Origin of the sequence: Kitasatospora sp. NPDC092039, assembly GCF_044756065.1 — a bacterium.
In the GTDB taxonomy this organism is placed as follows: Bacteria; Actinomycetota; Actinomycetes; order Streptomycetales; family Streptomycetaceae; genus Kitasatospora.
The window spans coordinates 110,027-166,525 of the sequence record NZ_JBIVSD010000018.1 but is presented as its reverse complement, the minus strand read 5'-3'; the positions used below and the strand labels follow the sequence as shown (position 1 = coordinate 166,525).

The window sequence follows — 56,499 nt, the reverse complement described above, 5'->3', positions numbered from 1 at the left end:
CTGGTGTGGCAGCTGTACTACGTCGGGCGCGGGCTGATGCCGGTGGTGCTGGTCGGCTACCTGCTGGTGCGTGAGGGCGTCGCGCTGCGGGTGCTGGGCTTCGACCTCGGGCAGAAGCTGCGGGACCTGGGGCGGGGCGCCGCCGTCGCGGCCGCGATCGGCGGGTCGGGGCTGGCGCTCTACCTGGCCTCGCAGGCGGCCGGGTACAACCTGACGGTGGCGCCGTCCGGGCTGCCGGACGTGTGGTGGCGGGTGCCGGTGCTGGTGCTGTCGGCCTGGCAGAACGCGATCCTGGAGGAGGTCGTCGTCCTGGGCTACCTGCTGCGCCGGGCCGGGCAGTTGGGGTGGTCCTGGCCGGCCGCGGTGGTGGCGAGTTCGGTGCTGCGCGGCTCGTACCACCTGTACCAGGGCGTCGGCGGGATGGTCGGCAACATGGTGATGGGCGCGGTGTTCTGCCTGCTGTACCGGCGCTGGGGGCGGGTGATGCCGCTGGTGGCGGCGCACGCGCTGATCGACACGGTGGCCTTCGTCGGGTACGCGCTGCTGGCCGGGCACGTCAGCTGGCTGCCGACCCCCTGAGCACCTGGGCCCGGCCGCGCGGCGGCCGGGCGAGCAGCCGGTCGACGTGCCGGCGCTCCAGGCCCTGGCCGGGGTCGACGGGCAGCAGCAGGCGGTCCTGGCGCCAGTGGGAGCGGCGGACCAGCCGCGGCGGGATGACGTCGTCCACCCAGGCGAACGGCCGTCTCCCGGCGTAGCGCAGCAGCGGCGCCCACTTGGCGGCGGAGAACAGCTCCATCAGGGGGACGCGCGGGTCGCCGGGCTGCGGGACGTAGCCGGTGAAGGTGACCACCGGGAGCGGGTCCAGCCCGATCGCCGGGGCGATGTGGGTGTTGGCGTGCTCCTCCCAGGTCGTGGCCCAGACCAGGTCGTACGTTCCGGTGAGTTCGCGCAGCCAGGCGCCGTGCCGGGCGGACAGCAGGACGGTGTAGCCGAACAGGGTGTGGGCGTCGAACCCGGCGTCCGGGTGCGGGCAGACCGGGTTCAGGACGCCGTCGACGTCCAGGAACAGCAGTGGCTTCGGCACCGGTGGGCCCCCAGAGACGGTGGTGTTTCCTGACTGGTCGGACGCCCCGCGCGTACCTCCGGTTGCCCACGGGCGGGCGCACGCGGGGCGCGCGGGCGCTCAGGGGGCGGGCGCGGGCTCGTCGACGCGCACCGGCGCGTCCGCCGTGCTCCGACGGCTCAGCCGACGCACCTGCGGGTCCAGCAGGACGACCGCGCTGAGCACCAGGCAGGCGACGGCACAGGCCCAGAGCGCGCCGGACAGGCCGAGCGCCACGGCGGCGGGGCCGGCCAGCGCGGTGCCGACCGGGGCGAGCGAGTAGGAGCCGAGCTCGTCGTACGCGGTGACCCGGGAGAACATCTCCTCGGGTACCTCCTGCTGGAGCGCGACCATCCAGTTGACGCTGAAGACGGTGACGCCGCCGCCGGACAGGAACATCGCGGCGACCAGCAGCGGCAGCGGCACCTCGGCGGCGAGGGCGAGGGCGGGCACGCCGAACAGGAAGACCCCCCAGTTGCCGACCAGCAGGATCCGGCGGGGCCGCCAGCGCGTCATGAGCAGGCCGGCGGCCACCAGACCGACACCGTAGGCGGACATGGCCAGGCCCCAGGCGCCCGCCCCGCCGAGCCGCTCCTTGGCGGTCGTCGGCCCGTACACCGACTCGACCGCGTTGACGCAGGCGACCAGGACGGAGAACTGGAGCACGATCACCCAGAGCCAGCGGCGGGAGGCGAACTCCCGCCAGCCCTCGCGCAGGTCGCGCAGCATGCTGGAGCCGGAGGGGGAGGGGGCCTTCTCCGGCTCCAGGAAGAAGCGGAGGGCGGCGGCGGCCAGGAAGCACAGGGCGTCCAGGGCGAGCACCCAGCCGGGGCCGACGGCGGCGGTGAGCGCGCCGCCGAGGGCTGCGCCGCCGATCTGGGAGGCGTTGAGGCCCATCCGGAAGACCGCGAAGGCGCGGGCGGCGTGCTCCTGGGGGACGGCCTGCATGATCATGCCGCCGGAGGCGGGGGAGTAGAGGGCGTAGCCGGCCCCGCCGGCCGCGGAGAGGGCCAGCATCTGCCAGAGCCGGACGTCGCCGGTCAGCACCAGGGCGGCCAGGACGGCCTGGGAGGCCCCGCTGAACACGTTGGCGGCGACCATGATCAGGTGGCGCGGCAGCCGGTCGGCGAGGGTGCCGCCCACGATCATGAGGAGCACGGTGGGGACCAGCCGGGCGGCGGTGACGTAGCCGACCTCGGTGGTGCTGCCGCCGGTGCCGAGCACGGCGAAGGCGGTGGCGATGGGGGCTCCGGCGTTGCCGAGGCCGCTGATCACCGTGGCGGCGGTCTGGATGCGGAAGTTGCGGCTCGCCCAGGCGAAGCGGCGTGGGGGCGGGGGTGGGGTCGGCACCCGGTGACTATGCCGTGGGGCCGTACGGGTGTCCATCCGCTTTTCCTACCGGGACGCCCGGAGGGTGGGGTTTCAGCCGGGGTGGCGCGTCGGCGTGGGCGGAGGGTGGCCCGGGAGCCGGGCGGGGTGGCGCCGCAGTCAGCCGAGGTGGCCCCAGAGGAAGGTGAGGGTCCGGCGCCAGGCGATCCGGGCCTGGAGCGGGTCGTAGGTGCCGAGCAGGTTCTCGTCGTTCATGAAGGCGTGTCCGGCCGGGTAGAAGTGGACCTCCGGGCGGACGTCGGTGGCCTCGCCGATCCGGATCGCCGCCTCGTCCACCGCGTCCATCGGGATCGAGCCGTCCAACTCGCCGAAGTGGCCCAGCACATGGGCGGTCAGGCCGCGGTAGTCGAAGTCCGGGTCGGGTGGCAGGCCGTAGAACGGGACCACGGCGGCCACCTTGTCGCCGGCCCGGGCGGCCAGCAGCAGGGCGAAGCCGCCGCCCATGCAGAAGCCGACCGCGCCGACCGCGTCGCCGACCACGCCGTCCAGTGCGAGCAGGTGGTCGACCGCCCCGGCCAGGTCCTCCACCGCCCGGTCGACCGGGAGGTCGCGCTTGAAGCGGGCCGCCTCGGCGCCGTCGTGGGTGGTGGCGCCGCCGAACAGGTCGGGGGCCAGGACGGTGAAGCCCTCGGCGGCGAAGCGGTCGGCCACGTCGGCGATGTGCGAGGTGAGGCCCCACCACTCCTGGACCACCACCAGGCCCGGCCCGACGCCCTGCGGCGGGCGGGCCAGGTAGCCGTGCGCGGTGCGGCCGTTGCTCGGGAAGGTGACGTTCTGCCGGGAGCCGCCCTGTTCAGGCATGGCTTCCTCTCGGTGGTTCGGGCCGGGTACGGCGGGGGGATCGGTGGGGCGGGCCCCGGGGGTGCTGCGCCGGGGGTGCTAGCCCATCTCCTCCAGGGCACGGCCCTTGGTCTCCTTGATGCAGAAGGCCACGAACGGGATGGAGAGCAGCGCGAAGGCCGCGTAGATGACGTACGTCGCGGACAGGTTCCAGTCGGCGAGGTCCGGGAAGCTGACGGTGATCGCCCAGTTGGCGATCCACTGCGCCGAGGCGGCGACGGACAGCGCCAGGGCGCGGATCCGGTTGGGGAACATCTCGCCGAGCAGCACCCAGACCACCACGCCCCAGGAGAACGCGAAGCAGAGCACGAAGACGTGCGCGGCGACCAGGGCGACGGTGGCGTGGGTGTCGTCCAGGGTGGCGGTGTCGCCGGTGCCGTGCCGGTAGGAGAACGCCCAGGCGGCGGTGCCCAGCGCCGCCGCCATGCCGATCGAGCCGGCCAGGGCGAGCGGCTTGCGCCCGATCCGGTCCACCAGGGCCATCGCGATCACCGTGCCGATCACGTTGATGATCGAGGTGGAGAGGCTGATCAGCAGCGAGTTGGACTCGTTGATGCCGACCGACTGCCACAGGAAGGACGAGTAGTAGAAGATCACGTTGATGCCGACGAACTGCTGGAACACCGAGGCGCCGATGCCGACCCAGACGATCGGCAGCAGGCCGAAGCGGCCGCCGAGCAGGTCGCCGAGCCGGGGCTTGCGGGCGGACTCCAGCACCGCGCGGATCTCCGCCACCCGGGCGTCCAGGTCCACCCCCTCGCCCTCGACCTCGACCAGCACCTTGCGGGCCTGCGCCTCGCGGTGGTCGGCGATCAGGAAGCGCGGCGACTCCGGGATGGCGAGCGCCATCAACCCGTAGATCAGGGCCGGGATGGCCTCGACGCCGAGCATCCACTGCCAGGCCTGGACGCCGCCGAGGTGGTTGGTGGACTCGCCGCCGGCGGCCTGGTTGAGCGCCCAGTTGGCGAGCTGGGAGACGGTGATCCCGAGCACGATCGCCATCTGCTGGAAGGAGGCGAGCCGGCCGCGGTACGCCGTCGGGGCGACCTCGGCGATGTAGGTCGGCGCGATCACCGAGGCGATGCCGATCGCGACGCCGCCGACCACGCGCCAGGTCGCGAGGACCTCGATGTTCGGCGGGAACATCGAGCCGATGCCGCTGGCCGCGAACAGTGCGGCGGCCAGCAGCATCGTGCGCACCCGGCCGAGGTGGTCGGCGAGCCGGCCGGCCATCACCGCGCCGGCCGCCGAACCCAGCAGCGCGATCGCCACCACGAAGGCGGTCGTGCCGTGGCCCACCGCGAAGTGCTTCTGGATGCCCGTCACGGCGCCGTTGATCACCGCGCTGTCGTAGCCGAACAGGAAACCGCCCATGGCGGCGGCCGCCGAGATGAACACCACGTGACCGAGGTGGGCCTCGCCGGCCGCCGGTTGGCTGTTGACTGAGGACACACGCGCTCCCGGGGTGGACGGGCCCGCTCTGACGCCGAGTGGGCAGGGCTCGTCTCACATTCGAGCAGCGCCGCCGCCGACCTGCCCGAGATGGCGGCCGATCGGGTGATCCGGGGTCAGCCGGTGGCGCGCGGCCGCTTCAGACCCTACGCGGTGCGCCGTCGGTGACGGCGGAGCAACTGGGTGCGGGCCGCGGCGTACTGGTCGCGGCCGCGCCCGCTGCCGTCGGCCCGCTCGGCGAGCCGGTCGGCGATCGCGTACTGCGCCTCGGCGGGCTTCTTGTCGTCGTACTTGAACTTGGCCCGCACCTCGTTCACCGTCAACCGGAGCGCGCGCAGCCCGGGCAGCTGCCGGGCCAGCTCGCCCTCGCCGGGCACCACCCGGACCTCCGGCGTCTCGGGCTGGAAGTGCGCCAGCTGACGGTTGAGGATCTCCGCCTTGCCGGCCGCCGACTCCACCACCTCGGCGGTGCAGTGGAAGTGGACCGAGGCGTAGTAGCTGGTGGGCGTGCCCGGGGCGCCGCGCCAGTGGCCCGGGGCGAAGGCGTAGCCGTCGGTGACCGCGAGGGTGACCTGCGGATCGGCCCGGACGGCGGCGAGCAGCGGGTTGGGCGCGGCGAGGTGGAGCAGGACTTCGCCGCGGTCGACGTCCAGCAGGAAGTGGGTCGGGACGAGCACCGGCCCCTCGCCGGGGCGGCCGTTGGCGGCGAGCAGGCCGAAGTCCCGCCCCTCGGCCAGCCAGGCGCGCCACTCGGCCTCGTCGCCGCGGTCCCAGGATCGGATCAGCACGGGTGGGCCTCCCGTCAGCGGGGGTAGCCGCGCAGGTGCGCGGGGAGCGGGACGGTGGTGCCGGGGTGCGGCTCGGGGGTGCCGTGCACGGTGGTGACCGGGATCAGGCCGGACCAGTGCGGCAGGCCGACGTCCTCCGGATCGTCGTCGGCGCCGTCCTCGCGGGTCTTGGCCGAGACCTCGTCCAGCTCCAGCCGGATGACGGCGGTGGCGGCGAGCTCCTTGGCGTTGGCCGGGCGGACCTCGGCGGAGCGCCCCGGCACCGCGTGGTCGACCAGCGCGGCGAGCGCGACGTCCAGCTCCTCGGGGTCGGTGACCTGGTACGCCGTGCCGTGGGCGACCACCGAGCGGAAGTTCACCGAGTGGTTGAACGCGGACTTGGTCAGCACCAGCGCGTCGACCTGGGTGACGGTGACGCAGACCGGCATGCCCTGCTCGCCGGCGGCGTTGCGCAGCGGGCGGCTGCCGGTGGAACCGTGGACGTAGAGTCGGCTGCCGACCCGGGCGTAGATCGTCGGCAGGACCACGGGGGCGCCGTCGACGACGAAGCCGAGGTGGCAGATGTAGGCGCTGTCGAGGATGGCGTGGATCGCCTCCTGCTCCCAGGTGGCCCGGTCCCGGTAGCGGGTGGGGGTGGTCCTGGGTGTGCGGGAGTAGCTGGGCGAGCCTTCCGGGTTGGCTGACATGACATCCTCTATGTACTAGTGCATAATTTGCTTTGTGCTAGGAGACTATCCGCTGAAAGGGCGACGCGCCAGCGAAATCGCCGCCCACATCGAACAGGGCGTGAGCAGCGGACGGCTCGCCCCCGGAACCGCGCTGCCCCCGCTGCGCGACCTCGCCGCCGAACTGGGCGTCAACCCCAACACCGTCGCCGCCGCCTACCGGCTGCTGCGCGACCGCGGCGTGATCGAGACCGCCGGACGCAAGGGCAGCCGCATCCTGCCCAGGCCCGCGCTCACCCCCCGCGACCAGATCCGCATCCCCGTCCCGCCGCACGCCCGCGACCTCTCCACCGGCAACCCCGACCCGGCCCTGCTGCCCGACCTCACCCCGGCGCTGGCGGCCGCCGCCGAGGCCGCGCGCACCGACCCGGTGCTGTACGGGCACGCCGCCGTCGACCCGCTGCTGCTCGCGCTCGCCCGGGCCTCCTTCGAGGCCGACGGGCTGCCCGGCGGCCCGATCGCCGTCGCCTCCGGCTCGCTGGACACCATCGAACGGATCCTCGGCGCCCGGCTGCGCCCCGGCGACGCGGTGGCCGTCGAGGATCCGGGCTGGGGCAGCCTGCTCGACCTGCTGCCCGCGCTGGGGCTGCGGCAGGTGCCCGTCCGGCTGGACGACAAAGGACTGCTGCCGGACGCGCTGGCCGAGGCGCTGACCGAGGGCGTCCGCGCCGTGGTGGTCACCAGCCGGGCGCAGAACCCCACCGGGGCGGCGCTCACCGCGCGGCGGGCCGAGGCGCTGAAGGCCGTCCTGGCCGAGCACCCCGGGGTGCTGCTGGTCGAGGACGACCACGGGCACGGCATGGTCGACCAGCCCTACCACTCGCTCGTCGGCGCCGAGACCCGGCACTGGGCGGTGGTGCGCTCGGCGGCCAAGGCGTACGGGCCCGACCTGCGGGTCTCGGTGGCGGTCGGCGACGAGGAGACGATCGGGCGGGTGGCCGGCCGGCTGCGGCTGGGCGCCGGCTGGGTCAGCCACCTGCTGCAGCGCACCGTCGCGGAGCTGTGGCGCGGCGACGCCGCGCCGGCGGACCGGGTGGCCGCCGCGTACCGGGCCCGGCGGGACGCGCTGCTGGGCGAGCTGGCGGCCCGGGGGATCGCCGCGCACGGGCGGAGCGGGCTGAACGTCTGGGTGCCGGTGCCGGACGAGACCTCGGTGCTGGCGGCTCTGGTGCAGCGCGGCTGGGTCGCGGCGCCCGGCGCGCGGTACCGGATCCAGTCGCCGCCCGGGCTGCGGTTCACCACGGCGCGACTGGAGGCGGCGCAGGCGCGGGAGCTGGCGGAGGACCTGGCGGCGGTGCTGGGGACGGGCGGCGGCGGGTCGCGGCTGGTGTGAGCCCCCCGAGTCCCTGGACCTGGGGGCTCGGGCCGCGGGCGCTCGGGGCCGGTGGGGTGGGTGGGGCAGGTGTTGCGGGTGTGAATCGCGGGCGGCATCCGGTCGTCGGCCGCGGGCTTGGTCTGAACCCGGCGGTAACAAAAGCGGAAACCTCCTGCAGCTACCTAGCGGTAACCAGCGCGGGCATGTCATCTTCATCGCGCCACCGGCCGGCGGCCCACCCTCACCCAGGTGTCCTCCCGTTCCCACGCCGCGGGAAGACCGAGCCGCAGGAGTTCCGCAGTGCCCGAGAACTGTTCGAGCAACACCCGCAGCGCCCCTCGACCCGCCCGACGGCTGCTCACCGCAGCGCTCGCCCTCCCGCTCGCCGTCGCGGGCCTGGCCGTCGCCTCGCCGGCCTCCGCCGCCCCGTCCGCGACGGCCGCCGTGCCGTCCGGGCCCACCGCCAGCGTCACGCTCGGCGACAGCTACATCTCCGGCGAGGCCGGCCGCTGGAAGGGCAACTCGGCGGGCACCAGCGGCAGCCGCAACGGCACCGACCGCGCCTGGACCGGCAGTTCGTACGACCCCTCGCAGATCTACGGCGCCACCGCCACGAGCGGGTGCGACCGCTCGGACGTCGCCGAGGTGCTCAGCGCCTCCACCGGCGCCCAGAACGAGATCAACCTGGCCTGCTCCGGTGCCGTCACCGCGAACGTCTTCCGCGCCTCCAACGGCGGCCAGTCGTACAAGGGCGAGGCCCCGCAGGCCGACCAACTCGCCGCCGTGGCACGGCAGAACAACGTCAAGCTGATCACCCTGTCGATCGGCGGCAACGACCTGGGCTTCGCCGACGTCATCTCCACCTGCGTGCAGGACTACCTGATCTGGTACTCGTACTGCCACGGCTCCGCGCAGTCCCAGATCGACGCGAAGATGCCCGCGGCGATGGCCGGGGTCGGCAAGGCGATCGACGAGGTCCGTGCGGTGATGGCCGACGCCGGCTACGCGCAGTCGGACTACCGCCTGGTGCTGCAGTCCTACCCGTCGCCGATCCCGCGCAGTGCCGAGATGCGCTACCCGGAGAGCGGCTGGACCCGCTCCAACACCGGCGGCTGCCCGTTCTGGGACGGGGACGCCGACTGGGCCCGCGACTCGATGGTGCCGCAGATCTCCCGGTCGCTGGCGGGCGTCGCCGCCGCCAAGGGCACGCAGTTCCTGGACCTGTCGGACATGCTGCAGGGCCGCGAGGTCTGCTCGACGGCCGCCAGGCAGCCGACCGCGACCTCGGGCCCGTCCGCGACCACCAGCGAGTGGGCGCGCTTCCTGGACGGCGGGCTCAACTCCACCCAGGGCGTGCTGCAGGAGTCGATGCACCCCAACTACTACGGCCAGCAGGCGGTCGGGCGCTGCCTGACGCTGCTGTGGGCGCGTCCGAGCGGTGACTACGCGTGCCGCAACACGGCCGGGCAGGACGCGAGCGGGATGTACCTGACCGCACGGTGACCGCACAGTCCGGCGCCCCCGCGGCTCCGGCCGCGGGGGCGCCGTTCGGCTCGCCGTCCCGCTTTCGCTCCGTGCTCCGGCCGGCGCTCGGGGCTCGGTGCTCAGCCCTTGGCGAGCAGCGACTGGGCGTGCGCGCGGACCTGATCCTTCGTCAAGTACGCGTCGGTGTACTCGAAGTCCTGCAGCCGGGCGGGCTGGCGGGCGAGGAAGCCGGTGCGGACGAAGTCGTCGCCGGCGGTCGCGTTGAGCAGCCAGTTGGCGCCCACCCGGAACTTGGCCGCGTTGGTGCGCATCGCCATCAGGTGGTAGCCGCGCGCCACCACCTGGGCGGGCACCCCGCGCAGCTCCACGCCGAGCGGCTTGGACACCGCGTCCTTGCCGCCGAGGTCGACCACCAGGCCCAAGTCCTTGTGGTAGTACGGCTCCAGGGGCTGGTTGTGGAGCGAGGCGATCACGTTGTTCGCGACCGCGCGGCCCTGGCGGGCGGAGTGCTGGGCGGTCGGCGGGCAGACCGCGCCGTCACCCTTGGCGAGGTCGGGGACGGCGGCGGCGTCGCCGATCGCGAACACGCCCTCGAACTGCGGCACCCGCATCTCCGCCGTCACGGCCAGCCGGCCGCGGACCGTCTCGGCGTCCAGGGTGCCGATCAGCGGGCTCGCGGCCACCCCGGCGGTCCAGATCAGGGTGCGGCAGGGGAGCACCCGGCCGTCGGTGAACTTGACGGTCTCGGCGCCGACTTCGGCCACCGAGACGCCCAGCGACACCTCGATGCCGCGGTCGCGCAGCACCTCCAGGGCGGCCTCGCCGAGCGGGTCGCCGAGCTCCGGCATCAGCTTCGGGGCGATGTCGATCAGGTGCCACTTGATCTGCCGGGCGTCCAGGCGCGGGTAGCGGTGGGCGGCGGCGGTGGTCAGCCGCTGGAGGCAGGCGGCGGTCTCGGTGCCCGCGTAGCCGCCGCCGACCACCACGAACTGGAGCCGGGACTCGCGCTCCTTCTGGTCCACGGTGGCGGAGGCGAGGTCGAGTTGGGCGATCACGTGGTCGCGGACGTAGGCGGCCTCGGCGAGCGTCTTCATGCCGCGGGCGTAGTCGGTGAGGCCGGGGATGTCGAAGGTGCGGGTGACGCTGCCGGGGGCGAGCACCAGGACGTCGTACCGCTGCGCGACCACCTCGTCGGTGATCTTGCGGACGACGCACACCTTGGACGCCGGGTCCACGCCGATGGCGCCGCCGGGGACGATGTGGGTGCGGCGCAGCGAGCGGCGCAGGGAGACGGCCACGGACTGCGGGGTGAGGACGCCGGCCGCGACGTGGGGGAGGAGGGGGAGGTAGAGCTGGTAGCTGAACGGCGTGACCAGCGAGATCTCGGCCTCCGAGGGTGACAGCTTTCGTTCGAGGCGGCGGGCGCACTCCAGGCCGGCGAAGCCACCGCCCACGATCAGGATCCGAGGTCGTTCCATCGCTCATCCCTTTGCCGTGAAGGTCCCCATTACTGTCCGCCACACTCGCACGGAGCAGCGGGGGCTGCCACCGGGGCGGGGCCGTGGGGGTGGGGGAGGACGGGAGTGCGGTGGTGAGGTCGGAGTGACTGGCGTTGTCACCGGGACGGGGGGGCGGAGGTGTGGCGGATGTGAGTGCGGAGGTGGGGAGGAGGTGGAGGAGCCGGGGGTCGTGCCGGGTGGTGGTGGAGGAAGGAGAGGAAGCGGCGGGGACACCGATAAGCTGTCGGCCGTGCTACCCGAGGTGACGGCGATCCGGTACGTGACGCCACTGCGAGAAGGCGGCTCGATGCCGGGCCTGGTCGAGGCCGACGATCGGCGGCTGTACGCGCTGAAATGGGTCGGTGCGGCGCAGGGCCGCAAGGCACTGGTCGCGGAGGTGCTGGCCGGGGAGCTCGGCCGGCGGCTCGGGCTGCCGGTGCCAGAGCTGGTGACGATCGACCTGGACCCGGTGCTCGCGCGCAGCGAGCCGGACCACCAGGTCCAGGACCAGATGCGGGCCAGCGGCGGGACCAACCTGGGGATGGCCTTCGTCAGCGGCGCGCTCAACTTCGACCCGCTCTGCTTCGAGGTGGACCCGGAGCTCGCCGGGCAGGTGCTCTGGTTCGACGCGCTGATCGGCAACGTCGACCGTTCCTGGCGCAATCCGAACCTGCTGGTGGCGACCGGCGGGCTGCGGCTGATCGACCACGGCGCGAGCCTGATCTTCCACCACAACTGGTCGGGTGCCGCCTCCTGGATCCGCCGTCCGTACGACGCCTCCGACCACGCGCTGCTGGGGGCCCGGCCGGACCTGGCGGCGGCCGACAAGGCGCTCGCGCCGCTCGCCGAGGCGGCGATCGAGGGCGCGGTGGCGCAGATCCCCGAGGTCTGGCTGGCGGACGAGTTCGGCTTCGACTCGCCCGACGAGGTGCGCGCCGCGTACCGCGCCCAGCTGACCGAGCGACTGGCCGGTCCGCGGGACTGGCTGCCGGAGGTGTCCGCATGACCGGGTCCGTGTCGTCCGCGCTGCCGGCCACCGTCGAGCTGCACGACTACGAGTACGCCGTGATCCGCGCGGTGCCGAGGGTCGAGCGCGGCGAGTGCGTCAACGTCGGGGTGCTGCTGTACTGCCGGCAGAGTTCGCACCTCGCCGCCCGTACCCACCTGGACCAGGCCCGGCTGTTGGCGCTGGACCCGGTGGCGGACGTGCAGGGCGTGCGGCGGGCGCTGCACGGGATCGAGGCGGTCTGCCACGGCGGGCCGCAGGCCGGTCCGGCGGCGGGGGACAGCCCCGGGCAGCGGTTCCGCTGGCTGACCGCGCCGCGCAGCGCGATCGTCCAGCCGGGGCCGGTGCACACCGGGCTGACCGCGGACCCGGACACGGAGCTGCGGCGGCTGTTCGACCAACTGGTGCTCTGACTCCGGGCGGCCGCGGAACGGCTCGCCGACGGTTGCCGTGGTCAAATCTTGAGTTGCTGAAGCACCTGGTCGTACCCTGGCCCCATGGGTTCGACAGCGACGACGACCGTACCGACCAACGCCGAGTTGATGGAGGCGTTGGCCGCCGTCGGTGCCGCGTACTTCCAGGACTTCGCGGCGGCCGCGGCCCGGCACGGGCTCTCCTCCTCGCAGGCCAAGGCGCTGGGCGCGGTGCAGGAGCCGGTGCCGATGCGGGCGCTGGCCGGGCGGCTGGGCTGCGACGCGTCGAACGTCACCGGGATCGTGGACCGGCTGGAGACGCTGGGCCTGGCCAACCGGGAGGCCGCGGCCGGTGACCGCCGGGTGAAGATCGTGGTGATCACGGCCGAGGGCCGGGAGATCCTGAACCTGATCCGCGGCGAGATGGCCAGGACCCACCAGGCCTTCGAGGCGATGACCGACGAGCAGCGGATCGCCCTGCACTCGATCTGCGCCCAGGTGCTGCCGGTGCTGGCCGGCCGTATGGGCGGCGCGCAGTAGCGCCAGGGCTCTACGGGCGTAGCGTCCTGGCGGCTGCGAGGGGCGTGACCTCGGCTGTTAGGCTTGCGAAGCGTGAGCGCGAAGCCCCAGATCCCCAATGTCCTGGCCTCCCGGTACGCCTCGGCGACCCTGGCCCAGCTGTGGTCCCCCGAGCACAAGGTGGTCCTTGAGCGCCACCTGTGGCTCGCCGTCCTGAAGGCCCAGCAGGACCTCGGCGTCGAGGTGCCGGCGAACGCCGTCGCCGACTACGAGCGGGTGATCGACCAGGTCGACCTCGGCTCGATCGCCGCCCGTGAGCGGGTCACCCGCCACGACGTGAAGGCCCGCATCGAGGAGTTCAGCGACCTCGCCGGGCACGAGCAGATCCACAAGGGCATGACCTCCCGGGACCTGACCGAGAACGTCGAGCAGCTCCAGATCCGCCAGTCGCTGGAGCACGTGCGCGACCGTACGGTGGCCGTGCTGGTGCGCCTGGCCAAGCTGGCCGCCCAGCACTCCGAGCTGGTCATGGCCGGTCGCTCGCACAACGTGGCCGCGCAGGCCACCACCCTGGGCAAGCGGTTCGCGTCGATCGCCGACGAGCTGCTGGTCGCCTTCCGCCGGCTGGAGGAGCTGATCGCCCGCTACCCGCTGCGCGGGATCAAGGGCCCGGTCGGCACCGCCCAGGACATGCTGGACCTGCTCGGCGGCGACACCGGGAAGCTGGCCGAGCTGGAGCGCCGGGTCGCCGGGCACCTCGGCTTCGACCACGTGCTGACCAGCGTCGGCCAGGTCTACCCGCGCTCGCTGGACTTCGAGGTGCTCACCGCCCTCGTCCAGCTGGCCGCCGCGCCGTCCAGCCTGGCCAAGACCATCCGGCTGATGGCCGGCCACGAGCTGGTCACGGAGGGCTTCAAGGAGGGCCAGGTCGGCTCCTCCGCGATGCCCCACAAGATGAACACCCGCTCCTGCGAGCGCGTCAACGGCCTGGCCGTCATCCTGCGCGGCTACGCCTCGATGACCGGCGAGCTGGCCGGCGACCAGTGGAACGAGGGCGACGTCTCCTGCTCGGTGGTGCGCCGGGTCGCGCTGCCGGACGCCTTCTTCGCCTTCGACGGCCTGCTGGAGACCTTCCTGACCGTCCTCGACGAGTTCGGCGCCTTCCCCGCCGTGGTCGAGGCCGAGCTGGACCGCTACCTGCCGTTCCTCGCCACCACCAAGGTGCTGATGGGCGCGGTGCGCGCGGGCGTCGGCCGGGAGACCGGGCACGAGGTCATCAAGGAGCACGCCGTCGCCTCCGCGCTGGCGATGCGCGCGGGCGCCCGGGAGAACGAGCTGCTGGACCGGCTGGCCGCCGACGAGCGGATCCCGCTGGACCGCGCCGCGCTGGACGCGCTGCTGGCCGACCGGCTGTCCTTCACCGGCGCGGCCGGCGCCCAGGTCGCCGAGGTGGTGCGCCAGGTGGAGGCCGTCGCGGCCGCCTACCCGGAGGCCGCCAAGTACGCGCCGGGCGACATCCTCTGAGCGGGCGGCACCTCCTGACGTAGCGTCAGCTCTCCCGTGAGGGCCCCGCCGCCGGACCGGTGGCGGGGTTCTCGCGCGTCGTGGGGACGTGGCCCGGGTCGAACGGCGGAGTGGTGGTCCCGCACGGCCAGTCGCAGTTCGGCTCGGCCACCGGCTGCTCCTCGGGGGCCAGCACGTTGCCCCGTACGGTCGCGAAGGCGATCAGCCCGCCGGCGGCCAGCAGGCCCGCGCAGATCAGCATCGCGGTGTGGAAGGCGGAGTCGACCGAGGCGGGCACCCGGTAGGCGTCGCCGCTCAGCCCGGCCAGCGCCGGCAGGGCGGCCACCGCGAGCAGGCCGGCCGCGCGGGCGGCGGCGTTGTTGACCCCGCTGGCGATGCCCGCGTGCCGGACCTCGACGGCCGCCAGCACGGTCGCCGTGAGCGGCGCGACCAGCAGCGTCATCCCGCAGCCCATCACCGTGACGGCGGGCAGCACGTCCACCCAGTACGAGGAGTCCGGCCCGGTGCGCAGCATCAGCAGCACCCCGGCGGCGCACAGCATCGGGCCGACGGTCAGCGGGATGCGCGGGCCGATCCGCTTGCCCAGGCGGCCGGCCCGGGCGGACAGCGCCAGCATCAGGACGGTGATCGGCACCAGGGCGAAGCCCGAGACCAGCGGCGAGAACCCGGACACGATCTGGAGCTGCACCACCAGCAGGAAGAAGACGCCGCTGAACGCCGCGTACACGCACAGGGTGACCAGGTTCACCGCGGTGAACAGCCGGGAGGAGAACAGCCCGAGCGGCAGCATCGGGTCGGGCGCGCGGCGCTCGACGGCCACGAAGACGACGCCGAGCACCAGCCCGACCGCCCCGCTGATCCAGACCGCGGGGGACAGGCCCTCGCCGGCCGCGGTCAGCGCGTAGGTGATCGCGCCGAGGGCGAGTGCGGCGAGCACGGCGCCGAGCACGTCGAAGCGCCCGGCGGCGCCCTCGTCCCGGCTCTCCGGCACCGAGCGGGTGGTGACCGCGATCACGGCGGCGGCGAGCGGCAGGTTGAGCAGGAAGATCCAGCGCCAGCCGGGGCCGTCCACCAGCCAGCCGCCGAGGAAGGGGCCGACCGCGGCCGACACCCCGCCGAGCCCTGACCAGAGGCCGACCGCCGCGGAGCGGTCGTCAGGGTGGAAGACCGCCTGGAGCATGGCGAGCGAGCCGGGGGTGAGCAGCGCGCCGCCGATGCCCTGGACGGCGCGGGCGGCGATCAGCACGTGGATGTTCGGCGCGGCGGCGCAGGCCGCGGAGGCGATGGCGAACCAGACCACGCCGATCAGGAAGACCTTGCGCCGCCCGTACCGGTCGCCGAGCGCGCCGCCGAGCAGGATCAGGCCCGCCAGGGTGAGCAGATAGGCGTTCAGCGTCCACTGCAGGGACGCCAGGGAGGCGCCGAGGTCGGCGCCGATGCGGGGCAGGGCGACGTTCACCACGGTGCCGTCGAGCATCGCCATGCTGGAGCCGAGCACCGTCGCCAGTAGTACCCAGCGTCCCTGCGCGGTGCCCAGGCGCAGGGTGCCGGCCTCGGAGGTGGCCACGGGCGAATCCTGCGCTGCTGAGGCGCACGTGACAAGGGTCACCGGTGGGTGTGTTGGGTTTGGGCGGTGGGTGAGCGGGCGGGTGCGCAGTGTCGCCGATCTCGGCGCAGGGTCGTGGATCAGTGGCAGGGGGTGAATGGATTGTGTACGCACCGTACGGCCGGGCCTGCGGAGGGTCACCGGGGCAGGGGGGATCGTTGCGGTTTCAAGAGATCGACATTGCTTCACCCGAACGGATGGGTTTTAGTTCAGCGACCGCCCGGCCAGTCCGGACGGATCCACCGGGTGGAACGCCGAGTCCTGCCGCCGCCCGGTGGTTCGAAACGAACTCTGTACGGCAGGAGCGGGGGACCCACAGGTAAGTCGCCGGACCGGAGTTCGCGCCTCAGGGCGCGGGCGTCCAGGACCGGCTAGGGGTGAAGCCGCGCATGCGGCCGGGCAACTCCAGCCCGAACCCGACAGCTCACCTCGCAGGCGTCGGAGAGGAAACTTCCATGCCTGCTCAGGCTCGTCGTATCGCCCTGCCCCGCGCCGCCCGCATCGGCATCGCCACCGCCGTCACCGGCGTGTCGTTCGTCCTCCCGCTCGTCACCGCGGTGAGCGCCCAGGCGCACACCGCTCCGGCCGCCCCGGCCGCCGCCTCCACCGAGGCCAAGCCGGCCGCGCAGGCCGCCGCCCCCGCCGCCGCTCCGGCCGCCCGGGCCGCCGCCCCGGCCGCACAGGAGAGCTACCGCGTCGTCAGCGGCGACACCCTGTCCAAGATCGCCGACGCCAAGAACGTCGACGGCGGCTGGCACGCCCTGTACGAGCAGAACCGCTCGGTCGTCGGTGCCAACCCGAACCTGATCTTCCCGGGCCAGCAGCTCGCGCTGCCGGGTCACGCCGCCGCGCCGTCCGCCGACGCCGCTCCGGCGAAGCCCGCCGCCCCGGCCAAGCCGGCCGCTCCGGCGACCCAGGCCGCCAAGCCGCAGGCCCAGGTCCAGGTGAAGACCGAGGCCGCCAAGCCGTCCGCGCAGCTCCAGACCCAGGTACAGGTCGCCGCTCCGGCCGCGACCGTGACCGCCACTCCGGTCGCCGCCGCCACCTCCGGCTACGTCGCCCCGCTGGCCAACCCGAAGCTGGGCACCGCCTACGGCGTGGCCGGCTCGATGTGGGCCTCCGGCCACCACACCGGCCAGGACTTCGTCGCCGCCACCGGCACCCCGCTGCGCGCCGTCGCCAACGGTGTCGTGGTCAAGGCCGGCAACGGCGGTGCCTACGGCAACGAGGTCGAGATCAAGCTCGCCGACGGCCACTACGCCGAGTACGCGCACCTCTCCTCGATCGGTGTGAAGATCGGTCAGACCGTCACCGTCGGCCAGCAGATCGGCCTCTCCGGCGCCACCGGCAACGTGACCGGCCCGCACCTGCACTTCGAGATCCGCAACGGCTCGGAGTACGGCTCGGACATCAACCCGGTCACCTACCTGCGCGCGCACGGCGTCGCGCTCTGACCAGGGGGCGCTGAGCCTCCAGGGTTTCAGGAACCACCGCTGCTGCGGGGCGAATCGATCCTCCGGGATGGTCATGTCGGGTGACCGCTCGACCGGGTGATCGCCGCACAGTGGACATGGGCGCGGGACACGCCCAGGCCGGCCCGGCCGCACGAGGGGACCTCCTCGTGCGGCCGGGCCGGCCGCTGTCGTTTCCGCGGCCGGGACCGTCGTCCGGGGCTGGGCCCGCCTTCCGCGGCCGGGCCCGCTTTCCGCGGCCGCTGTCGTTTCCGGGCTCGGGTCCGTTTTCCGGGCTCGGGTCCGCTTTCCGGGCCGTCCGGCTCCGCCGTGCCGTTCGATCGGTCGAACGCGGCGTCAACTCCGCTGTGCCGCAGGCTGGTCGCCGTCACCGCGGGCGTCCCCGGCGCGCCATGCTGGCGACGGTCAGCGCCCCGGCCGGTCCGGTCGGTCGGGCGGGTCCGGGAGGCGAGGAGGCCGGATGGCGGTCCGGAGCGGGGACGTGACGGGGGAGACGGTCGGGCGGGAGCGGCCCGGGGCGGGCCGGGTCGACCGTCTGAAGGCGGACTCGGTCGGCCTGGTCGGCGTGGTGTTCATGGCACTCGCGACCGCCGCCCCGATCACCGCGATGACCGGCAACCTGCCGATCATCGTCGGACAGGGCAACGGAGTCGGCGCGCCCGCCGCGTACGTCGTGGCGACGGTGGTGCTGACGGTGTTCTCGGTCGGGTACGTGGCGATGGCCCGGCACATCACCGCGGCCGGCGCGTTCTACGGCTACGTCTCGCACGGGCTGGGCCGGGTGGTCGGGATGGCCTCGGGGCTGCTCGCGGTGCTCGCGTACGTCGTCACCGAGGCCTCGGCGCTCGGCTTCTTCGCGTACTCGCTGCGTGGGCTGGTCCGTTCGCAGCTGGGGGTGGAGCTGGGCTGGGGCTGGTACGCGCTGTTCGGGGCGGCGGCGATCGGGGTGACGGCCTGGTTCGACCTGCATCTGACGGCCAGGGTGCTCGGGGTCGCGCTGGTGCTGGAGATCGGGGTGCTGGGGGCGGTCTCGTTCGCGGTGCTGTTCTCCGGCGGCGGCCCGGACGGGATCGTGCTCGGGGCCGTGAACCCGCTGAACGCGCTGAAGGGAGTGGGGAGTTCGGGCCCGGCGGCGGCCGGGCTCGGCCTGTTCTTCGCGTTCTGGTCCTGGGTGGGGTTCGAGTCCACCGCGATGTACGGCGAGGAGTCCCGCGATCCGAAGCGGGTGGTGCCGCGGGCGACGCTGGTGTCGGTGATCGGGGTCGGACTGCTCTACGTCTTCGTGTCCTGGATGATCGTGTCCGGCAACGGGGTCGAGCAGGCGATCGCGGTGGCGAGCGGCGGGGTGCCGGGCAAGGACGGCAACAGCCTGTTCTTCGACCCGCTCGGCGCGCACCTGGGGGCCTGGGCGGTGAAGGTGTTCCAATGGCTGGTCGTCACCGGCTCGTTCGCCTGCGCGATGGCCTTCCACCAGTGCGCGGCCCGGTACCTGTACGCGATCGGGCGGGAGGGCCTGCTGCCCCCGGCGCTCGGCCGCACCCATCCGCGGCACGGCTCGCCGCACGTCGCCTCGGTGGCGCAGTCGGTGATCGCGGTGGGGCTGGTGGCGGGGTTCCTGGTGGCCGGGATGGACCCGTACGCGCACCTGTACACCCTGCTGGCGCTGCTCGGGACGATGGCGATCCTGGTCGTGCAGACGCTCTGCTCCTTCGCCGTGGTCGGGTACTTCCACGTACGGGGGCGGCACCCGGAGACGGCGCACTGGTTCCGGACGCTGGTCGCGCCGCTGGTGGGCGGGGTGGCGATGGCCGGGGTGGTGGTGCTGCTGGTGCTCAACAAGGACACTGCGGCCGGGTCGGCGGCGCACACGCTGGTGTTCCGGCTGATCCCGTACCTGGTGATCGGGGTGTTCGCGGGCGGGGTGGGGTTGGCGCTCGCGGTGCGCCGGTGGCGGCCGCGGCTGTACGCGCGGATCGGACGGGTGGTGCTGGAGGACGCGGTCGAGCGGTGACGGCCCCGTCGACCGGCGCTCAGCCGCGGTGCACCGGCAGACCGTACTGGGCGGCGGCCAGCAGCTCGTGCATCCGGTGGCCGAAGTCGTCGGCGTCACGGGCGGGTTCGGGGAAGACCAGTCGGACGTCGCGGTGGCCGTGCGGGTGGTCCAGGCGCAGCACCAGGCCGTAGCGGTCCAGGGCGAGCGGGCGGACCTCCGGGTGCCGGGCGAGCACGGCCGGGTCGAGCAGCCGGGTGAGGACGTCGAGCGCCTCGGCGTGGTCGTCGGCGAAGTGGGTGAGCAGCGCGGCCTCGTGGCGGGCCAGTGGGTCCGGGGCGGCGAGGGCGAGGTCGGCGGCGGTGATCGCGCCGGTGCCGTACGGGGTGGCGAGGACGGCGTGGGCGACGTCCACTCGCAGGTGCACGCTGAGGCCGTCGTCGGCGAGGTGGGCCAGGTGCAGCCGGCCGGCCAGGGTGAGGCGGGCGCGGACCCGGTCGCGGACGGCGACGGGGGCGACGTCGGTGACGTCGAGGACGACGGCGAGGCCGTCGGTGGCGCCGGCGGCGGCCGCGGTGAGCGGGTCGTCCAGGGCGGTGCGCAGCCGCAGCCGGGAGCCGTGCACGGAGACCGGGGTGTCCAGGTGGTGGTGCTCGCCCAGGGCGCGGACGGTGAGCGAGGAGGTCGTGCCGAGCAGGCTGTGGATCCGTTCGGCGGTGGTGGGCTCGGGGACCTCGGGGTCGCCGGTGGGCAGGCTCATGGACGGACCTCCAGTTGGTTAGGTGAGCCTAACCTAATATCCGGAGGGGGGAGTGGCAAGCAGGCGTCCGGGGCGGGGGGCGGACGCGCCGAAGGGCCCGGACGCGCGGGCGGCGTCCGGGCCCTTCGGCGGAGTACGTTCGGGCTTTTCGGCGGAGTAGCGGGTCAGCCGATGACGGCCTGGGCGTCGATCTCGACCAGCATCGGCTCCTGCGGCAGCTCGACGAAGACGGTGGTGCGGCACGGCTTCACACCGCCGGGCCCGACGTTCTCGTCGATGAACTCGGCGTAGACCTCGTTCATCAGCGGGAAGTCCGCGCGCTTGGTGAGGTAGACGCGGAACATCACCACGTCCTCGATGGTGGCGCCGCCGGCCTCGACGATGGCCTTGACGTTCTCCAGGGTCCGGCGGGTCTGCGCCTTCACGTCGCCGTGGTGCAGGTATTCGCCGGTGGCCGGGTCCTGCGGGCCCTGGCCGGAGACCTGGAGGATCGGGCCCTTGCGGACGCCCTGGGAGAACATCCAGGCGGGGGCGGGGGCGCCGTCGGTGCGGATCTCGGTCTTCTCGCCGGTCCGGGAGTGCTCGGAGGTCATGGGCTTCCTTAGATTGACGGTATGTCAGTTGTGGTCGGGGCGGCCGCAGTCGGCCGAGATCGCGCGCGTGGTGGCGAGCAGTGGGGGGAGCAGCTCCAGCACCTGCTCGTACGGCAGGACCACGTCCGGGACGGAGATCGAGGCGGCGGCGACCACCCGGCCGCTGGCGTCCCGGACGGGCGCGGCCACGCAGTTGATGAAGGCCTCGTGCTCGGCGTGGTCCTGCGCCCAGCCCTGGGCGGCGACCCTCTCCAGCTCGGCGAGCAGGGCCTCGGGGGTGGTCAGGGTGCGCTCGGTGTGGGGGGTGAAGTCGATCCCGGCCACCACCCGGCGCCGCTCGGGCAGCGGCAGGTCCGCCAGCAGCACCTTGGAGACGGCGGCACTGTGCAGGGCGGCGCGCAGGCCGATCCGGGAGTACATCCGCACCGGGTGGCGGGAGTCGAACTTGTCGATGTAGACCACCTCGCCGCCCTCGTACGCGGCCAGGTGCACGGTCTGGCCGGTGGCGGCGTTCAGTTCGGCCAGGTGCGGCGCGGCGATCCGGCGTACGCCGCGCTGCTCCAGGGCCAGGCCGGAGAGTGCGAAGAGGCCGGCGCCCAGGTGGTAGCGGTAGGTCGCGTCGCGATAGACGAATCGTTCCTCTTCGAGGCTCTGGAGCAGTCGGAGCACGGTCGTCTTGTGGACGCCGACCACCTCGGCGAGCTGGTCGAGGGAGCGCTCGCCCTCACCGAGTTCGGCGAGGATGCGCAGGGCGCGCGTGACGGTCTGGCTCATCGTGCTCCGCTTCGAGGGCTGGGGTTACCGCTCATTGTGCCCGGGCCCGGTCGGCGGGCGTCGCGCGGCCGGTGGGCCGGGCCGGGCCGGTGATGCCCTCCGCGGTGACCCGGGTGGCGGCCCAGGCGGCGGGGGAGGCGTCGAGCAGCGCGGCGACCACGGCGGCGTCCGGCAGCTCGGCCTGGTCGCCGTGGGCGGTCAGCGCGCAGGCGGCGCTCAGGTGGCCGAGCCGCAGCCGGCGGCGCTGGTCCAGGCCCCGGACGGTGCCGGCCAGGTAGCCGGCCGCGAAGGCGTCGCCCGCGCCGGTGGCCTCGACCACCTCGACCGCGAGGGCCGGCTCGGTGACCGCCGTACCGTCCCGCTCCAGGGCGGTCGCCTGCCGTGCGGCGTCCTTGACCACGACGGTGGCCGGGGCGGGGAAGCGGCGGCGCAGGGCGGCCGGATCGCCGGTGCCGAAGGCGGCCTCGGCCTCGTCGGCGCCGAGCAGCAGCAGGTCGGCGGCGTCCAGCAGGGGCGGCAGCACGGCCGGGTCGCGGTCGCGCCAGAGCGAGGGGCGCCAGTTGAGGTCGAAGCTGACCAGGCGGCCCGGGCGGCGGTCGGCCAGCAGGGCGCGCAGCAGGGCCAGGCAGCCGTCGGAGAGCGCGGCGGTGATGCCGGACAGGTGCAGCAGCCGGGCGCTGGCCAGCAGCGCGGCGGCGGCCGGGTCGGCGAGCAGGGCGGGGGAGAGCGCGGCGGCCGCGGAGCCGCGCCGGTGGTAGTGCAGCCGGCTGCGGCCCGGTCCGAGGTCGTGGCGGTGGCCGGTGGTGCCGCCGACCTCCTTCAGGTAGACGCCGGTCGGGCGGTGCGGGTCGACCGCGACCGCCGAGACGTCCACGCCGCGGGCGGCGACCTCGGTGAGCAGCCTCCGACCGAAGCCGTCGTCGCCGACCCGGCTGATCCAGGCGGTCGGCACGCCGTGCGCGGCCAGTGCGCCCGCCACGTTGGACTCGGCGCCGCCGACCGAGAGCCGGAAGTTCTCCACCGACTCCAGCGGCCCCGGGCGGTCCGGCAGCAGGACGGCCATCGACTCGCCCACGCACACGGCCGTCGGGGGAGGACCGGGGCGGGTCGGGCCCTGGGTGTCCTGTCGCGGCATGTGCGGGGCTCCTCGTCTGCGGCCGTTCCGTCGAGAGCGGGCCCACCGGGTCGACTCCGTGGTGCGGAGCGCCGCGTTGTCCGTGGGCGCCGCACGCGAGCCGACCCCGTTGACCGGGAGTCAGGTCCGTTGACCGTGATCCGGCGCCGATGCTAGAACCGTGCTGCCAGCATGTGCAACCCTCGTTGCACATGTTGCAACCTGTGCGGATGGAGGAAGACGGTGCAGCAGACCTTCGCAAGCAGTGCCACCGGGCCGGGCATCGCCCGAGGTGCGGTGGCCGCCCTGGCCGACGAGCCGCTCGACTGGCGGTTCAAGGCCGCCCCGCCGCAGTCGTGGGGCCGCGCCACCCGGGAGTGGCTCGCCACCGGCCCCACCCTCTCCTCGCTCGGCACCCCGTTGCTCACCCTCGACGCCGCCGCCCTCGACCACAACGTCCGCACCATGGCCGACTGGTGCGCCAAGGCGGGCGTCGCGCTCGCCCCGCACGGCAAGACCACCATGGCGCCCGCCCTCTGGCAGGCGCAGCTCGACGCCGGCAGCCACGGCATCACCCTCGCCAACCTGCCCCAGGTGCGGATCGCCCGGGCCTTCGGGGTCCAGCGCGTCCTGCTCGCCAACACCCTGCTCGAACCGGCCGGACTGGCCTGGCTCGCCGACGAACTCTCCGCCGACCCGGACTTCGCGTTCGTCTCCTGGGTCGACGACGTCGAGAGCGTGCGGCTGATGGACGAGGCGCTGCGCGCCGCCGGGGCCGAGCGGCCGGTCGAGGTGCTGGTCGAACTCGGCGGCCCCGGCGGGCGGACCGGCACCCGCGGGGTGGACACGGCCGTCGAGGTCGCCGCCGCCGTGCTGCGCGCACCCACCCTGCGCCTGGCGGGCGTCGGCGGGTACGAGGGCGCGCTCGCCCACGACGCCTCGGCCGAGGCGCTGGCCGCCGTCCGCGGCTACCTGCGGGAGCTCGGCGACCTGCACGGCCGGCTGGCGAGCGCCTACCCGGACGGCGCCCCGCCGGTGGTCTCGGCCGGCGGCAGCGCCTACTTCGACCTGGTGGTCGAGGAGTTGGCGAACCTGCCGGAGGCGTTCGTGGTGCTGCGCTCGGGTGCGTACATCGCCCACGACGACGGCTTCTACCGGGGCATCTCGCCGCTCGCCCGGGACGGCGGGCAGGCGCCGTTCCGTAGCGCGCTGCACGGCTGGGCCCGGGTGGTCTCCCGGCCCGAGCCGCAGCTCGCGCTGCTGGACGCCGGCAAGCGCGACCTGCCCTTCGACGAGGGCCTGCCAGAGCCGCAACGGGTACGGGGCGGCGCGGAGTTGACGGGTACGGCGGCCCGGATCACCGCGCTCAACGACCAGCACGCCTTCCTGCGCGACGCGGGCGACCTCGCGCCGATCGGCGCGGTGCTGCGGCTGGGCGTCTCGCACCCGTGCACGGCCTTCGACAAGTGGACGGCGATCCCGGTGCTGGACTCCGCGGACGCGGCCGAACCGCAGGTCACCGGTCTGGTCAGGACGTTCTTCTGATGCCCGGGGAGAGAGCGGCAGCCGGGCACGGCGGGGACGCGACGGTCTTCCGGGGCGCCACCGTCGTGGACGGCACCGGCGCGGAGCGCTACCGGGCGGACGTCCGGATCGCCGACGGCCTGATCGCCGAGATCGGCGAGGGCCTCGACGCGCCCGCGACGGTGGACGCCGACGGACTGGTCCTGGCCCCCGGCTTCATCGACATGCACGCCCACTCCGACCTCGCCCTGCTGCTCGAACCCGAGCACCCGGCCAAGGTCACCCAGGGCGTCACCTGCGAGGTCCTCGGCCAGGACGGCCTCTCCTACGCCCCGGTGGACGACGCCACGCTGCCCGCGCTGCGCCGCCAACTCGCGGGCTGGAACGGCGATCCGGACGGGTTCGACTGGGACTGGCGGGACGTCGCCGGCTACCTGGACCGGATCGACCGCACCGGTGTCGCCGTCAACGCCTGCTACCTCGTCCCGCACGGCACGCTGCGGATGCTCGCCATGGGCTGGGCCAACCGTCCGCCCACCCCCGGCGAGCTGGACCGGATGCGGCAGGCGCTGGCGAAGAGCCTGCTGGACGGCGCGGTCGGCATGTCCAGCGGCCTCAGCTACACCCCCGGGACGTACGCGGACACCGCCGAGCTGGTCGAGCTGTGCACCGTCGTCGCGGCCTACGGCGGCTTCCACGCTCCGCACCAACGCTCGTACGGACAAGGGGCGTTGGAGGGCTACGCGGAGATGGTGGAGATCGCCCGGCGGAGCGGCTGCGCGCTGCACCTGACCCACGCCACGATGAACTTCGGGGTCAACCGGGGCCGGGCCGGCGAGCTGCTGGAACTCCTCGACCGGGCGCTCGCCGACGGCGTCGACCTCACCCTGGACAGCTACCCCTACCTGCCCGGCTCCACCACCCTGGCCGCCCTGCTGCCGAGTTGGGCCACCGAGGGCGGACCCGCCGCGACGCTGGCACGGCTCGTCGACCCCGCGCAGTGCGCGAGGATCCGGTACGAGGTGGAGGAGAAGGGCAGCGACGGCTGCCACGGCGTGGTCACCGACTGGGCGACGATCCAGATCTCCGGGGTCCGCTCGGCCTCGCTCGCCGGCACCGTCGGCCGTACCGTCGCCGAACTGGCCGCCGAGGAACGGCGGACCGGCACCGAGGTGTTCCTGGACCTGCTGCGCCGGGACGAGCTGGGCACCACGATCCTCCAGCACGTCGGGCACGAGGAGAACGTCCGGGCGATCATGCGCCACCGGGCGCACACCGTCGGCAGCGACGGGCTGCTGGTCGGCGCCCGGCCGCACCCGCGTGCCTGGGGCACCTTCCCGCGCTACCTCGGCCACTACAGCCGGGAGTTGGGCGTGCTGACGCTGGAGGAGACGATCGCCCGGATGACCGGCCGCCCCGCCGCCCGGCTGGGACTGGACCGGCGCGGCCTGATCGCCCCCGGCCACCACGCCGACCTGGTGCTCCTCGACCCCGGGAGGGTCCGGGACGCCGCCACCTTCGAACACCCCCGGCTGCCCGCCGAGGGCATCGAGTACGTGTACGTCAACGGCACCGCCGTCGTCCGGCAGGGTCGCACCACCGGCGCCCGGCCCGGGCGCGCCCTGCGTCGCACCGACCGAGGAACCCTGGCCATATGACCGAGCTCTCCGCCCCGAACGACCTGCCCTCCCCTGCCGATCTCCCTGCCCCTGCCGACCTGCCCGCCCCTGCGGACCTTCCCGCGCCTGCCGACCTTCCCGCGCCGGCGGATCTCGCCGTCCTGCGTGACGAACAGGTGATCGCGGTGGTCCGCGCACCCCGGATCCCGGACGCCGCCGCGCTCTGTGCGGCCCTCGCCGAGGGCGGCATCACCCTGACCGAATTCACCTACACCACGCCGGATGTGACGAGCCATCTGCTGAGGGCCTCGCAGGCGGGCTGGCGGGTCGGCGTGGGGACGGTGCTGACCGCCGAGCAGGCCCGGCGGGGGGTCGCGGCGGGGGCGTCCTTCCTGGTCACCCCCGGCTGCCGGGCGGAGGTCGCCGAGGCGGCGGCCGTCGCCGGGGTGCCGGTGGTGCTCGGGGCGCTCACCCCGACCGAGGTGGCGCACGCGGTGGACCTCGGCGCCGCCGCCGTCAAGATCTTCCCGGCCCGGGCGTTCGGCCCCGGCTACTTCAAGGACCTGCGGGGCCCGTACCCCGGTGTGCCACTGGTGGCCTCCGGCGGGGTGAACGCGGGCAACGCCGCCGAATTCCTGGCGCACGGCGCGCTCGCGGTCTGCGCGGGGACGGACGTGGTGCCGCCGGACGTGGTCGCGGCGGGGGACTGGGCGGAGATCACCCGGCGGGCCCGGGCGTTCACGGCGGCCTGCGCGGGGGCGGGCGCATAGGCGGTGGCCCGCCGGCGGGTGCGTTGCGGCGCTGGGGCCTCGTACGGGTTGCGTCGCGGCGGTGCGGGCCGCGTGAAGGAGGCGTCGGCGGGGCGAGGCGGGCTGTCGGGACGGCCGGGATTGGACGAGAATCGGGGGCACCCGGACCCCGGCAGGAGGAACCGCCCATGACCTCGACCCGCCCCGGCCCCGACTGGCTCGCCGACGCCGTGCTGTACCAGATCTACCCGCAGAGCTTCGCCGACTCCAACGGCGACGGCATCGGCGACTTCGCCGGCATCACCGAACACCTGGACCACCTCGCCTGGCTCGGCATCGACACCGTCTGGCTCAACCCCTGCTTCGCCTCCCCGTTCCGCGACGCCGGGTACGACGTCTCCGACTACCTCACGCCCGCCCCGCGCTACGGCAGCACCGAGGACCTGGTGGCCCTGGTCGAGGCCGCCCGCCGCAGGGGCGTCCGGGTCCTGCTGGACCTGGTGGCCGGGCACACCTCCGACCGCCACCCCTGGTTCCTGGCCTCCGCCGAGGACCCGTCCGACCACCGGTACATCTGGGCCGACCGCCCGGTGGACGGCTTCGTCGCCTCGCCCGGAAGCCGCCCCGGCTGGTACCGGCCGAACTTCTTCGACTGCCAGCCGGCGCTCAACTTCGGCTACGCCCGGACCAGTTCGGAGGAGCCCTGGCGGCAGGCGGTGGACGCGGACGGCCCCCGAGCCAATCGGGCGGAGCTGCGCGCGATCATGGCGCACTGGCTCGGCCTCGGGGTGTCCGGCTTCCGGGTGGACATGGCGTACTCGCTGGTCAAGGACGACCCGGGCAAGGTGGAGACCGCCAAGCTCTGGACCGAGGTGCGCGACTGGCTGGACCGCGACCACCCCGACGCCGCCCTGCTCGCCGAGTGGGGCGACCCGGCCGCCGCCGTCGCGGCCGGCTTCCACGCCGACTTCTTCCTGCACTTCGGCGGCGAGGACCACGGCCTGCCGCTGCGCTCCCTCTGGAACAACAACGGCGGGACGGTCGAGGAGTTCTGGTGCCAGGACTCCTGCTACTTCGACGCCGGCGGCCGGGGCACCGCGCAGCCCTTCCTGGACGCCTGGCGCTCCGCCGCCGAACTCGCCGAGGGCAGCGGGCACATCGTGCTGCCCACCTCCAACCACGACTTCTCCCGCCTGGCCGCCGGCCCGCGCACCGCCGAGCAACTCGCCCCCGCCTTCGCCCTCCTGCTCACCTGGCCCACCCTCCCGGCGGTCTACTACGGCGACGAGATCGGCATGCGCTACCTGCCCGGCCTGCCCGACACCGAGGGCAGCGTGCTCGGCCCGCGCTTCAACCGGGCCGGCTCGCGCACCCCGATGCAGTGGACGCCGGGGCCCACCGCCGGCTTCTCCAGCGCGCCGCCCGAGCGGCTGTACCTGCCGGTCGACCCGGACCCGCACCGCCCGGACGTGCTCTCCCAGCGGGCCGACCCGACCTCACTGCTGCACACCGTCCGGCGGCTGATCGCGCTGCGCCGGGCGCATCCGGGACTGGGCGCGGGCGGCGGGGTGGAGGTCCGGCACGCCGGATACCCGCTGGTGTACACCCGGGCCGGGCGGTACCTGGTGGCGGTCAACCCGCGCCGCGAGCCGGCGTCCGTACCGCTGGCGTCCGAATCGCTGGCGTCCGTACCGCTCGCGTCCGTGCCGTCGGCGGGCCTGCCGGAGGGCGCCCGGCGGGTGCCGGGCGTGCGGCCGCTGGAGGTGCAGGGCGTCCGGGTGGTGGACGGGGAGCTGCGGGCGGACGGGTTCTCGTACGGGGTGTTCGAGCTGGACTGACGGGCGATCCGGTCGAAGCCGGGCCCCGGTCGGTGGGGCCCGGCTTCCGCTCGATGCCGGATGGTTGTAAGCTACATCGAGTTGGTTGCATTTACCATCCTGATTGGTTGTATTTGCCACCTTCATCACCAGACTGAGAGACGCCACCGGAGGACGGTACGAACCCCATGAGCACACCCCGGAACCCCGCCGCAGCGCCCACCCTGGGGCACTCGCTCAAACACCTCGCCGTCCACCTGATCACCCCGCTGCTGATGTGCCTCGGCATGGCGCTCGCCTACCAGGGCGCCTTCCACCAGCCCGAGCCGCACCACCTCAAGGTGGCCGTGGTCGGCACCACGCCGCAGGCGCAGGGCCTGGCCCAGGCGATCCAGGGCAAGGCCGGGGACGCGCTCGACGTCCGCACGGTGGACGACCGGGCGGCCGCCGAGCAGCAGCTGCGCGACCGGGACCTGGTGGGCGCCTTCGTCCCGGACGCCAGGAGCCCCGAGCTGATCGTCGCCAAGGGGAACTCGGACACCTCGGTGGTGGCCGCCACGGCCGTGTTCACCAACGTCACCGACCAGCAGGGCGTGCCGCTGCACGTCACCGACCTGACCACCCCGGCGAAGGGCGACCCGACTGGACAGGGCCTGTTCTTCCTGCTGGTCGCGCTGAGCATCGGCTCCTACGCCAGCGTCGCGGTGATCGGCGCGGCCGGCGCGGGGCTGGCCATGAGGGTCCGGGCGCTGGTCGGAGTGGCGGTCTCGCTGGTGGTCAGCGTGATCGGGATCGTCACCGCCGGGCCGGTCTTCCACGTCGTCGACCACGACTACGCCGCGATCTGGGCGCTCGGCTGGCTCTACTCGGCGGGCATCGTGCTGATCGGCATCGGCCTGCACAGCTTCCTGAAGAAGTGGACCACGCTGGCCCTGATGGTGCTGTTCGTGATGCTGAACTTCACCTCCTCCGGCGGCATCTACCGGCCCGAGCTGCAGAACGGGTTCTTCGGCGGCCTGCACGGCTTCTGGACGGGCGCCGGGTTCATGGAGGGCGCGCGCAGCGTCATGTACTTCGACGGTGGTGCGGGCCTCGGCGGGCACGTCGTGACCCTGCTGGTCTGGCTGCTGCTCGGCGGGGCCGCCCTGGTGGCCGCCGCGGTGTACGAGGGCCGCGGGCGCCGTCCGGTGGAGACGCCGGAGGAGGCCGAGGAGGAGATGGAGGAGGCGGTCGCGGTCTGACCGCGTCCCTCGGAAGGGCTCCACCCGGCGCCACGGGCATCGGCACCGGGTGTGGAACGGCGGCCCGCGGCCGGCTCTGGACAAGCCGGACGCGGGCCGCGGCGCGTGCCGGGGCGGACCTGGCGGCGCTCAGGGTTCTTGTCGCGGCCCCTTGTCGTGCAGGTTCTGATCGCGCGCGGTCCTGTCGAACGCGGGCCTGTCGCACGTGGGTCGGTCGCACGTGGGCCGGTCGGTCGGGGTGTCCAGCCAGGCGGTCAGTTCGGCGGTGTGCTCGCCGAGCCGGGGCGGCGGCAGCTGGTAGCGGGGCGGGGTGCGGGAGAGGCCGATCGGGTTGGCGACCAGGTCCAGTGGGCGGCCCTCGGGGCCCGGCAGCGGCGCCCGGGGGTGCAGGCCGAGCGAGTCGGCGAGGCTGAAGGCCTCCGCCAGGTCGTTGACCGGGCCGCAGGGCACCCCGAGCGGCGTGAGCACCGCGAACCACTCGGCGGCGGTGCGGAGTTCGAGCCGGGCGGTGAGCTCGCGGGCCAGTACGGCCACGTGGGCGACCCGGTCGGAGTTGGTGGCGAAGCGCGGGTCGGTGGCCAGTTCGGGAGCGCCGACGCCCCGGCAGAGCGCCCCGAACTGCCGGTCGTTGCCGACCGCGACGACCAGCGGACGGTCGGCGGCGGTGAACACCTCGTACGGGGCGACGGACGGGTGGCGGTTGCCGAGGATGCCCGGCACGGCGCCGGCCAGGGTGTAGCCGGCGGACTGGTTGACCAGGCCGGAGAGCAGGGTGGAGAGCAGGTTCAGCTCCACCAGCTGGCCCCGGCCGGTGCTCTCGCGCTCGCGCAGTGCGGCCAGTACGCCGACCGCCGCGTGCAGCCCGGTCAGCACGTCCACCAGCGCGACGCCGGTCTTCACCGGCTCGCCCGGGCTCGGGCCGGTCACCGACATCAGTCCGCCGACGGCCTGCACTAGCAGGTCGTAGCCGGGCAGTCCGGCCCCCTCGCCGGAGCCGAAGCCGGTGATCGAGCAGTAGACCAGCCTCGGGTTGAGGGCCTGGGCGCGGTCCGGGCCGAGGCCGTGGCGGGCCATCGTGCCGGGTCGGAAGTTCTCCACCAGCACGTCGGCGCGGCGGATGAGTTCGACGGCGCGGGCCTGGTCGGCCGGGTCGCGCAGGTCGAGGGCGAGGGAGCGCTTGTTGCGGTTGACGGAGAGGAAGTAGGTGGCCTCGCCCTGGGCGTGCGGCGGGCCCCAGGCGCGGGTGTCGTCGCCGGTGCCGGGCTGCTCGACCTTGATGACGTCGGCGCCGAGGTCGGCCAGCAGCATGGTGAGGTAGGGCGCGGCCAGGACCCGGCCGAAGTCGGCGACCAGGACGCCGTCCAGCGGGAGGCCGGTCATGCCCGCTCCCCGGTCAAGTCCGCTCGCTGGCCGGGCCCGCTCCCTGGTCATGCCCGCTCCCTGGTCGGGCCGGTCGGGTCGGTCGGGTCGGTCGGGGCCGTCAGGGCCGCCGTCGTTCCGGCCGCGGTCGTGGCGTCGCCCGAGGGGGCGTCGCCACGCAGGTGCGGGCGGGCCAGCAGGAGGTAGAGGCCGCCGGCCGCGAGCACCACCACCGCCGAGAGCAGCACCAGGTAGTTGTCGTACCAGGCGGCGTCCGGGGTCCGGCCCCAGCAGATGTTGACGATCGCGGCGACGCCGTAGACCAGCGCCCCGGTGTTCACCGCCAGGCCCCAGCGGCCGAGCCGGAAGTCCCCGCTCGGGCGCCAGCCGCGCAGCCGGGCCCGCAGGGCGGCCAGCACCACCATCTGGAAGGCCAGGTAGATACCGATGCTGGAGAAGGAGATGATCTTCGTGAGGGCGCCCTCGGAGAGCGCCGAGGCGCCGACGATGATCACACCGGGCAGTGCCGCGGCGAGCAGCAGCGCGTACGGCGGCACCCGCAGCCGGTCCGAGACGGTGGCCAGCAGGCGGCTGCCCGCGATCATCCGGTCCCGGGCGAAGGAGTACGTGAGCCGGCTGGCCGCCGCCTGGAGGCTCAGCACGCAGGAGAGGAACGAGATCAGCACCACGGCGATCACCACCCGGGCGCCGGTCGCGCCGAAGGCGTCGTGCAGCACCGTGGCCACCGGGTCCGGGTCGTCGCCGGAGACCACCGCGCCGATGTCCCGGATGGACATCACCAGGGCCAGGCTGACGCCGATCGCCGCCGCACCGCCGACGTAGATGGTGCGCCGCATCGACTTGGGGATCTGTCGACCCGGGTCGGGCACCTCCTCGGCGACGTCGCCGCAGGCCTCGAAGCCGAAGAACAGGAACACCGCGATCAGCCCGGCGGCCAGGAAGGCGTCGGTGTAGTCGCCGTCGCCGCCCGCGCCGAAGCGGTCGAGGACCACGCCGAGCCCGTGGTAGCGGTGCGTCAGCAGCAGCCAGGCGCCGACCGCCAGGGCGCCGACCAGCTCGGCGGCGAAGCCGAACACGGCCGCCGCCGACAGCACCCGGGTGCCGCCGAGGTTGATCACGGTGGCGAGAGCCAGCAGGCCGAGCGCGCACCAGACGGTCGTCGCGGTGCTCGGCTCGACTCCCAGCAGGGCGGCCACGTACGGGCCGGCGCCGTAGGAGACCGCCGCGATGGTGGACATCAGCGCCAGCAGGTAGACCCAGCCGGTCAGCCAGCCCCAGGTGCGGCCCCAGAGCCGGCGCGCCCAGGGGTACACCCCGCCGGCCACCGGGAACTGGGCGACCACCTCGCTGAACACCAGGGCCACCAGCAGTTGGCCGAGGCCCGCGATCACGAAGCTCCAGAGCATCGGCGGCCCGGCGGTCCGGAGCGAGGAGGCGAAGAGTGTGTACACGCCGACGACGGGGGACAGATAGGTGAAGCCGAGCGAGAAGTTCGCCCAGAGGCTCATGTCGCGTTTGAACTCGGAGGTGTAGCCGAGGGCGGCGAGCCGTTCGGCGTCCGGGTCGGGGGAGTGGACGGTGGCACGTGCACGGGCATCGGTCATGACCAGCTCCTGGGAACGTGTCGTGATGCGTGGGAGCGCTACGGGGTGGTGCTCGGGCGAAGGCTGCGGAAAACATAGGAGATCGAGTTTCTAGCGGCAAGAGTGCGCGCTCGACCGGGGGTACCCTGCGGGAAACATCCGGGTGGCCGGTGATCGGGCGACGGTGACGGTGATCCGGCGCGCCGGCGACGGCGAACTGGCGTGCCGGCGCAGGCGACCCGGCGAGTTCGACCCGGCGAGTTCGATCCGGCGAGTTCGATCCGGCGATGGCGATCGAGGAGAGGTGCGCGTGACGACCATCGGCAGTGCGACACCGCTGCTCAGCGCCGTCCTCGCGCCGCTCGCCGACCTCGGGCGCGCCGACGCGGTGGCCCGCCGGATCACCCAGGCGATCGCCCTCGGGCTGGTCGCCGACGGGGACCAACTGCCCAGCGAGAACGACCTGGCCGATCAGCTCGGCGTCGCCAACGGCACCGTCCGCGAGGCCCTCGCGCTGCTCCGCGAGGCCGGTCTGATCGAGACCCGGCGCGGCCGCAACGGCGGCAGCTTCGTCCGCACCCCCGCCGGGGGTTCCGAACACCTCCAGCTCGCCCGGCTGCGCGACCTCGCCACCGTGGACCTGCGCGACCTCGGTGACGAGGAGCTGGCCGTCTTCGGCACCGCCGCCCGGCTCGCCGCCGAACGCGCCCCGGCCGACCTCGGCCCCAGGCTCACCCGGCTGGTACACGACCTGCGCGACGCCGCCGGCCCTGCCGAGCAGCGCCGCGCCGACGCGCGCTTCCACATCGAACTCGCCGTCGCCGCTCAGTCGGTGCGGCTCACCCGGCTCGCCGTCCGGCTCCAGGCAGAACTCGGCCCGCTGCTCTGGCTGCCCGCGCCGTACGGGCCGGACCAGTCGTGCCTCGCCGAGCAGCACCGGGAGATCCTGGTCGCCGTGCTGGCCGGAGACGCGGCCGGTGCCCGGACCGCCGCCGAGGCGCACACGGTGGCCTGCGTGCACCATCTCGTCCGGCGGCACCTGGAGTTGGCGGACGACGGCTGACCCGGGGCCGTACCGAAGTCCCGTCCCCGTCCTGTGTCGCGCCGTCCCGCCCCGGCCCCTCCCGGCCCCTCCCGGCCTGGAACACTCCCGCGCCGCCGGATCCGTCGGTGCGCCCGCCGCGGTCGACGCGCCGCTCGCCGAACTGGACGGCCTCCGGGCGGCCGCTGGCGGTTGCTGGACCGGGCGGCCGCTGACGGGCGACGGCCTGCCGCCGGCGGAACTCGCCGTGGTGCACGGAGCGGTGGAGCGAACTGCCGGTGCGGCCCGGCTCGCGCTGGTTCGGCTGAGGGGCGGCGGTCGCGGTGCCCGGCGCGCTCGCCGTCGCCGACCCGCACGTGGCGTGGTGGTACCGCGGCGGATGGCGTACCGATATGACCTTCGTTTGTGAAGGTATTAGTCCGTCCGCTTCCCGCGGCCGGGCGGCGTGCTGAAGCAGCAGTCCCCGCAGAGTCCGGCCCCCGGGCCCACCCGGTAGTAGAGGCAGCAGCTGGTCCGCCGGAACGCCGTGCCGCGCGGCCCGGTGCGCAGGGTGCCCGATCCGGCCAGCGGTGGACGGGCCAGCAGCTCCGCGACCAAGGTCCGGGCGGCACCCGGCGCATGGGCGTCCAGCACCCGCAGCGTTCCGGCCAGTGCGGAAGCGGCGTTGCCGAGCAACAGGCGCGGCGAGAGCGGGGCGGCGGCCCGGACGGCAGCCGCCAGCGGCTCCAACTGGCCCACCAGGACGGACTGGTGGAGCTGGTCGGCGAGCGGCCCGGCGGCCGGGCGGACGGGTTCCGCCGGGGTCCACAGATCGAGCGGGCCCTGGTCCGGGATCCGGACCCAGGCGTGTTCCAGGGTCGGGACCGTACCCAGCAGGACGGCCGCGCCCAGCCCCACCGACCAGAAGCGGGCCGCCAGCCCCAGATGCAGGATCGAGGCGGCGACCCGGAGTTCGGCGGTGCCGAGCCGCTGCGCCACCACCCGCAGCCGCGCCGCCAGCGGCGCGTCCGGCCCGGTGCCGTACAACTCGGTCAGCGGCCGGAAGCCCTCGGGCGGCCCTCCGGCCGGGGAGGTGTCCAGCGCGAAGTACGGTCCGACGGCGGCGAGTCGGGAGAAGTCGGGCGGTCGCCGGTCCGGTACGGGGTTCAACGGCCGTCCCCTGTTCGGTCGTTGAACCCCGCTGCCGGTGGCGGGACGGTCTGGCGGTCGAGGGACAACGGGGCCTCCGGATCTGCGGGCGCTCGGACGGTGGTGAGCGGCTCCCCGCTCGTCGCCTCGCCCGGTGCCGGAGAGGAGCCGGGCAGGCCCGGTCGGCCGGGCGTCAGCCGCGCACGGAGAAGTCACCACTGGTCGTGCGGATGAACGGTACCGTGCCCTGGCAGTCCGACACCGGCTGGCCGAGCGCGCCCCAGACCCAGCCCATCCGGTCCCCGTGCCGCCCGTTGTCCTCGATCGAGAGCGCGACCTTCTGGCCGACCAGCTCCAAGCCCGGGAACCAGGGCGCCTCGCCCTTGGTGACCACCCCGGTGGCGATCGCCTCCCGGCCGCCGACGGCCAGGCAGCTGATGTCGCCCTCGAAGTCGGCGACCAACCGGCCGTCGGTGTGCACGTGGCGGACGTGGAAGTGGCCCGCGGTGCCGGCCGGATCGGTGTTGGTGGTGGCGCGGGCGTCGACCGAGATCGTCACCGGGTCGCCGTCGAAGCCCTGGAAGGCCGCGGTGAGGACGGTGTTGCCGGTGCCGCGCACGCTCACCGGTCCGAAGCCGCCGGCTGCGGCCGCCTGTTCGGCGGCGGGCGTCGGTGCGGTGCCCGCCGGTTCGGCGACGGCGGCCGGTGCGGTGGTGGCAGCCGTCGCGGCCAGCAGGAGGAGCGAGACTGCGGCGGTGGCAAGGCGGCGGTTCATGGTGGTTCGTGTCTCCTTCGGCGCGGTTGTTCCGACGTCACCGAGCATGCTCCGGCCCGGCCGCGCGGACCTCCCGCTGTGGAGGGGAGTTGAGGGGCGGGCCGTTCCTTCCCGAGGAGGAGAGCGTCTCCCCCGGGAGAGTTGCCCGTCGGACCGGCCGGGGGAGCCGCCCCGTAGGCTCGACCGGGTGCGTACCGACTTCCCCCTCGTCAGCCCCGACACCGCCCGATCGCGGCAGCGGCCGCGGTCGGCCCGGCTCCGCCGGCGCCTCGCCGCCGGGGCCGCGCTCGCGCTGCTGGTGCCCGTCGTACTGGCGCAGCCGGACGCCCGGGGGGCGGCCGTGCTGCTCGCGCTGACGACGGTGTTCGCCGCGGTGGTGGCGCTGCTGCCGTGGCCCGCCGGGCGGATCACGCTCGGTGCGGTGGCCGGGGCGGTGGCCGGGGTCTCGCTGCTGGTCGACCTGGTCTACCCGGGGCCGTACCGGCTGCCCGCGTTCTGGTTGCCCTTCGAGTGGCTCGCCCTGACCGGGCTGCTCTTCCGGGCCGTCCGCCGGCTGCCCGACCGCTCGGTGGCGGTGGTCGGCGGGCTGGTCGCTCTCGCGGCCCTGCTGCTGCCGCTGCGGTTCGCCCTGAGGGTGCCGCACGGCGGCGGCGCCGGACCGGTGGGCGGGGTGCTGATCTCGCTGCTGCCGCTGCTCGGCGTCGCGGGCACGGCCCTCTACCTGCGCGTCCTGGACGCCCGGCGGGAGCGGGCGGTCGCCCGGGCCCGGCGCGAGCAGCGGCTGGAGGTGGCCCGGGGGCTGCACGACTTCGTCGCGCATGAGATCACCGGCATCGTGCTGGAGGCCCAGGCCGGCCAACTCCCGGGCCAGGAACCGGAGGAGACCACCGCACTGCTGCGCCGGCTGGAGGAGGCCGGGCTGCGGGCCCTGGACTCGATGGACGAGATGGTCGGCGCCCTCCGCGAGCCGAGCGGCCAGGGAGGCGAGGGCGGACAGGGCGGCGACGAAGGCGAGAGCGGTGAGGGCGGACGGGACGGCGGGCCGACCGAGCGCGCCGACGGCGCGACGACGCGCCGCCTGGGCCTGGCCGACCTCCCCGAGCTGGTCGCCCGGTTCGGCGCCACCGGCGGCTCCGGCGCCCTGCGTGCCACCGCCGAGCTGGCGCCCGGCACCGCCGGCCGGCTCTCCGCCGAGGCCGAGGCGACCGCCTACGCCGTCGTCCTGGAAGCCCTCACCAACATCCGCCGGCACGCCCCGCAGGCCGCCGAGGTCACCGTCCGGGTGGCCCCCGGCGAGGACGGCGCCGTGGAGCTGACCGTCACCGACGGCGGCGGCCCCGCCCACAGGCCGCTGCTGCGCCGCCCGGGCGCAGGCGGCACCGGCCTGGCCGGACTCGCCGCCCGCGTCGCCGCCCACGGGGGCTCGCTGACCGCCGGCCCGGGCGCGCCCGCGGGCTGGCGGGTCGACTGCTCCCTGCCGGGGCCGCCGGGGCCGCCGGGCCTGCCGGGCCGCTGAGGCGTCGCTCCGAGCCCGGCCGCCGCCGCTTCCGGGTACGTCGGGACGTCAGTGCCCCCGGCCGCCGCCGCGGGTGCCGCGCGGGCGGGTCAGGGTGAAGCGGTCGACCGGGACGAGGTCCCCGTACGGCCCGCTGACGGAGTAGTAGGTGACGCCGATGGTGGTCTGCCCGTCGCGGCCGCCCGGGTCGACGTCGAAGGACGCGAAGCCATAGGGGTTGTCGGCGTCCCGGAAGGCCGACCAGGGGGCGTCCTCGATCACGTACACCGGCGGGCGCTTGCCGGTGGCCGGGTCGGCGGCGCCGACGCCGGTGATCACCCGGGCCTTGGCGGGGCTGAAGAAGAGCTGGTTGGACGGGGCCGAGGTGCCGCCGCCGCCGATGACCATGTGGACGGTGCCCTTGGTGGTGTCGATGGTCTCGGTGCCGGTGGAGACCGGGACCGGTGTGCGGGTGTCGGTCGGCTGCTGGCCGCGGATCGGGTGCGAGCGCTCGTAGTGGTGCTCGTGGCCGCAGACCACCAGGTCCACGCCGTACTTGTCGAACAGCGGCACCCAGGTCTCGCGGATACCGAGGTCGGCGCCGTTGAACCTGTCGGCGGTGGAGATCACCACCTGGTGCATGCAGACCACGATCCAGTCGATCCCCGGGTCCGCGTCGGCCGCGATCAACTCCCGTTCCAGCCACCGCTGCTGGGCACCGCCGGAGTAGCCGTGGACGTAGCTGTTGCCGCCGTCCTGGTAGGCCACGTCGTCGTTGTTGAGGCTGATCACCCGCACCGAGCCGGCCGTGAACGAGTACCACAGGCCGCGCGTCTCGGCGTCCGAGCGGGCGTCCGGCAGCTCGAAGTACGCCTGGTAGGCGCCGAAGCCGATCGGGCCGTTGCCCTTCTCGTTCTCGTGGTTTCCGGCCGCGGGCATCCAGGGGCGGTGGCGGGCCGAGCGGCTGTTGTTCTCGAACCAGTCGGACCAGGTGCGGACCCGGTCGGTGGCGATGTTCGCGTAGCAGAGGTCGCCGTTGAGCAGGTGGAACAGCGGGGCGATCCGCTCGACCCCGGCGGTGGTGTCGCCGGCGGCGGGGCTGCCGAGGTTGTCGTTGGCGTAGCCGTTGGCGGTCTTCCGGCCGAGGGTCGGGGTGCCCTGGTCGCCGAAACTGGTGAAGGTGAAGGCGGACCGGCCGCGCGGGGCGGTGCGGACGGTGCCGAGTTCGGGGGTGGTGCCGTCGTGGACGGCGGCGTAGACGTAGTCCGTGTCGGCGTGCAGTCCGGTCAGCCGGGCGTGGTGCACCTGGACCTCGGTGCCGGAGGCGGCGTCCCGGTAGGTGCGGGTCGCGGCCCGGACCGTCCGGCCGAAGCCGCTGTTCGAAGTCCCGTACATCACGCGCGGGTTGCCGACGGACGTGGTGGTGTGCCAGGAGACCACCACCTCGCGCGAGGCGTCCGAGCCGAACTGGAGGTGCAGGCCGGCCACCCGAGGCGCGCCGGAGCGGCCCGGCCGCTGCCAGAGGACCGGGGAGGCGGCGGCGGGGGTGGCCGGGATGCCGGAGAGGGACACGGCGCCGCCGAGGCCGACGCCGGTCGCACCGGCCAGGAGGCCTCGCCGGCTGACGGAGGGACGTCCACTGGAATCGTTCATGGCGGCCAGCCCACCGGACGGAGGTGAACCGCGCCGGTCCCGCCGCGTGAACTTTCCCGTCCGGCGGCCGTGCGCCACACTGCTGGACGTGACGAGTACGAACGGCGAGGTCCCGCGGGTGATCCGCACCCTGATCGCGGACGACCAGGAGGCCGTCCGGCGCGGTGTGCGGCGGATCCTGACGGCCCAGCCGGACATCGAGGTGGTGGGGGAGGCCGCGGACGGGCTGGCCGCGCTGGAGCTGGCGGCCCGACTGCGGCCGGACGTCGCCCTGGTGGACATCCGGATGCCGCGGATGGACGGGTTGGAGCTGACCCGGCGGCTGGCCGGGCCGGGGGCGGCGGAGCCGGTGCGGGTGGTGGTGCTGACCACCTTCGACCTGGACGAGTACGTGTACCCGGCCCTGCGGCACGGGGCGTCCGGCTTCCTGCTGAAACGTTCCGGCCCGTCCCTGCTGGCCGAGGCGGTGCGGGCGGCGGCGGACGGTGAGAGCCTGATCAGCCCGTCGGTCACCGTCCGGCTGCTGCGGCACGTGACGGCGCCGCGCCGCCCGGAACGCCGGCAGCCGGCGCCGGTGGTGCCGCTGACCGGGCGGGAGGTGGAGATCGCCGGGCACGTCGCGGCGGGCCGCACCAACGCGGACATCGCCGCCGAGCTGTTCATCTCGCCGGGGACGGTGAAGACCCACGTCGCCAGCATCCAGCGCAAGCTCGGGGTGGCGAACCGGGTCGGGATCGCGGTGCACGCCTGGGAGATGGGCTGGGCGGGCGCGCGCTAGCCGAGCGGCGCGCACACCGGCGCGGGTGGGCCAGGAGGGGGCGTCCAAACCGGGAAGGGGCGCGCACCGCAGGGTGCGCGGACGGGCGCGCGTCCACGGGGCCGAGGGGATGCTCCGTGGACGCGCGGAACCTGCGAGGCGGGGGTGGCCTCCGGACGTGACGTCCTCCGGCCGGTAGTTCGATCGTCGACCGAGGTAGTTCCAGCGGCAGACCCTGATCCGTCTCGATCCGTCGCCACTGCCTCCTGCGGTCGAACTGCCTTCAGCTACCTCGCAGGTCCATCTCCCATCATGCGCCTCCCACGGGTCGTGCACCAGGGGTGAACGGCACGAATCGGAACAATTTTCGCAACTCGGGCCATGGCGCTCGCCGTCAGGGGCTCGGCCAGCCGTCGACGAAGCTCAGCGTCCGCTGGTACGGCCCCTCGGGACCGGTGCTGCGGTACTCCTCGGTGCTGCTGCCGGTCCGGACGGTGCGGTCCCCGTCGTGCCGCCGCGCGGTGGGGCGCAGGGTGTGGTCGACGGTGGAGCTCCCGGTGACGTGGCCGCCGGTCGCCGCGGTGGCCTCGCGGTGGTAGCCGAGGACCATGGCCGTGGTCTGGTCGGTGTTGCCGGCCGCGTCGCGGCTCACCCGGTAGCCGACGTCCAGCGGTTCGCCCTCGTGCACGGTGGTGGTGCGGTGCGGGCCGCCGCCCCAGGTGGCGGTGGTGCGGGTGAGGTCGGTGCCGTTGTGCAGGGTGATGTCGTTGCCGCCGTCGCGCAGCCGCTGGGCGGAGCGGAAGGCGAGTTCGTCGCGGACCTCGGTGGTGATCCGGCCGTGCGAGGTCTGCACCCAGCCCCGGGCGAGGTCGTTCCGGGCGGCGGTGACCGTCCAGTCGCCGCTGCCGCCGCCGTGGTCGGCGAGGTCGGTGGCGACGGTGGCCTCCGGGGCGACCCGGTGCTCGGTGAGCTGTCCGGTGGTGCGGGTGGCGCCGTGGTCGGTCTCGGCGAACAGGTTGACCTGGCCGGTCCAGACGTCGTTGCTCTGCGCCTCGGCGGTGTTCACCACGACGCCCACGGTGTGCGGCCGGCCGTCCAGCAGCAGCCCGACGTACGGGGTGAGGTCGAGCCGGTAGGCGGGCAGGTCGAAGGCGAAGACGCCGGGCACGGGCCGCCAGAGCAGCGGGTCCCAGCCGCCGGTGTAGATCACCGGGTACGGCCAGACCGCGCCGGCCACCCGGCCGTCCACGGTCAGCCGCAGCTCGCGGAACGGGCCCTTGCCGCAGATGCCGGTGCCCGGGTTGGCGGCGGCGAAGGCGTCCGGCGCGGAGGCGTACGCGAACTCCTCGCAGGCGCCGCCGCCCCGGGTGTAGACCTCGGCGGTGAGGCGTTCGAGGTTCTGCGGGAAGGTGAGGTCGCGCGCGGCGGCGGGGGCGGCCTGGGTGAGCCCGAACGGTCCGGTGGTGAGCAGCCGGTCGGCGGTGCGGGCGGCCGGCCAGCGGTCGTCCGCGGTGTAGAAGGTCAGGCTCGCGCTGATCGTGAAGACACCGGTGTAGGTGGCGTCGGTGACGTTGGCGAGGTCGAAGGAGAACTCCTGCGGGCCGTCCGCGAACAGTGGGGCGTAGCGGGTCACGTCGCGCTCGACGTTCCAGGCGATGCCGTCCTTGGACGGCTCCGGGGTGGAGGAGAGCAGCACCTGGACGCCGCCGACGCGGACGCTGAAGATCCGGTCGAACTGCCGCCCGGCGACCTGTCCGTGGAGGTCCAGGACCACCGCCGACCACGGCCCGGCGCAGTCGGCGGGCGGGGTGAGGGTGGCGTTGTACGGGGTGTCCGGCGGGTTGCCGTACCCGTTGCGGAACGCGCGCTCGTGCATCACCTCGACGGTGCAGGAGCGGGTGTCGGGGCGGGTGAGCGGCTTGGTGGCGGTGACCGGGTCGTGGTAGTCGGTGCCGTAGTCGGCACGGGCCGGGCCGGCGGCGGTGAGGGTGCCGGCCAGGGTGAGGACGGCGGCGCCGATCAGACCGGCGGCGCGGCGGAGCAACGGGCGCAGGGCCAAGGCGGGTTCCCGGGGTCGGGCGGCCCGCGGGGTGCCGCGGGCCGGTCGGATGATCCGGGAATCCTTCCGGGGGTGGCATGTCGGCGTCAAGGATTTCGGGTCCAGCTCGTCGGCCTCTGGATTCCGATGTGAACCGTCCATACGCTGAGCCCGTTGCCCCTCCGCAGCGGCACCCTCACAGAGAGTTCGCATCATGACCGGACTTCAGCCCAGCACCGCTCCCGCCGTCCAGGTCTCCGAGGAGGTCGCCCGGGCCGTCGCCGACGGCCGGCCGGTGGTCGCCCTGGAGTCGACCATCTTCACCCACGGGCTGCCGCGGCCCCGCAACCTGGCCGTCGCGCTGGAGGCGGAACAGCGGCTGCGGGCGGCGGGCGTCGTCCCGGCCACGATCGGGGTGCACGCCGGGGTGCCCACGGTCGGGCTCAGCACCGGGCAGATCACCGAACTGTCCGCCGCCGAAGGCCTGGACAAGGTGAGCCTGCGCGACCTCCCGGTGGTCGCCGCGTTCGGCCGGCACGGCGGCACCACCGTCGCCGCCACCGCCTTCCTCGCCCACCGTGCGGGCGTCCGGGTCTTCTCCACCGGCGGCCTCGGCGGGGTGCACTTCGGCGCCTCGGAGAGCTTCGACGAGTCGGCCGACATGACCACCCTGGCCGCCACCCCGGTCACCGTGATCAGCGCGGGCGTGAAGTCCATCCTCGACATCCGGGCCACCCTGGAGCGCTTCGAGACGTACAACGTCCCGGTCATCGGCTACCGCACCCGCAAGTACCCCGGCTTCTACGTCACCGACTCCGGCCACGAGATCAACTTCAGCGTGGACTCGCCCGAGCAGGCCGCCAGGGTCATCGAGTGCCGTGACCGGCTCGCCCTGCCGCAGGCCGTACTGATCGCCAACCCGGTCGACCCGGCCAAGCAGCTGCCGCCGGAGGAGCTGGACGGCATCCTGGCCCGCGCCCGGGCCGAGGCCGAGCGCCAGGGCGTCACCGGCAACGCCTCCACGCCGTTCCTGCTCGACTTCATCCAGCGGGACACCGGCGGGCGCAGCCTGGAGGTCAACGTCGAGGTGTACCGGGGGAACGTCCGGCTGGGCGGGGAGATCGCGACCGCGCTGGCCGTGGGGGCAGCGGGGGCAGCGGGGGCCTCGCCGGGTGTCCCGTCGGGCGCCCCGTCGGATGCCTCCGGCGCGGCCCCGGCCGTCGCCGCCGAGACCGGGGCCTGACTCGTGCTGGGGGTGCTCGGCGACCTGGTCGAGGACATCGTGGTCTGGGCCGACGGCCCGCTGCGGCACGGCACCGACTCCGGCGCCCGGGTCTTCCGGCGGCGCGGCGGCAGCGCGGCCAACGTCGCCTGCTTCGCCGCCGGGCAGCACCCGGCCCGCTTCCTCGGCTGCGTCGGCGAGGACGCGGCGGGGGACGGCGTGGTCGCCGAACTGACCGGCCACGGCGTCGACGTACGGGTCTCCCGGCGCGGCCGCACCGGCAGCGTGGTGGTGCTGATCGACCAGGACGGCGAGCGGACCATGCTGCCGGACCGGGGCGCGGCCACGCTGCTGGAGCGGGTCCCGGACGCGTGGCTGACCGGACTGACCCATCTGCACGTCCCCGCCTACTCCTTCGACGGCGAGCCGGTCGGCAGTACGGCGGTGGACGCGCTCGCCCGGGTGCGGCGGGCGGGCTGCACCACCTCGGTGGACGCCTCCTCGACCGGCATGCTGGAGCGGTTCGGCCGGGAGCGCTTCCTCGCCCTGCTGGCCGGGCTGGCGCCGACCTTCGTGTTCGCCAACCGCTCCGAGTCGGAGTTCCTCGGGCTGCTGGTGGCCGGCCTGCCCGGGCCGGAGCGGGCCCGGCTGGCGGCCACCACGGTGGTCACCAAGGCGGGGGCCGAGGCGACCGCCGTCGACGTGCCCGGCGAGCCGCTGGTCATGGTGCCGGTGCCTCCGGTGGCCGAGGTGCGCGACCTCACCGGGGCCGGGGACGCCTTCGCGGCGGGGTTCCTGGCCGGGTTCCTGGACACCGGGGACCTCCGGCACGCGGCCGGGCTCGGGCACCGCAGCGCGGCCCGGGTACTGGCCTCGCCCGGCGCGTCCTGCGACGGGGAGTGACGTTTCGGCTGGCGCGGCGGCTCCCGTGGGCCGGGCGGGCCGGGCTACTTCGGAACCGCGTCCTTGCGGAGGAAGCGCTTCAGCTTCTGCCAGGTCCAGGTGTTGACCACGTCCTCGGCGGTGAGCCAGCCGCGCTGCGCCGTGCCGATGCCGTAGCGCGGGTAGGCGAGGTGGCCGGTGGCGTGCGCGTCGCTGTCGATCGCGAAGCGCACGCCGTGCCGCCTGGCCCGCAGGACGTCCTCGTCGCGCAGGTCGAGCCGCTGCGGGGAGCTGTTGATCTCGATCGCGGTGCCGGTGCGCGCGGCGGCCTCGAACACCGCGTCCAGGTCGACGTCGATCGGCCCGCGCCGGCCGATCCGGCGGGTGGTGAGGTGGCCGATGACGTGCACGTACGGGTTCTCGCAGGCGCGGATCAGCCGACGGGTCTGGGCGGCCCGGTCCAGGGCGAAGTGCGAGTGCACGGAGGCCACGCAGACGTCGAAGCCGGCCAGGAACTCGGGCGGCCAGTCCACCCCGCCGTCCGGGCCGATGTTCAGCTCGGTGCCGTGCAGCAGGCGCAACCGCTTGTGCCGGTCGGCGAGTTGTCGTAGCCGCTCGCGCTGCGCGAGCATCTTCTCGTCCGTCATCCGCTGCATCACCAGGTCCGGGGCGTGGTCGGTGACGGCGAAGTAGGAGTAGCCGCGGGCGGCGGCGGTGTCGATCATCTCCTCCAGGGTGGCCAGCCCGTCGGTCAGGTCGGTGTGGGTGTGCAGGTCGCCGCGCAGGTCGGACTCCTGCACCAGGTCCGGGAGTCCGCCGTCCAGCGCGGCCTCGATCTCGCCCCGGTCCTCGCGCAGCGGCGGTGGGATCCACGGCAGGCCGAGCGCCGCGTACACCTCCTCCTCGGTCTCCGAGACCACCTTGGCGCCGCCGTCGACCTCGAACAGCCCGTACTCGGAGAGCTTCAGCCCGGCCCGGACGGCCATCGTGCGCAGCTTGATGTTGTGCGCCTTCGAACCGGTGAAGTAGACCAGCGCCGCTCCCCAGTCCTCCTCCGGCACGACCCGCAGATCCACCTGTACGCCCTGGGTGGTACGGACCGAGGTCTTGGTGCTCCCGCTGCCGATCACCTCGGCCACGTAGGGGAGTTCGGTGAGCGCGGCCATCAGCGGGGCGGAGTCCTCGGCGGTCGCGAGCACGTCGATGTCGCCCACCGTCTCGCGCATCCGGCGCAGCGAGCCCGCGTACGCGCAGCGGGTGCAGCCGGGGACGGCGGAGAGCGCGGCGACCAGCTGCTCGGCCAGCTCGGCGGCGGTGTCCAGCAGGGTGCGGCCGCCGGACTGCCGCATCAGCTCGATGCCGTGCAGGATCTTCTCGCCGCTGCGCTCGCCGAAGCCGGGCAGGCCGGTGAGCTTCTCGGCGCGGGCGGCCGCGGCGAGTTCGTCCACCGAGGAGATCCCGAGGTCGCGGTAGAGGGCCAGGGCGCGCTTGGGCCCGACGCTGGGGACGGCCATCATCTCCCGTACGCCGGACGGGATCCGGGCGCGCAGCGCCTCCAGGGCCGGGACGGTCCCGGTGGCGAGGTACTCGGCGATCTTCTCGGCGGTGGACCTGCCGACGCCGGGGATCTGCTGCAGACCCTTGACGTCCAGGCCGGCCAGGTCCTCGGGGTGGCCGCCGACCGCGCGGGCGGCCTTCTCGTAGGCGCGGGCCCGGAAGGCGTCCCCGCCGGTGATGTTGATCAGGTCGGCGTACTCCTGGAGCAGCTCCCTGACATGGTCGTTGAGCCGGGGCATGGGGCAAGTCTAGGGTCGGCGGGGCGGGGGCGCCGGGTTTGCGCCCGGTGCCGGGGTACTCCCGCGGTCGTACGCGTACAGCCGTGCGCGTTGAAGTGCGCGTTCAGGCGTACGCGTTCGGGTGTACGCGTTCAGCCCGTGCGTGCTCAGGCGTACGTGTTCAGACCGTGCGCGTTCAGGCGTACGCGTTTCGTCGTGCGCGTTCAGTCGTACGCGACGGTCAGCAGCAGGACCACGGTCAGCCCGCCGCCGGGGGTGGTCTCCACCGCGAGCCGGCCGCCCGCCGCCACCACCAGGCTCTGCAGGGCGGGCCCCGCCGGGCCGTCCGCCCGTGCGCCCGCGACCAGCCACTCGCGTGCCTCGGGCAGCTCGTGGGCGCCCCGGTCGGAGACCCGGATCTCCACCCGGCCGCGGGTCGCGGACGCCCGCCCGGGTGCCCGGCCGGACGCCCGGGGTGCGGACGCGCCGCCCGCCACGTCGGCCCGGACCAGCACCCGGCCGCCCAGCGGGCTGCGCCGGATCGCGTGGTCCACCAGCCCGGCGAGGGCGGCCTCCAGCCGTCGGGCGTCCCCGGCCACCACCGGGAGCCCGGGCGCCACCCGGACCGTGACGGCCGCCGCCCGGCCGCCGCCGCGCACCACCCGGCGGACCACGTCGGCCACCCGGACCGTGACGGCCGCCGCCCGGCCGCCGCCGCGCACCACCCGGCGGACCACGTCGGCCACCTGGACGTGCCGGGCCGTCGGCTCGCAGCCGGTCTGCCGACCGGTCCACCGCAGGCGCTCCAACTCGGTGCGGGTGAGCGCCCTCGGCGCGGCCATCGTGCCGGACGAGAGGGGGCCGAGACCGTCCTCGGCCTCGGCGGTCGCCGACGCGCCCGCCCGTCCGGACCCGCCCCGGCGCCCGGCGGCGCCCGCGCCGAGGCCCGAGCCGACGGTGCCGCCGAACGCGCCGAGCGCCCGGGCCCCCGACGCGACGTAGCCCCAGAGCCTCCGGTGTGCCATCGCCTGCCCCTCGTGCTTCCCGCGGCCGTCATCGAATCCGCGGCCGACCGGGACGGGCCGACTTCCGGGCCCTCTCTGACAGCCTGCGCCTCGGCCGCCCGGGTGACAATCCCGCTCCGGGCCGCGGTCCGTTCCGGGGCCCCCGCCGCTCGGCCGGTCGGGCACCCGCCGAGCGGCGGGGCCGGGGGGCCGCGGCGTAGTACCGATCGATGAACCGCAAAGAGTCCTTCGCAAAAAACCCTTTGCAAAGAACTCTTTGCGGTCTAGCCTCGTGCCATGACCGAAGAGCACGGGTGGAAGCACAGTGACGACCGGCGCGCCATCGCCCTCACCGCCGAGAGCATGCGGGCGATGGCCCACCCGGTGCGCCTGCGGGTGGTGGGGCTGCTGCGCAAGTACGGCCCCTCCACGGCGACGCGGCTCGCCGCGGAGCTGGGGATCAACTCCGGCGCGACCAGCTACCACCTGCGCCAGCTCGCCGCCGCGGGCTTCGTCGAGGAGGACGAGGCACGCGGCAACGCCCGCGAGCGCTGGTGGCGTTCGGCCCACCGGGTCACGGTCTGGACGGTGGACGACATGGCGGACGACCAGCTGGGCGAGGCGGCCGGCTACCTGCGGTCCGTCCTCGCCTCGCACACGCTGGCGGCCCAGCGCTCGCTGGACGCCTTCGAGGCGATGCCGCGGGAGTGGCGCAAGGCCGTGAACCTGAGCGACCTGGTGCTCCAGCTGACGCCCGGCGAGGCCGAGCGGCTGTCCGAGGAGCTGAGCGAGGTGATCCGGCGCTACCGCTGGGTGGGCGCCGAGGGGCCGGTCCCGGAGGGATCGGAGCAGGTGTCCGTCGTCGTGCACGTCCTGCCGGACCTGCGCGACGACACCGACGAGGGGGGAGCCACATGACCGGCAGCACGACCACCACCACGAGATCCGCCGAGCGAACCGCCGCGGGTACCACCGTCGACGAGCCCGGGCGCAGCTACCGGCCGCTGGCCGGCGTGCTGACCGCCACGGCCGTCTCGGTGACCGGCACCCGCGTCTCGGCCGTCGCCCTGCCCTGGTTCGTCCTGGCCACTACCGGCAGCGCCACCATGACGGGCCTGGTCGCCTTCGCAGAGATGGCGCCGTACGTGGCGGTCAAGGCGCTGACCGGGCCGGTGGTGGACCGGCTCGGGCCACGGGCGGTGTCCTGGACGACGGACGCGGTCAGCGCCGTCGCGGCCGGGCTGGTCCCGCTGCTGCACGCACGGGGGCTGCTCCCGTTCTGGGTGCTGCTGGTGATGGTCGCGGTGATCGGGGCGATGCGCGGCCCGGGGGACTTGGCCAAGTCCGTCATGGTCCCGGAGGCGGCCGACCACGCGCGGGTGCCGATGGAGCGCGCCACCGGGCTGTCCGGCGTCACCGAGCGGCTGGCCTCCACCGTCGGCCCGGCGGTCGGTGGCGGGCTGGTCGCCGCGACGGGCCCGCTGGCCGGCCTCGCGGTCAACGCGGGCACCTTCGCGCTCGGGTCGCTGATCATCGCGGTCGCGCTCCCACGCGGCATGGGGCGCTCGGCGGTGCCCGCCGCTCCCGCCGGTCCGTCCGAAGGCGAGCGGCCCGCGGGCTACTGGCGGATGTTCCGGGAGGGCTTCACCTTCCTGCGCTCGGAGCCGCTGCTGCTCACCGTGATCGTGATGATCGGCATCACCAACCTGATCGACGCCGGGTTCGTCACCGTCCTCGTCCCGGTCTGGGCACGGGAGTCCGGCAACGGCCCGGCCGCCATCGGGCTGACCGCCGCCGTCATGGGCGCCACCGCCGTCGTCGGCAGCCTGATAGCGGCGGCCGCGGCCTCCCGGCTGCCCCGGCGGACGGTCTTCTTCACCGGCTTCCTGCTGTGCGGCGCGCCGCGCTTCCTGGTGCTCGCCCTGGGCGCGCCGATGTGGCTGGTGCTCACGGTCTTCGCGATCGGCGGTTTCGGCTCCGGCTTCCTCAACCCGATCCTCGGCGCGGTGCTCTTCGAGCGGGTGCCCCGCCGGCTGCTGGGCCGCGTCCACGCCCTGAGCGACTCCCTCGCCTGGGCCGGCATCCCGCTCGGCGGGCTGGCCGCCGGCGCGGCGGTCGCCATGGTCGGGCTGATACCCGGCCTGATCGCGGCCGGAGCCCTGTACTTCGCCACCACGACCCTGGCCGGGCTGCGCCCCGAGTGGCGCGAGATGGACCGCCTCCGGGGGCGCGCGGGCAGCACGGGCGGCACGGGCGGCACAGCCGTCGAACCGGACCCGGCGCACGGCGGGTAGGGCAGGCCCCCGGGGCGGTCAGCGGGCCCGACCGGCGGCGGGGGCTGGTGCGCCCACCGGCCGGTGGCCCGCCCAGTGGAGCAGCAGCAGGCTGGCCAGGGCGGCGAGGGCGCACCAGGTGGAGACGAAGGCGAGGCCCCAGAGCAGGGCGCAGGCGACGGCGCCGGCGCCGATGAGGAGACCGAGACGGCGGAGCAGGCGGTCGCCGCTCACCAGGAGGGAGCCGACAGTGACGAGGAGGTAGCCGGCCATCAGGAGCGCCGGGTACGGAATGCCGAGGGCGTAGCGGAGGGTGTGGCCGCGCACGGTGGCCGTCACCGGATGGGAGCCGACGGCCACGGCCAGCGGAACGGCGACCACCGCCCCGAGCACGGTGAGTGCGGCGAGCACCCGTCGGCGCGGCCCGCTGGTCGCGCACCACACGGCGGCCGGGACCAGAACGGGCAGCAGCGGCAGGGCGACCACCGCCCAGGCGGTGCGGGCCGCTCCGGCGAGGCCGTCCGGCAGCCCGCCGTCCGTACCGAGCCAGACCAGCGCCTCGATCAGCTGGTGCGTGCCCAGCACCACGGGGAGCGCGGCGAGCGGCAGGCGCTCGGGCCGGCCGGCCCGACGCGCGCGGACCAGGCACGCCACCCCGACGCCCGCGACCAGCCCACCGGCCACGGCGTCCGCCTGCGCGCTCCAGCACATCGCGGTCTAACCGGTGCTCCCGGGGCGGTCGTCCTCCGCTGACCCGCCCGGTTCCTCCGGCTCGTCCTCGGACTTCTCCTCCGCCCCGTCCTCCGGGGACGCCCCGATGCTCTCAAGGGTGTCGCCGACGGTCCCCGGCATCGCCGGATGGCGTCCGATCACGATCACCCCGGTCACGATCGCCAGCAGCCCGGCGGTCTGCCAGGCCAACGCCCCCGGGGTCACCCGCAACCGGTCGCCGAGGAAGCCCACCGCGCAGGCGATCCCGGACAGCGGCTGGGCGGCGGTCAGTGCCGGCAGGGACATCCGCAGCGGCGCGGCCTCGAAGGCGCTCTGCACCAGCAGCAGTCCGACCACACCCGCCACCACCACCGCGTACGGCTGCCAGCTGCGCAGCACCGCCGCCAGACCGTCGTGGTCGAGCCGCTGGGTGGTGGTCCGGGTCAGCGCGTCCTGGAGGCCGTAGAGCAGTCCGGCGGCGAGCGCCAGCAGGGTCGCCTCCTCGAACAGCGGCAGCCGCCGGGCCAGCGAGACCAGTAGCACGACCAGCCCCATCACGGTGCCGACCACCAGCCAGTGCCGAAGCTCCCCGGCGGGCGGCCCGCCGCCGGTCGGCTGCCCGGCCACGATGAAGGCCGTCACCCCGAGGGCCAGCAGCAGGACCCCGGCCCAGCCGGAGCGGCCCAGGGTCTGCCGGGTCAACACCCGGGCCAGGGCCATGGCGAAGATCAGATTGGTGGCCAGCAGCGGCTCGACCAGCGACACCTCGCCCTGGTTGAGCGCGAGCGCGGAGAGGATCAGCCCGCTGACCATGAACCCGGTGCCGAGCAGCCACTGCGGCATCCGCACCAGGTCCAGCAGCAGCCGCCAGCGCAGCAGATCGGAGCGCGGGGCTTGCTGTGCCGCGTGCTGCTGGAGGACGAAGCCGAGCCCCAGACAGCAGGCCGCACTGAGAGCGAGGAGGAAGACCGCCACGGAGGGACCACCCGGTTGTCGCTGCCCGCGCCGCGCCGACGGGTCCGAGAGGTGGGTCGGGCGTCGCGGCCGCTCCCGTCAGCCTACCGCCGGGCCGGTGCCCGGGCCGATCGCACGACACGCGCGCGGCGTGGTCGGCACCGCGCCGTCCGGCAGCGCTTGCCGCCACCGGCGGGGCAGGCGCACGCTGGTGTGAGCGGCCGCCACGGGTCACCGTCCGTGCCGGTCCGGACCGGCGTGACGGGGGCCTGCGCCAGGAGGTGTGGCATGCACAACCAGTGGGACGTGGAGCTGAGCTTCGAGGAAGACGGTGTGCACACGACGTGTGAGGCCAGGCTCACCGGCGCCAGGGCGCCCGGCCTGAGCGCCCACGGCGAGTCGGTGAAGAGCGCGGAGGACCGCCCGCTCGCCAGGATCGGCGAGGAGGTCGCGGCCTCCCGGGCCCTGGAGGCACTGTCCGCCAAGCTGCGGACCCAGGCCACCGGGGAGATCGACGACGAAGGGCGACGCCCGGACTACCTGATCTACTGAGTCCACCGGTGCCCCGCCGGCCGCAGCGGCTACCAGCTCGTGCGGCTGCCGGACGTACGGGGTTCTGGTGGCCGTCGCGGCGTTTCTCCGTCCGCCAGGGCGGTCCTACCGGCGCCACCAGGGATCGCGCAGCACGTCGTCCGGGTCGACGGCGCAGTTGGTGCCGCTGACCACCTCGCGAGCGGGGACGTCCCAGCCGACGACGCCCGCGGCCTGCCGGTCCAGCTCGACCAGCCGGGCCCGCTGCGGTCCGCCGCCGGTGTCGACGTCGCACACCAGCACGCTCGTCCAGGACCGGCCGTCGAGGGCGGCGACGACCGAGAGCGCCGGAAGCACCACCAGGGAGAGCAGCAGCGCCGCGACCCGGACCGCCTCGACGGCCCGGGCCCCGAAGGCCACGGCCGGCTTCCCGGTGCGGCGGCCGGTGGCGGTCGAACGCGCGCCGGTCCGGTACTCGGCCACCACGCCGAGCCGCAACAGGTAGCCCAGCACCCCGGCCGCCACACCCCACCACAACCCGTTGAACGCCCCGACCACCACCCCCAGCGCCCCCGGCACGATCGCCGCCCGCGCCGCCGTCTCCGCCAGGGCCCGGCCCTGGTGCCGGGCGGCCCCGCCGTGGGCGGCCCGGTAGGCGTAGCCGATGTAGCAGAGCACCGCGGCCAGCACGACCGCCAGCACCGGCTCGGCGAAGAACATCCCGATGACGACGTCCACCCAGTTCGCCGGCCCCATCGCCAGCAACGCGTCCCGAGCCGCGTCCCCGCTCCCGAGCGTCCACGCCAACTTCAGCACCGGAACGGCGAACACCACCGCCGACGCCATCACATGAGCCGCACTCACCTGCGCCGCCCCGTTGCCCCGCATGGTCTCGGTCATCCGGCAACGCTACGCACCGCCCGCCGCCCCCGGAGCCCCCGACACCGCCCCGTGCACCTCGTGGCCTAACCCCCGGCGGCCCACCGCCGGCGCCGTCACATGAGCCGCACTCACCTGCGCCGCCCCGTTGCCCCGCATGGTCTCGGTCATCCGGCAACGCTACGCACGCCCCCGACACCCCGGGCCCCGCCACCGCCCGGTGCACCTGACCGCCACGCCCCGGCGCCTGCGACCCGTCGTGTGCAGATTCCGCTGCCACCGGTGCCAGCTTCATGAGCAGCACTCACCTGCGTAACTCCGCTGGTCCGCGTGGTTCCAGGGCCATCCGGAAGCCCCCGGCGCACCTCGTGGATTAACACGGGCGGGGGTGTGTCCAGTGAACGGTGTGACTCGGTCGGGTTGAGTTACCGGCGGTCGGCGGAGAGTCGGCCGTCGAAGGTGATCTCGAAGGCGTTCAGCGCGGCCTTCCAGCGGGTCATCCAGCGTTTGCGGCCGTCACCGGTCGGGTCGAGGGACATGATCGCCATGTAGACGCACTTCAGGGCCGCCTGCTCGTTCGGGAAATGCCCGCGCGAGCGGACGGCCTTGCGGAGCCGGGCGTTCACCGACTCGATCGCGTTGGTGGTGCAGATGACCCGGCGGACCTCGACGTCGAAGCTCAGGAACGGCACGAACTCGGCCCAGGCGTTCTCCCGGAGTCGCACGATCGCCGGATACTTCCTGCCCCAGGCCTCGCTGAACTCGACGAACCGCTCCAGGGCGGCGTCCTCGGTCGGAGCCGTGTAGACGGGCTTGAGGGCCTTGGAGATCTTGTCCCAGTCCTGGCGGGCCGCGTAGCGGAACAAGGCCCGGATCAGGTGCACGATGCAGGTCTGGGTGACGGCCTGCGGCCAGACCGTGCCGATGGCATCGGGCAGACCCTTGAGGTCGTCGGAGACGACCATGCACACGTCCGTGACACCGCGGTTCTTGATCTCGGTCAGGACATGCAGCCAGTACCTGGCGCCCTCGCCGCCGTCGCCGGCCCACAACCCGAGGATCTCCCGCGTGCCTTCGACCGTGACCGCCGGCGCCACGTAGATCGGCCGGTTGGCGACCTGGCCGTCGCGGAGCTTCACGTGGACGCAGTCGATGAAGACCACCGGATAGACCGGGTCGAGGGGGGTTCTGCCACTCGGCCATGCCCTCGATCACCTGGTCGGTGACGGTGGAGATGGTCTGCTTGGAGACCTCGGCGCCGTAGACCTCGGCCAGATGCGCCGAGATCTCCCCGTGCGTCAGGCCACGGGCGGACAGTGAGAGCACCATCTCGTCCACCCCGGACAGGCGCCGCCGGCGCTTGCGGACCAGCTGCGGCTCGAACGAGCCCTCCCGGTCCCGGGGGACATCGATCTGCACCGGGCCGGCCTCGGTCAGCACGGTCTTCGACCGCGTGCCGTTGCGGGAGTTCCCGCTGCCGGCCCCGGCCGAATCGTGTTTCTCGTAGCCGAGGTGGTCCGTCATCCCGCCCTCGAGCGCGGACTCCAGGATCTTCTTCGTCAGCTGCTGGAGCAGGCCCCCGGCACCGGTGAGCTGCAGCCCGCTCGCACGGGCCCGATCGACCAGCTGCCCGATCAACTGGTCGTCCAAGGCGTCCGGCTGCAACTCCACCGGCCGCACGGCCTCCACGGCCTCGGCCGAGACGGTCACGTCCTTCATCAGGTGCTACTTCCTTGATCGGGAGTTACACCGTTCTTTGTACAGACCCAGGTCGTAAGGGCAGGGCGCGGCGCGGTCGTGGCCCCGCCGCTTCGGGCGGGGTCTTCGCCGGAATGTATTGCCCGCATCCTGCCGCTGGTCGGCTGTGGCTGACGTAGGAAGTCGGCCAGGCCGACTTCCTACGTCAGCCAGTCCGGCGGCGTGAGAAGTCGGGCGGGTCGACCTCTTGTGGGGCGCGGGGTGTTGGTAGTTGTGGGTGTGGCAGGCCGGTCTGTCCTTGTGTGGCGCGGTCGTGTCGGTGCACGTGCGGTGTGGGAAGCCGGGAGAGCTGACTTCTCGCGCGAGGTGCGGAGCGTTGGTTGTTGTGGGGGGGCTTGGGGATGGTCCGGCCGCCGGTGGCCTGCCCATGTGATGGGGCGGGTGGTGGTAGATCGTGGTGTGGGAAGTCGGCCTGGCCGACGTCTTCTGCGGAGGGTGCTGCAGGGCCGGTCTGTCGTCGCGTGGCGCGCGGTGGGCACCCGGGTGATCAGTCCGGCGATCTCGACCAGCTCCGGCTTCCCCATCCCCTGGCTGGTCACGGTGCCCGCGCCGAGCCGGATCCCGGAGGCTTCGGCGACCGGCGCCGGGTCGTACGGCAGCGCGCACTTGCCGAGCAGCAGCCCGGCCGCCGCGCGGCGGTGTGCCGTGGTGCGGGAAGTCGGTCAGCCCGGCTCCTCACACGGGGGGCTCCGGGTGTGGCGAGGCGGTCTGTCGTTGTGCGGTGCGGTCGTGCCGGTGGGGCGTGCGCGTGAGAAGTCGGGCGGGCCGACTTCTCACGCGAGGTGCGGAGTGTTGGTTGTTGGGGGGCGGCTGGGGGTTGTCCGGTCGCCGGGTGGCCTGCCCATGTGATGGGGCGGGTGGTGGTGGATCGTGGTGTGGGAAGTCGGCCTGGCCGACGTCTTCTGCGGAGGGTGCTGCGGGGCCGGTCTGTCGTCGCGTGGCGCGCGGTGGGCACCCGGGTGATCAGTCCGGCGATCTTGGCCAGCTCCGGCTTCCCCATCCGCTGGCTGGTCACGGGTGCCCGTGCCGAGCCGGATCCCGGAGGCTTCGGCGACCGGCGCCGGGTCGTACGGCAGCGCGCACTTGCCGAGCAGCAGCCCGGCCGCCGCGCGGCGGTGTGCCGTGGTGTGGGAAGTCGGTCAGCCCGGCTCCTCACACGGGGGGCTCCGGGTGTGGCGAGGTGGTCTGTCGTTGTGCGGTGCGGTCGTGTCGGTGGGGCGTGCGCGTGAGAAGTCGGGCGGGCCGACTTCTCACGCGAGGTGCGGAGTGTTGGTTGTTGGGGGGCGGCTGGGGGTTGTCCGGTCGCCGGGTGGCCTGCCCGTGTGATGGCGGGTGGTGGTGGGCCGTGGTGTGGGAAGTCGGCCTGGCCGACTTCCCATGCGGGGTGCTGCGGGTGTGGCGGGGTCGTGTTGGTGGGGCGTGTGGTGTGGGAAGGCGGGTGAGTCGACTTCTCACGCGAGGTGTTGGTTGTTGTGGGCGTGCGGGGTCTGGCCACCGGGTGGCGTGGCCACGTGATGGCGGGGGGAGTTGGTTGTGGCGTGGGAAGTCGGCCTGGCCGACTTCTCGTGCGGGGCTGGGGTCAGGTGTGGGGGGTGGGGTCAGGTGTGGGGGGTGGGGTTGAGGAAGGTGGTGAGGCGGGGGTTGAGGTCGGGGGCGGCGGCCATGGGGAGGTTGTGGTGGGAGGCGCCGGGGAGGATGGCGACTTCTGCTGCGGGGAGGGTACGGCGGGCGGTTCGGGCGATGTGGTGGGGGTCGTGGGTGCGGCTGTGCTCGGCGAGGAGGGTGAGGACGGGGGTGGTGAGGGTGCGGAGGCGTTCGGGGGTGGGGCGGGGGCCGGTGACGACGCGGGAGGCGGGGAAGTCGGCGTAGCCGAGGGCGTAGAGCTCGCGCCAGGCGGGGTCGAGGCGGGGGGTGCCGCCGGTCTCCCAGTCGAGGTAGGAGCGGGCGCGGGCCGGCGTGCGGCGGGGGAGGAAGAGCGGGACGGCGCGCAGCAGGTAGCCGGGGCGGAAGCCGGCGAAGCACTGGGTGGGGTCGAGCAGGGCGAGCCGGCCGACCCGGTCGGGCGCGTGCAGGGCGTACTCCAGGGCGATCCAGCCGCCGTACGAGTGGCCGCAGAAGTCGGCCCGGGGAACGCCGAGTCCGTCGAGGACGGCGTCCAGCCAGCCGAGCAGCCCGGGGACGCCGTCGAGGGCGGCGCCGTCGTGGACGCTGCGGCCCGGGTCGCCGATGAGGTCGACGGCGAGGACGCGGTGTCCGGCCTCGGCCCAGGCGCCGGCGTTCGCGAACCACACGGTGGAGGTGGCGCCGCCGCCGTGGAGCAGGACGAGCGGGCGGCCGTCGGCGGGACCGCAGGCGTTGATCCGGGTGGTGCCGTGGGCGGTGCGCACGGTGAGCGCCTCGACCGGGACGGGCCAGCGGGCGAGCAGGGCGTCGTAGGCGGCGAGGAAGGGGGCGGTGCGGGCGGACATCCGGGCCTCCGCGGGTGTGGTGTGATGGCGGCCGAGTCGGCCGGGCCACTCGTTGGACAAGTATCACGTTGAACAAGTATCTCGCTGAGCGAGAGAATAATGGCACATGCCTACCCGAGGAAGGACGAGAGGGTGTCCGAGGTTGTGGAGCCGATGCGGCTGGTCCACCTGCTGCGCGGTCTGACGGTGGAACTCGATCTGTTCGGCGCCGAGTTCGCGGCCGCCCACGGTCTGCATCCGACCGATCTGCGGGCGCTGATCCACCTGCTGGACGCGGCCCGGGCGGGGGAGGTGGTCACGCCGGGCCGGCTCGGTGAGGCGCTGGGCCTGAACTCGGCGGGCACCACCGGTCTGGTGGACCGGCTGGAGCGGCTCGGGCTGATCCGGCGCGAGCGGGACCCGGAGGACCGGCGCCGGGTGCGGCTGCTGGTGGAGGAGCGGGCGATGGAGCTGGGGGAGGGCTTCTTCGGCGGGCTGATCGGCGACCTGGTCGCGGCCATGCGGCAGTTCGAGCCGGGGGAGCTGGACACCGCCCGGCGCTTCCTGGCGGCCATGACCGGGGTGGTGGCGGCCGCCAGGAAGAAGTGACCGGCCGGAACTACGCGGACCCGAGGGTCCAGCTGATCACCGAGAGCGTCGCCATCGACGTCAGCGTCGACCAGAGCACCGCGTCCCGGGCGAGGGCGGTGCCCTGCCGGTACTCGCGGGCGTAGGTGTACACGTTCTGCGCGGTGGGCAACGCGGAGAACAGCACCACCGTGAGCAGTTGGTGGGCGGGCAGGTGGAGCACGGGGCCGGCCACCACGAGCGCGACCAGGGGCTGCGCCAGGGTCTTGAGCGCGACTGTCAGCCCGACCTCGGGGCGGCGCGGTCGC

The 56,499-nt window shown here is 74.3% G+C and carries 48 protein-coding genes, 1 pseudogene and 1 riboswitch (2 of these 50 only partly in view); of the genes and pseudogenes, 23 read left to right on the top strand and 26 right to left on the bottom strand.

Going from position 1 to position 56,499, the window contains the following annotated elements:
• A protein-coding gene (locus ACIQI7_RS30200) for a CPBP family intramembrane glutamic endopeptidase (RefSeq protein ID WP_401116080.1) crosses the window boundary here: on the top strand, positions 1-579 show its 3' portion. It extends 210 nt beyond the left edge of the window; only the last 579 of its 789 coding nucleotides appear in the window; its start codon lies off the left edge, out of view; its stop codon occupies positions 577-579.
• Here ACIQI7_RS30200 and ACIQI7_RS30195 read toward each other — a convergent pair.
• The 6 genes from ACIQI7_RS30195 to ACIQI7_RS30170 form a co-directional block, all read right to left on the bottom strand.
• Positions 557-1,084 carry an HAD domain-containing protein gene (locus ACIQI7_RS30195; RefSeq protein WP_401116077.1) on the bottom strand — a complete coding sequence of 176 codons (528 nt, stop codon included), beginning with the start codon at positions 1,082-1,084 and terminating at the stop codon, positions 557-559. The two genes, ACIQI7_RS30200 and ACIQI7_RS30195, sit on opposite strands and share 23 nt — an antisense overlap.
• 99 nt (positions 1,085-1,183) lie before the next feature.
• A complete protein-coding gene (locus tag ACIQI7_RS30190) occupies positions 1,184-2,452 on the bottom strand; it encodes an MFS transporter (protein ID WP_401116074.1) in 1,269 nt (422 codons plus the stop codon).
• Between the two features lie 138 nt (positions 2,453-2,590).
• Positions 2,591-3,292, bottom strand: coding sequence for a dienelactone hydrolase family protein (locus ACIQI7_RS30185; RefSeq protein ID WP_401116070.1), 702 nt, complete (start codon positions 3,290-3,292; stop codon positions 2,591-2,593).
• 78 nt (positions 3,293-3,370) lie between these two features.
• The gene (locus tag ACIQI7_RS30180; RefSeq protein WP_401116068.1) at positions 3,371-4,783 is read right to left on the bottom strand and encodes a sugar porter family MFS transporter; all 1,413 of its coding nucleotides are present in this window, start codon (positions 4,781-4,783) and stop codon (positions 3,371-3,373) included.
• Between the two features lie 146 nt (positions 4,784-4,929).
• Positions 4,930-5,571: an FMN-binding negative transcriptional regulator gene (locus tag ACIQI7_RS30175; RefSeq protein ID WP_387760112.1), complete on the bottom strand. Its 642-nt coding sequence runs from the start codon at positions 5,569-5,571 to the stop codon at positions 4,930-4,932.
• A 14-nt stretch (positions 5,572-5,585) separates the two neighbouring features.
• The gene (locus ACIQI7_RS30170; protein WP_387760110.1) at positions 5,586-6,257 is read right to left on the bottom strand and encodes a pyridoxamine 5'-phosphate oxidase family protein; all 672 of its coding nucleotides are present in this window, start codon (positions 6,255-6,257) and stop codon (positions 5,586-5,588) included.
• A gap of 34 nt (positions 6,258-6,291) precedes the next feature.
• Between ACIQI7_RS30170 and ACIQI7_RS30165 the strand changes: the two genes are divergently transcribed.
• Together ACIQI7_RS30165 and ACIQI7_RS30160 are read left to right on the top strand one after the other, a co-directional pair.
• On the top strand, positions 6,292-7,629 hold the full coding sequence (locus ACIQI7_RS30165) for an aminotransferase class I/II-fold pyridoxal phosphate-dependent enzyme (RefSeq protein ID WP_401116064.1): 1,338 nt from the start codon (positions 6,292-6,294) through the stop codon (positions 7,627-7,629).
• 282 nt (positions 7,630-7,911) lie between these two features.
• Positions 7,912-9,114, top strand: a complete 1,203-nt coding sequence (locus ACIQI7_RS30160) for a GDSL-type esterase/lipase family protein (RefSeq protein ID WP_401116061.1) — start codon at positions 7,912-7,914, stop codon at positions 9,112-9,114.
• A gap of 101 nt (positions 9,115-9,215) precedes the next feature.
• On the opposite strand, the gene ACIQI7_RS30155 is transcribed toward ACIQI7_RS30160, so the two are convergent.
• Positions 9,216-10,574, bottom strand: coding sequence for an NAD(P)/FAD-dependent oxidoreductase (locus tag ACIQI7_RS30155; RefSeq protein ID WP_387760106.1), 1,359 nt, complete (start codon positions 10,572-10,574; stop codon positions 9,216-9,218).
• A gap of 271 nt (positions 10,575-10,845) precedes the next feature.
• Here ACIQI7_RS30155 and ACIQI7_RS30150 point away from each other — a divergent pair, with 271 nt between their 5' ends.
• The 4 genes from ACIQI7_RS30150 (at position 10,846) to purB (ending at position 14,057) form a co-directional block, all read left to right on the top strand.
• Positions 10,846-11,601: a HipA family kinase gene (locus ACIQI7_RS30150; protein WP_401116058.1), complete on the top strand. Its 756-nt coding sequence runs from the start codon at positions 10,846-10,848 to the stop codon at positions 11,599-11,601.
• Entirely contained in the window at positions 11,598-12,014 is a 417-nt protein-coding gene (locus ACIQI7_RS30145; RefSeq protein WP_401116056.1) for a DUF3037 domain-containing protein, read from the top strand. The genes ACIQI7_RS30150 and ACIQI7_RS30145 overlap by 4 nt, the downstream gene beginning before the upstream one ends.
• Positions 12,015-12,098: 84 nt before the next feature.
• The gene (locus ACIQI7_RS30140; protein ID WP_401116053.1) at positions 12,099-12,554 is read left to right on the top strand and encodes a MarR family winged helix-turn-helix transcriptional regulator; all 456 of its coding nucleotides are present in this window, start codon (positions 12,099-12,101) and stop codon (positions 12,552-12,554) included.
• A gap of 63 nt (positions 12,555-12,617) precedes the next feature.
• Positions 12,618-14,057 (top strand): adenylosuccinate lyase, encoded by a 1,440-nt coding sequence (gene purB / locus ACIQI7_RS30135; RefSeq protein ID WP_401116050.1) that lies wholly within the window; start codon positions 12,618-12,620, stop codon positions 14,055-14,057.
• Positions 14,058-14,082: 25 nt separating this feature from the next.
• On the opposite strand, the gene ACIQI7_RS30130 is transcribed toward purB, so the two are convergent.
• A complete protein-coding gene (locus tag ACIQI7_RS30130; RefSeq protein ID WP_401116047.1) occupies positions 14,083-15,624 on the bottom strand; it encodes an MFS transporter in 1,542 nt (513 codons plus the stop codon).
• A gap of 354 nt (positions 15,625-15,978) precedes the next feature.
• Positions 15,979-16,116, top strand: a riboswitch (cyclic di-AMP (ydaO/yuaA leader).
• A gap of 2 nt (positions 16,117-16,118) precedes the next feature.
• Here ACIQI7_RS30130 and ACIQI7_RS30125 point away from each other — a divergent pair.
• Positions 16,119-17,117 (top strand): peptidoglycan DD-metalloendopeptidase family protein, encoded by a 999-nt coding sequence (locus ACIQI7_RS30125; RefSeq protein ID WP_401116045.1) that lies wholly within the window; start codon positions 16,119-16,121, stop codon positions 17,115-17,117.
• A gap of 478 nt (positions 17,118-17,595) precedes the next feature.
• Positions 17,596-19,146, top strand: a complete 1,551-nt coding sequence (locus ACIQI7_RS30120) for an APC family permease (RefSeq protein WP_401116043.1) — start codon at positions 17,596-17,598, stop codon at positions 19,144-19,146.
• A gap of 19 nt (positions 19,147-19,165) precedes the next feature.
• Here the strand turns inward: ACIQI7_RS30120 and ACIQI7_RS30115 are convergent, their stop codons facing one another.
• From ACIQI7_RS30115 to ACIQI7_RS30100, 4 genes are all read right to left on the bottom strand, one after another.
• A complete protein-coding gene (locus ACIQI7_RS30115; RefSeq protein ID WP_401116040.1) occupies positions 19,166-19,885 on the bottom strand; it encodes a DUF2470 domain-containing protein in 720 nt (239 codons plus the stop codon).
• 164 nt (positions 19,886-20,049) lie between these two features.
• Positions 20,050-20,478: a RidA family protein gene (locus tag ACIQI7_RS30110; RefSeq protein WP_401116037.1), complete on the bottom strand. Its 429-nt coding sequence runs from the start codon at positions 20,476-20,478 to the stop codon at positions 20,050-20,052.
• Between the two features lie 24 nt (positions 20,479-20,502).
• A complete protein-coding gene (locus tag ACIQI7_RS30105) occupies positions 20,503-21,252 on the bottom strand; it encodes an IclR family transcriptional regulator (protein WP_401116035.1) in 750 nt (249 codons plus the stop codon).
• A 31-nt stretch (positions 21,253-21,283) separates the two neighbouring features.
• Positions 21,284-22,387: a sugar kinase gene (locus ACIQI7_RS30100; RefSeq protein ID WP_401116033.1), complete on the bottom strand. Its 1,104-nt coding sequence runs from the start codon at positions 22,385-22,387 to the stop codon at positions 21,284-21,286.
• A 222-nt stretch (positions 22,388-22,609) separates the two neighbouring features.
• Between ACIQI7_RS30100 and ACIQI7_RS30095 the strand changes: the two genes are divergently transcribed.
• The 5 genes from ACIQI7_RS30095 to ACIQI7_RS30075 all read left to right on the top strand — a co-directional run bounded on the left by ACIQI7_RS30095 (position 22,610) and on the right by ACIQI7_RS30075 (position 29,316).
• On the top strand, positions 22,610-23,911 hold the full coding sequence (locus ACIQI7_RS30095; protein ID WP_401116031.1) for an alanine racemase: 1,302 nt from the start codon (positions 22,610-22,612) through the stop codon (positions 23,909-23,911).
• Positions 23,911-25,548: an amidohydrolase family protein gene (locus tag ACIQI7_RS30090; protein ID WP_401116028.1), complete on the top strand. Its 1,638-nt coding sequence runs from the start codon at positions 23,911-23,913 to the stop codon at positions 25,546-25,548. The genes ACIQI7_RS30095 and ACIQI7_RS30090 overlap by 1 nt, the downstream gene beginning before the upstream one ends.
• Positions 25,545-26,279, top strand: a complete 735-nt coding sequence (locus tag ACIQI7_RS30085; protein WP_401116025.1) for a bifunctional 4-hydroxy-2-oxoglutarate aldolase/2-dehydro-3-deoxy-phosphogluconate aldolase — start codon at positions 25,545-25,547, stop codon at positions 26,277-26,279. The genes ACIQI7_RS30090 and ACIQI7_RS30085 overlap by 4 nt, the downstream gene beginning before the upstream one ends.
• 167 nt (positions 26,280-26,446) lie before the next feature.
• Complete coding sequence (locus ACIQI7_RS30080; RefSeq protein ID WP_401116022.1) at positions 26,447-28,096, top strand: alpha-amylase family glycosyl hydrolase; 1,650 nt, start codon at positions 26,447-26,449, stop codon at positions 28,094-28,096.
• Positions 28,097-28,263: 167 nt separating this feature from the next.
• Positions 28,264-29,316 carry a hypothetical protein gene (locus tag ACIQI7_RS30075; RefSeq protein ID WP_387760083.1) on the top strand — a complete coding sequence of 351 codons (1,053 nt, stop codon included), beginning with the start codon at positions 28,264-28,266 and terminating at the stop codon, positions 29,314-29,316.
• Between the two features lie 129 nt (positions 29,317-29,445).
• Here the strand turns inward: ACIQI7_RS30075 and ACIQI7_RS30070 are convergent, their stop codons facing one another.
• Both ACIQI7_RS30070 and ACIQI7_RS30065 read right to left on the bottom strand, forming a co-directional pair.
• Complete coding sequence (locus ACIQI7_RS30070) at positions 29,446-30,696, bottom strand: CaiB/BaiF CoA transferase family protein (RefSeq protein WP_401116017.1); 1,251 nt, start codon at positions 30,694-30,696, stop codon at positions 29,446-29,448.
• A 47-nt stretch (positions 30,697-30,743) separates the two neighbouring features.
• Positions 30,744-32,300 carry an APC family permease gene (locus tag ACIQI7_RS30065; RefSeq protein ID WP_401116014.1) on the bottom strand — a complete coding sequence of 519 codons (1,557 nt, stop codon included), beginning with the start codon at positions 32,298-32,300 and terminating at the stop codon, positions 30,744-30,746.
• A 289-nt stretch (positions 32,301-32,589) separates the two neighbouring features.
• Here ACIQI7_RS30065 and ACIQI7_RS30060 point away from each other — a divergent pair, with 289 nt between their 5' ends.
• Positions 32,590-33,342, top strand: a complete 753-nt coding sequence (locus ACIQI7_RS30060) for a FadR/GntR family transcriptional regulator (protein ID WP_401116011.1) — start codon at positions 32,590-32,592, stop codon at positions 33,340-33,342.
• Positions 33,343-33,735: 393 nt separating this feature from the next.
• Here ACIQI7_RS30060 and ACIQI7_RS30055 read toward each other — a convergent pair whose 3' ends face one another.
• A complete protein-coding gene (locus ACIQI7_RS30055; protein ID WP_401116008.1) occupies positions 33,736-34,470 on the bottom strand; it encodes a (2Fe-2S)-binding protein in 735 nt (244 codons plus the stop codon).
• Positions 34,471-34,642: 172 nt separating this feature from the next.
• Positions 34,643-35,224 (bottom strand): hypothetical protein, encoded by a 582-nt coding sequence (locus ACIQI7_RS30050; RefSeq protein WP_401116005.1) that lies wholly within the window; start codon positions 35,222-35,224, stop codon positions 34,643-34,645.
• Positions 35,225-35,411: 187 nt separating this feature from the next.
• Here ACIQI7_RS30050 and ACIQI7_RS30045 point away from each other — a divergent pair, with 187 nt between their 5' ends.
• Positions 35,412-36,740, top strand: coding sequence for a sensor histidine kinase (locus ACIQI7_RS30045; RefSeq protein ID WP_401116002.1), 1,329 nt, complete (start codon positions 35,412-35,414; stop codon positions 36,738-36,740).
• 48 nt (positions 36,741-36,788) lie between these two features.
• Here the strand turns inward: ACIQI7_RS30045 and ACIQI7_RS30040 are convergent, their stop codons facing one another.
• Entirely contained in the window at positions 36,789-38,372 is a 1,584-nt protein-coding gene (locus ACIQI7_RS30040; RefSeq protein WP_401115999.1) for a purple acid phosphatase family protein, read from the bottom strand.
• A gap of 88 nt (positions 38,373-38,460) precedes the next feature.
• On the opposite strand from ACIQI7_RS30040, the gene ACIQI7_RS30035 reads away from it, so the two are divergent.
• On the top strand, positions 38,461-39,150 hold the full coding sequence (locus tag ACIQI7_RS30035) for a response regulator (RefSeq protein ID WP_401115996.1): 690 nt from the start codon (positions 38,461-38,463) through the stop codon (positions 39,148-39,150).
• Positions 39,151-39,523: 373 nt separating this feature from the next.
• Here ACIQI7_RS30035 and ACIQI7_RS30030 read toward each other — a convergent pair whose 3' ends face one another.
• On the bottom strand, positions 39,524-41,188 hold the full coding sequence (locus ACIQI7_RS30030; RefSeq protein WP_401115993.1) for a peptide-N4-asparagine amidase: 1,665 nt from the start codon (positions 41,186-41,188) through the stop codon (positions 39,524-39,526).
• 193 nt (positions 41,189-41,381) lie between these two features.
• On the opposite strand from ACIQI7_RS30030, the gene ACIQI7_RS30025 reads away from it, so the two are divergent.
• Together ACIQI7_RS30025 and ACIQI7_RS30020 are read left to right on the top strand one after the other, a co-directional pair.
• Positions 41,382-42,410, top strand: coding sequence for a pseudouridine-5'-phosphate glycosidase (locus tag ACIQI7_RS30025; RefSeq protein ID WP_401115990.1), 1,029 nt, complete (start codon positions 41,382-41,384; stop codon positions 42,408-42,410).
• A 3-nt stretch (positions 42,411-42,413) separates the two neighbouring features.
• Complete coding sequence (locus ACIQI7_RS30020; RefSeq protein ID WP_401115987.1) at positions 42,414-43,292, top strand: carbohydrate kinase family protein; 879 nt, start codon at positions 42,414-42,416, stop codon at positions 43,290-43,292.
• Positions 43,293-43,336: 44 nt separating this feature from the next.
• On the opposite strand, the gene polX is transcribed toward ACIQI7_RS30020, so the two are convergent.
• Positions 43,337-45,067, bottom strand: coding sequence for a DNA polymerase/3'-5' exonuclease PolX (gene polX, locus ACIQI7_RS30015; RefSeq protein WP_401115984.1), 1,731 nt, complete (start codon positions 45,065-45,067; stop codon positions 43,337-43,339).
• A gap of 203 nt (positions 45,068-45,270) precedes the next feature.
• Positions 45,271-46,071, bottom strand: a complete 801-nt coding sequence (locus ACIQI7_RS30010; RefSeq protein WP_401115982.1) for a hypothetical protein — start codon at positions 46,069-46,071, stop codon at positions 45,271-45,273.
• A 276-nt stretch (positions 46,072-46,347) separates the two neighbouring features.
• On the opposite strand from ACIQI7_RS30010, the gene ACIQI7_RS30005 reads away from it, so the two are divergent.
• Both ACIQI7_RS30005 and ACIQI7_RS30000 read left to right on the top strand, forming a co-directional pair.
• The gene (locus ACIQI7_RS30005; RefSeq protein WP_401115979.1) at positions 46,348-46,968 is read left to right on the top strand and encodes a helix-turn-helix domain-containing protein; all 621 of its coding nucleotides are present in this window, start codon (positions 46,348-46,350) and stop codon (positions 46,966-46,968) included.
• Positions 46,965-48,344 (top strand): MFS transporter, encoded by a 1,380-nt coding sequence (locus ACIQI7_RS30000; protein WP_401115976.1) that lies wholly within the window; start codon positions 46,965-46,967, stop codon positions 48,342-48,344. Before ACIQI7_RS30005 ends, ACIQI7_RS30000 begins: the two co-directional genes overlap by 4 nt.
• 18 nt (positions 48,345-48,362) lie before the next feature.
• Here ACIQI7_RS30000 and ACIQI7_RS29995 read toward each other — a convergent pair whose 3' ends face one another.
• Entirely contained in the window at positions 48,363-49,034 is a 672-nt protein-coding gene (locus tag ACIQI7_RS29995) for a DUF6629 family protein (RefSeq protein ID WP_401115973.1), read from the bottom strand.
• Between the two features lie 6 nt (positions 49,035-49,040).
• A complete protein-coding gene (locus ACIQI7_RS29990) occupies positions 49,041-50,009 on the bottom strand; it encodes a DMT family transporter (protein ID WP_401115970.1) in 969 nt (322 codons plus the stop codon).
• Between the two features lie 267 nt (positions 50,010-50,276).
• Between ACIQI7_RS29990 and ACIQI7_RS29985 the strand changes: the two genes are divergently transcribed.
• Positions 50,277-50,540: a dsRBD fold-containing protein gene (locus tag ACIQI7_RS29985; protein WP_401115967.1), complete on the top strand. Its 264-nt coding sequence runs from the start codon at positions 50,277-50,279 to the stop codon at positions 50,538-50,540.
• Between the two features lie 105 nt (positions 50,541-50,645).
• On the opposite strand, the gene ACIQI7_RS29980 is transcribed toward ACIQI7_RS29985, so the two are convergent.
• The 3 genes and pseudogenes from ACIQI7_RS29980 to ACIQI7_RS29970 form a co-directional block, all read right to left on the bottom strand.
• A complete protein-coding gene (locus ACIQI7_RS29980; RefSeq protein WP_401115964.1) occupies positions 50,646-51,419 on the bottom strand; it encodes a hypothetical protein in 774 nt (257 codons plus the stop codon).
• Positions 51,420-51,823: 404 nt separating this feature from the next.
• Positions 51,824-53,108, bottom strand: a pseudogene (locus ACIQI7_RS29975) (IS256 family transposase).
• Positions 53,109-54,754: 1,646 nt separating this feature from the next.
• Positions 54,755-55,624 carry an alpha/beta fold hydrolase gene (locus ACIQI7_RS29970; protein ID WP_401115961.1) on the bottom strand — a complete coding sequence of 290 codons (870 nt, stop codon included), beginning with the start codon at positions 55,622-55,624 and terminating at the stop codon, positions 54,755-54,757.
• 153 nt (positions 55,625-55,777) lie between these two features.
• Between ACIQI7_RS29970 and ACIQI7_RS29965 the strand changes: the two genes are divergently transcribed.
• The gene (locus ACIQI7_RS29965) at positions 55,778-56,212 is read left to right on the top strand and encodes a MarR family winged helix-turn-helix transcriptional regulator (protein ID WP_401116114.1); all 435 of its coding nucleotides are present in this window, start codon (positions 55,778-55,780) and stop codon (positions 56,210-56,212) included.
• A 10-nt stretch (positions 56,213-56,222) separates the two neighbouring features.
• On the opposite strand, the gene ACIQI7_RS29960 is transcribed toward ACIQI7_RS29965, so the two are convergent.
• Positions 56,223-56,499, bottom strand: the final stretch of a protein-coding gene (locus tag ACIQI7_RS29960; protein ID WP_401115958.1) for an AEC family transporter. 650 nt of this gene lie beyond the right edge of the window; 277 of the gene's 927 nt are visible here — the last part of the coding sequence; the start codon falls outside the window, past its right edge; it ends in the stop codon at positions 56,223-56,225.

Bases quoted from the DNA above. Each gene is read 5' to 3' on its own strand.
- ACIQI7_RS30185 (WP_401116070.1), bottom strand. From the start codon at position 3,292: ATGCCTGAACAGGGCGGCTCCCGGCAGAACGTCACCTTCCCGAGCAAC.
- ACIQI7_RS30170 (WP_387760110.1), bottom strand. From the start codon at position 6,257: ATGTCAGCCAACCCGGAAGGCTCGCCCAGCTACTCCCGCACACCCAGG.
- ACIQI7_RS30155 (WP_387760106.1), bottom strand. From the start codon at position 10,574: ATGGAACGACCTCGGATCCTGATCGTGGGCGGTGGCTTCGCCGGCCTG.
- ACIQI7_RS30145 (WP_401116056.1), top strand. From the start codon at position 11,598: ATGACCGGGTCCGTGTCGTCCGCGCTGCCGGCCACCGTCGAGCTGCAC.
- ACIQI7_RS30140 (WP_401116053.1), top strand. From the start codon at position 12,099: ATGGGTTCGACAGCGACGACGACCGTACCGACCAACGCCGAGTTGATG.
- ACIQI7_RS30125 (WP_401116045.1), top strand. From the start codon at position 16,119: ATGCCTGCTCAGGCTCGTCGTATCGCCCTGCCCCGCGCCGCCCGCATC.
- ACIQI7_RS30120 (WP_401116043.1), top strand. From the start codon at position 17,596: ATGGCGGTCCGGAGCGGGGACGTGACGGGGGAGACGGTCGGGCGGGAG.
- ACIQI7_RS30115 (WP_401116040.1), bottom strand. From the start codon at position 19,885: ATGAGCCTGCCCACCGGCGACCCCGAGGTCCCCGAGCCCACCACCGCC.
- ACIQI7_RS30110 (WP_401116037.1), bottom strand. From the start codon at position 20,478: ATGACCTCCGAGCACTCCCGGACCGGCGAGAAGACCGAGATCCGCACC.
- ACIQI7_RS30105 (WP_401116035.1), bottom strand. From the start codon at position 21,252: ATGAGCCAGACCGTCACGCGCGCCCTGCGCATCCTCGCCGAACTCGGT.
- ACIQI7_RS30100 (WP_401116033.1), bottom strand. From the start codon at position 22,387: ATGCCGCGACAGGACACCCAGGGCCCGACCCGCCCCGGTCCTCCCCCG.
- ACIQI7_RS30090 (WP_401116028.1), top strand. From the start codon at position 23,911: ATGCCCGGGGAGAGAGCGGCAGCCGGGCACGGCGGGGACGCGACGGTC.
- ACIQI7_RS30085 (WP_401116025.1), top strand. From the start codon at position 25,545: ATGACCGAGCTCTCCGCCCCGAACGACCTGCCCTCCCCTGCCGATCTC.
- ACIQI7_RS30080 (WP_401116022.1), top strand. From the start codon at position 26,447: ATGACCTCGACCCGCCCCGGCCCCGACTGGCTCGCCGACGCCGTGCTG.
- ACIQI7_RS30075 (WP_387760083.1), top strand. From the start codon at position 28,264: ATGAGCACACCCCGGAACCCCGCCGCAGCGCCCACCCTGGGGCACTCG.
- ACIQI7_RS30070 (WP_401116017.1), bottom strand. From the start codon at position 30,696: ATGACCGGCCTCCCGCTGGACGGCGTCCTGGTCGCCGACTTCGGCCGG.
- ACIQI7_RS30065 (WP_401116014.1), bottom strand. From the start codon at position 32,300: ATGACCGATGCCCGTGCACGTGCCACCGTCCACTCCCCCGACCCGGAC.
- ACIQI7_RS30050 (WP_401116005.1), bottom strand. From the start codon at position 35,224: ATGAACCGCCGCCTTGCCACCGCCGCAGTCTCGCTCCTCCTGCTGGCC.
- ACIQI7_RS30040 (WP_401115999.1), bottom strand. From the start codon at position 38,372: ATGAACGATTCCAGTGGACGTCCCTCCGTCAGCCGGCGAGGCCTCCTG.
- ACIQI7_RS30025 (WP_401115990.1), top strand. From the start codon at position 41,382: ATGACCGGACTTCAGCCCAGCACCGCTCCCGCCGTCCAGGTCTCCGAG.
- polX (WP_401115984.1), bottom strand. From the start codon at position 45,067: ATGCCCCGGCTCAACGACCATGTCAGGGAGCTGCTCCAGGAGTACGCC.
- ACIQI7_RS30010 (WP_401115982.1), bottom strand. From the start codon at position 46,071: ATGGCACACCGGAGGCTCTGGGGCTACGTCGCGTCGGGGGCCCGGGCG.
- ACIQI7_RS30005 (WP_401115979.1), top strand. From the start codon at position 46,348: ATGACCGAAGAGCACGGGTGGAAGCACAGTGACGACCGGCGCGCCATC.
- ACIQI7_RS30000 (WP_401115976.1), top strand. From the start codon at position 46,965: ATGACCGGCAGCACGACCACCACCACGAGATCCGCCGAGCGAACCGCC.
- ACIQI7_RS29995 (WP_401115973.1), bottom strand. From the start codon at position 49,034: ATGTGCTGGAGCGCGCAGGCGGACGCCGTGGCCGGTGGGCTGGTCGCG.
- ACIQI7_RS29985 (WP_401115967.1), top strand. From the start codon at position 50,277: ATGCACAACCAGTGGGACGTGGAGCTGAGCTTCGAGGAAGACGGTGTG.
- ACIQI7_RS29980 (WP_401115964.1), bottom strand. From the start codon at position 51,419: ATGACCGAGACCATGCGGGGCAACGGGGCGGCGCAGGTGAGTGCGGCT.
- ACIQI7_RS29970 (WP_401115961.1), bottom strand. From the start codon at position 55,624: ATGTCCGCCCGCACCGCCCCCTTCCTCGCCGCCTACGACGCCCTGCTC.
- ACIQI7_RS29965 (WP_401116114.1), top strand. From the start codon at position 55,778: ATGCGGCTGGTCCACCTGCTGCGCGGTCTGACGGTGGAACTCGATCTG.